Here is a 57,671-nt window from a genome sequence, read left to right on the forward strand (position 1 = left end):
AGGCTCAGGCGGTTGACACCACAGGCACGCCATTCCGATAATTTTGACAAGTCCGTCGATTCAGGATTGGCTTCGAGGGTGATTTCCACATTCCGGTCCAATGACCAGCACGAAACGATGTGTTCGAGAATGCCTCCGATCAGTCTGGGGGAAAGGATCGAAGGGGTCCCGCCTCCAAGGAAGATCGAGGTGACCCGTCGTTCCCGGGTATTCATGGCACGGGCTTGAAAATCAAGGTCACGAAGAAGCCCCTGGAACCAGGCCTCGGAATCGGTCGCGCAATGCGTCACCGAATGATAGGCGCAATAATGACATTTGATCCTGCAAAACGGTACGTGTACATAGATGGCCAGGGATTGGGCAGTGGTCGGGGATGACTGTTCCGCTCCCTCCCTGGGTTCAGGACCGTCGAAAGAAAAAAGGGGGCGCAACGCATCATCCTTTCAACAGGGTGGCCAGGAGCGGCAAAAGAATCAGAGACAGGAAAATGCCCCAGCCGACCATGGCGGCGGCAAGCTCCACCGCCAGACCCGAGGCCGCGGCAATGGCGCCGGCGGTGATCATGGGAGGCATGCCCGCCTCGAAAACGGCAATGATGGCGGGAGGGGAGGTCCATCCCAGGAGCAGACACATTCCCAGGGCCAGGGCGGGGGCCAGGACCATCTTGATTCCAAGTCCGGTCACGAGGGGCGCCAGGTAGACCCGGGAAAGGTGCGATTTCAGGCTGAATCCCACCGCCACCATGACGACCGGCACGAGGGTGTCGGCAAGACGTTGCAACACCGGCATGATTTCCGGACTCTTCAAAAATCGCCCCGCGACAAGCGCCGTCATCAGGGCGGCAAAGGAGGGAAAGGTCAGAATGCGACGCAGGATCGCCGTTGGCGGGAGTCGCGGTCCCCCAGTCTCCTGGTACCAGGTGGCCACGATCGCCCCATAGGTCGAAAGGGCGAGAAATGATCCGGTCTGATCGTATAAAATACCATAGGGCACCTGATCCGGTCCGAACATCGCCTCGATCATCGGAATTCCCAAAAACGAGGTGTTGCCCAAAGGAACCGTCAACATCAGGCAACCGGTGACCTCCCGCGACCATTTCAGTCTCCGGGACACGACAACGACCAGAATTGCCGAAAGGAGGAGCATGAGCCATGGAATGAGGACCGGTATCATGAGATCGGTCGAAAATTCAAGACGTGGAATCTGGATCAGAATCAATGCCGGCAACGAAACATGGAGGACATATTGATTGAGCGCCTGCGGGGTTTCCCTGGGAAAAACGGAAAGCCGGCGAAGGGCCATTCCCAGGAACAACAGGATCATGATGAAGACAAGGTTGTTCATTGGCCGATTTTTCGATCCGGGGAAAGCGATGGCGGTGGACAGGAACAAGCCAGGGCAACGAGGATTGAAGAAATCAGCAAGAGATGGAAAACGGGTCCATCGGGTGTTGTTGGCGCGGGCATCATTTTCATTGATGGCATGGAAAGTGCGTATAACGGTTCGTTAATTCCAGTTGAAGAATCCTTGGAATTGATCGTGTCGCGAAGGACCGCCTGGTTTGGCGGACGGGTTCAAGATTGCGTCGGGAGTCATGGCGATGGCATTCCTTGGGTGTTGGAAATTTGACGGAATCGAGGGAAAGTTCGTTCGAACCGCCTTTGCATCTTTCATGGACGGGAACGGTCGCAAATGAAAAAAGGTCTCATTCTCGCCGGACGTTATGCACTCCAGCAGGAACTTGGTCAGGGTCTTTTCGGGGATGCCTATCTGGCCCATGACGAGAGTACCGGACTGACGGTCACCGTCAAGACGCTCGCCGAGCGGGTGCGCCGGGACGATCGCATTCTGGCCGACATAAAACGCAATTTTCAGTTGTTGCAAAATCTGGATCATCCGCACATCGTCAAGATGCACGCCCTGGAGTTCGATGCCCTGACGCAGGAACATTTTCTGGTGCGGGAGTATGTTTCGGGGATGACGTTGACGGAACATCGGATACGCAACGGGGGTGGCCGGTTGCCTTTGGCGGAAGCATTGGAACTATGCCGGCAGATTGCCTTGGCCCTGGATCATGCCCACCGTTCGTTGCTGCATCGTGATCTGAAGCCGGACAACATCCTGATCACTCCGGCGGGGGAAGTCAAGCTGATCAATTTTTGTCTGATTCCGGAACCTCTGGCCAAGGAGATTCGTTTCGAGAACATGGTCCGGGATCTGGAATCGGCCAGCCGGATGCATGGCTACATGGCCCCGGAACAGTTTTTTGGTTTTCCGCCGCCGGGACCGGCGGCGGATCGGTATGCCCTGGCGGCCATCTTCCATGAATTGATTTCAGGCCGTTCCCCCTTCGATCAACCGGAACCGCAGGCGTTGATGCATGCTGTCTGCAACATGGCGCCGCCGCTGTTGAAGGAAGTTGGGAAACGGAGGAACCGCCTGGTCCAACTGGCGATGTCCAAGGATCCTGGAAAAAGGTTTCCTTCCGCCATTTCGTTCATCGAGTCCCTTGAGGCGTCACCGCTGGCTCTGATGGGTCACTATGCCGGACCTTTGCTGGTGGCCCTTTTGGTGGTCGTGGTGACGGCTGGTTTGGGGTGGTACTACCGCGGACATGTCGGCGTGGACGGGTTGATGACGGCCATGCCTGGTATTTCGGCGGAGGTGACGGCGCCATCATCCCGGAGTGATTCGCTCCGGAGTGTCGCCCCTCGGGAGGATGGCGAGGCGGTCGCGACGGTCGAACAGGGACAGACGGTCATGCTGCGGGTCGAGAGCCGACCGGGTGGGGCCCGGGTGACCCTGGATGGCAAACAGTTGGGGACGACTCCCTTGACGGTCGGTCAGGTGATTCGCGGGCGGTATGCCTTGAGGTTGGAAAAGCAGGGGTATAACGACGTTGTGGTGGATATGGAACTGGCCGAGGATACGGTCGTGGATTTGAGTCTGGATGAAATTTTGCCGGAAGAAACGGTTGCGGCGGCTCGGGGGGGCAAGGCCGCCAAGGAAGGGGTGTCGGGAAAGGATTCCACCACGGGGGATGGGGTGCGGGATCAGGTGGCGCTTCCGCTCCGACCGGCCCAGGAATCGGCGGCAATGGAACTGGCCGGGAATGGGGCGGCTTTGTCGGAGAAAGGGGGTTCCGGGGCGGGGGCTGGCGTGAAGGAACCGACGGCGGTGGAAGATTCGCCGGTGGATCGCTCCGGCCTGTCGCGGGAACAGGGTGTTTCGACGGACGGATCGACCGTGGCCGAGGGGTCGGATGGAGGTGTTTCCGGGGCGATGAAGGTTGACTCCAGGCCGGAATCCGCGGCGGTTGGGAAAAACGGTATCGATTCGGGTGAATCTCCGGCCAGGGTGGGTGAAGGCGATCCCGAGGGGGTGAATGATCGGGAGGCGGAACGGGTGGTTTTGCCTGGGATTCCGGAGACCACCGCCACCGAGGCCATTCATGCGGCAATCTGGGGAACGGAGGTGGTTCGAGTGGCCGGTGTCGATGGCCCGGTCTCCATTCCCGAGCCTCCTCCCTTGGCGCGGCGATCCGGGAGTTCCGCCGTGGAGCCGTCGATGGCGGATGATCGGGGTTCATCGAGCGAGCCATTTCTGGAGGGCGATTCGCGGGTGAGGGGGCAAGGTGAACCTGGGCCTGTTCCGGCGCCGAAGCGTGTCCTCGCGGCGGGGGCCGATGGCCAGCCTTTGGCGGCGGCGGGAAAAGTGGCGGATGGTGATGGTGGGGTCAGCCGCATGGAGGGGGTATCCCTGGCCGAGGCCATGGGGGAGGGGATTCCTTTCCGGGACGGCAAGGGGGATGAAATGTTGCCGTCGCGGGGGGCGGTGCCGTCGAAGATTGGCGGGGATGGGGATTCCCAGGCGGCGGTTTTGCCCGACGATCCCCGCATCCTCGGATGGCTCAAGGAGGCGGCGCGTCATTTTCGCGCCATGCGTCTGACCTTTCCCCAAGGTGAGAATGCCTTGGAGCGGTATGACGCCGTTTTGGCCCTTGTTCCCGATCACAAGGCGGCCCTGGAGGGAAAACAAAAGATTGCCGATCGCCTTTTGTCTCTGGCCGAGGAGGATATCGAGGAGGATCGTCTTTCGCAACCCGAGGGGAGGAATGCCCTGTCACGGATCGCGGTGGCGCGCCGGATCGATCCGGAAAACGCGAAATCTCTCCTTCTGTTGAAGGCGGTTGGCGAAAAATATGTCGCCCTGGCCCGGCAGGCGGCCAGAAGGAGCGATCGACCGATCGTGGAAGCCCGGCTGGCCCAGGCGGCCGAGCTGGCTCCCGAAAGCACCCTGGTGGCCGAGGCCTACCGTGATCTGCTGCAACGGGAATGGGTTCCCCAGCCTGGGCCGGCGCTGGCCGGTTCCGCGAACCCATCCGCCACGGGTGTGAATACAGAACACGATCCTGTTCCGGCAACCACGGAAAAACCTGTCGCGATTGCGGCCATTCCTCTTTCGCCGGCTCCGGGTTCCACGGGCCAACCCCCTTCGGCGGCGAAGGCAACATGGCAGGATCCGGTGACCGGCATGGAATTCATCGAAATTTCCGATGGATGTTTCAATATGGGGAACGAGGATGGCGATGCGGATGAATCACCGGTCCACAAGGTATGTCTTGACCGTTACCGGATCTCCAGACTGGAGGTGACCCAGGGGGTATGGAAAAAGGTGATGGGGGCCAACAACAACCCCTCCAGGTTCAGCCAGGACGATCAACTTCCCGTCGATTCGGTCTCCTGGCTCATGGCGATGGAGTTCATTCAGCGCCTGAACGAAAAATCCTCGGTGATGTTTCGTTTGCCGACCGAGGCGGAATGGGAAAATGCCTGTCGGGCCGGAGGGACGGATCCTTATCAGTTCGGTTCCGTCATCCGGACCACCCAGGCCAACTTCAATGGTTCCCAACCGCTTCCCGGAGAGGAAACCGGTTCTTTCCGCAGGACCACGACCCTGGTCGGTTCCTTTCCTTCCAACCGTTTCGGGCTTCATGACATGCACGGCAATGTCTATGAATGGGTCGAGGATTGGTATGTGAAGGACTATTACCAGAAATCACCCCAACGCAATCCTCTGGCGAGCGATGACAGTTCGTCGCTTCATGTCCTTCGTGGTGGGGCGTGGCACAGCAATTCGGGTAATCTGCGTTGTGGTTACCGTTATCGCGGGCGCCCTGATTTCAATAATTTTGGCAACGGCTTCCGGCTGGCAAGTTCCGTGACCGGTGGCGGGTGAGATGGACCCCTTCGCAAGGACAATTTTTCGTGAAAATGAAACGGGTTGAGACGAGAATGGGGAACAATCCAACCACGAGAAGGAAGACCCCCTCCATGACCCTGGCTGAAGAAATTTACCAACGCGCCCAACATTTGCCCGAGGACAAGGTTGTAGAGGTTCTTGATTTCATTGGATACATTGAAATGATGTTGGAGCGGCGACAACGGGCTGGTCAACCATCCACTCCGATTCCGGAAAAGTTGGCAACTTTTGTCACCGCCACCATTCCGATCATCGAAGATGAAGCCCCCACTGACGATTGGCCGGAACCCATCCATGGAGTTCATTGGGACGATCACATTTCCTTGCGGCGGGAAGACATGTATGGTGATGATGGGCGATAATCTTCTGTTTCTGGACACGAATATTTTGGTTTATGCTGGTGTGGCCGAGTCCCCGTATCACGGAATATGTGTCCATTTTCTCAAGGAGCAGCGTCGTTCCGGTGTCACATTAGTGGCCAGTCGCCAAGTCATGCGGGAGTTCATGGCGACACTTTCCCGTCCACAATGGGCTTTCCCTGTCGTTCAGAGGGAAAAAATTGTGCGTATGGTTGTTGCGTTCCAGAGACGCATGGCGGTTTGTGACGACCACACCCTGGTCGGTACCCATTTGTTGCGACTCTTCGCGGAAATACCCGTGGGCGGCAAACAGGTACATGATGCCAACTCGTCGCCACCATGCTGGCCCATGGTATTCCCACCCTGGCCACCTACAATCTGGCCGATTTTCGCCGTTTCGAGCCTTTCATCCGCCTGATCACGCCGGGAACATCGTCATGAGTCTCACCATCGGCAATCCGTGGGGCATCCGGTGTTGATCCGGGAGAGTGTGTGACATGGTTGACGTGCGGATAATAATTCGATATTAATGGAATTGTCAAAATATGGATCTGATCAAGGCTTCTCGTTTGCTTGGGGCATTGGGTCATGAATCGCGTCTGGCCATTTTTCGTCTGTTGGTGGAGGCGGGACAGGAAGGGGTGATTGCCAGTGCCATTGGGGAACGGCTGGGGATGGCGCCTGCGACCTTGTCGTTTCACCTGGCCCATTTGAGCCGGTCGGGTCTGATCGAGGGGCGGCGCGAGGGGCGTTTCATCCATTATTCGGCCCGATTTCCGGTGATGGAGGCGTTGATTGCCTTCCTGACCCACAACTGTTGCCAGGGAAAGGAATGCCTGTCGCGTCCCTTTGGCGGTGGTTGGCGAATGAAGGATCCATCCAACGTGGAGGAGGAGCGGTGAACGATAACGGAAAGACGGTATTGGTGCTGTGTACCGGCAACTCATGCCGGTCGCAGATGGCCGAGGTGATTGTGAACCGGGAATTGACGGGAAAGGTTCGGGCGTTGTCGGCGGGGACGAGACCTCAGCCCAGGGTGGCGGAAGGGGCCTTGTCGGCACTTGCCCTGGCGGGATATCCGACGGAAGGTCTTTTTCCGAAGGATGTCACGGCCATTTTGCACGAGCGGATCGATCTTGTTGTCACCGTTTGCGACAATGCCCGCGAGACCTGTCCTGTGTTTCCCCGTCCGATACCGCATCTTCATCTTCCGTTCCACGATCCGCATGGGGAGGGGCTCGACAGTTTCATCAGGGTGCGGGACGATATTCGTACCCGGTTGGTCCCGGAGATTTGGGCGGCGTTCGGGCTTTGATTGGAGACCGGAATGGAAAACAATGGGGTGGGAACGGGTGTTCATCGGCGGGAAGATCGGTTTGCCATGGGTTTTTTCGAACGTACCTTGACATTCTGGGTCTTGGGGTGCATCGGTCTGGGAATTGCCTGTGGACGGATGGCGCCTGGTGTTTTCCAGGCCATTGGTGGGATGGAGGTGGCCAGGGTCAATCTTCCGGTCGGATTTTTGATCTGGGTGATGATCATTCCGATGCTGGTCAAGGTTGATCCGGGGGCGTTGCATGAAATCCGGCGGCATGTGCGCGGCATTGGGGTGACGCTCTTGATCAATTGGTTGGTGAAGCCATTTTCGATGGCTTTTTTCGCCTGGCTGTTCGTGCGCCATCTTTTTGCCCCGTTGTTGCCGGTGGCGCAATGGGACAGTTATGTCGCGGGGTTGATTTTGTTGGCGGCGGCTCCGTGTACGGCCATGGTATTTGTCTGGAGCCGTCTTTGCGGTGGCAATCCTTTGTATACCCTGACCCAGGTCGCCCTCAACGATCTGATCATGGTTTTTGCCTTTGCGCCCCTTGTGGCGTTGCTTCTGGGGATTTCCTCGATTACGGTTCCCTGGGACACCTTGTTGCTTTCGGTCGGGCTCTACATTGTCATTCCCGTACTATTGGCGCAACTTTGGCGTCGGAGTTTGATGGCACGGGGGCCGGAGGGCTTCGAGGCGGCGGTGAAACGGACCGGGCCATGGTCGATCGCGGCGCTTCTGGGGACGTTGGTCTTGTTGTTCGCCTTTCAGGGGGAGGCCATTCTTCGGCAACCCCTGATCATCGCCTTGTTGGCGGTTCCCATTCTCCTTCAGGTCTTCATGAATTCGGCCTTGGCGTATGGCTTGAACCGGATGGCTGCGGTGCCCCATGACATTGCCGGTCCATCCGCATTGATCGGCGCTTCCAATTTTTTTGAACTGGCGGTCGCAACCGCCATCAGCCTCTATGGATTTGAATCGGGGGCGGCGCTGGCGACGGTGGTGGGGGTCTTGATCGAGGTTCCGGCCATGTTGCTGGTGGTGCGGATCGTGAATGGTTCCAAGGAATGGTACCAGCGCGGCTGAGTATTTTGCCGCAACGATGATGAAGATTTTTTTCCAATCCCCATGGGATGTTCCGTACAATGGGGACGGGGACAGGCCGGGTCGAAGCGATAAAAGTCAACCTCATGTGCGGAGTACGAATGCAAATAAGTGGAAAACGGGAGCGGATCGGGCTATCATGGCCCATTGTGGATGTGTCTTCTTTCTGATGATCGGATGGTGGGCGTGCGTTTGGCGAAGATCCTTCTTGTTTTGGCGGCAACGATGGCACTTGGATCCTTCATGTTCGATTCCGGGGGAACCGATCCCTTTTCCTCCGCTCTGTATACCCTGGTATTCGTGGTCCTGGCGGGACTGGTGTTGTTTTTTCTCCGTGGTTTCCTGATGAATGGAGAAGAGACCGGAGGAGGGGCGGAAGGGGACTCGGTCATTTCCGGGACGCGGGAGGCCTTTCGTACCCTTCGGGTGATTCACCACGAAGCGACCTGGGGGGTGGTTGCCCGTGGCCGTTGCCTGGGCATGTTCAAGAATGCCCCGATTCATGAATGGATCCGCACCTCCGACCAACGCGAGGCCGACTACTCCGGGGTTTCCAACGCCCCCCTGCCGGAGGAATGCACCTGCATTGAAATCCCCGAACGTTCCGAACTGATCGTCCCCCCCGGTTTGATTTATACCATCCGTTCATGACCTCCAAGGATACGAGCCTGACGCCGATGGTCGCCCAATATTGGGAGATCAAGGCGAAGCATCCCGATGCGTTGCTGTTTTATCGCATGGGTGATTTTTATGAATTGTTTTTCGAGGATGCGAAGATTGCGGCGGCGGTATTGGACATCGCCCTGACGACCCGTGGCAAGTCGGCGGGAGAAGAGATTCCCATGGCGGGAATCCCGTGGCGCAATCTGGACCAGTATCTGAAAATTGCCGTCGAGGCAGGACACAAGGTGGCCATCTGCGAACAGATGGAACCCCCGAGTGGCAAGGGACCGGTACGGCGGGATGTGATGCGGGTGGTGACCCGCGGCACGTTGACCGAAGAGAACATGTTGGATCCGGGGTCCAACAATCATTTGGTGTCGGTGGTGGCGGCCAGGGGGAAGGAGGAAGGGCCGGCCCTGGGGGTGCTTGATCTGTCCACGGGGGAATTCCGGGTTGCCTTGGCCGAATCGTGGGATCATGCGGCGGGATTGTTGTCGGCATGGCGACCGGTGGAGATTCTGGTTGCCGAGGGGTGGCAACCGCCGGTGGTCATGGATTCCTGGAAGGAGCGGCTGACGCGGCGTCCGGCATGGGAGTTCGATTTTCGCCAGGCGCGCGGGGTGTTGCTCGATCATTTCCAGGTGGCGAGTCTTGAAGGCTTCGGGCTGGAACACGCCGTGACGGGGCAGGCGGCGGCGGCGGCCTTGATCGGATATTGCCGGGAATCGCAGCGGGCCGCCTTGAACCACATCAACGCCCTGTCGGTCCTGGTGCCGGGGCAGGGGATGGTTCTGGACGACACCTGCCGCCGCAACCTGGAAATCAATGCCAGCCTGCGTGATGGCAAGCGTCGGGGCAGTCTTCTCGGGGTCCTGGATGAGACGGTCACTGCCATGGGCAGTCGTCTCATGGGGCAGTGGTTGAACGATCCGTTGCAGGATGTCGTGGCCATCGGACGACGTCAGGATGGGGTGGCCTGGCTGGTGGCCCAGGGGGTGAAACGGGAAGGGTTGCGGCAGAATCTGCGATCGGTGCGTGATCTGGAGCGGGTATTGGGACGGATCGTGATGCGCCGTGCCACGCCCAAGGATTTGGCGGCCTTGCGCGATACCCTGGCGGTTCTGCCGCGTTTGTTGGCTTTTTTTTCCGATGCCGTGGGAGAAGCGCTTCCGGACATCTTGCGCAAGGTTCGTCTGGGACTTGAAGGATATGAGGGGCTGTTGGCGCTTCTGGAGAAGGCCCTGGCCGATGCGTTGCCGGCGGCGCTCAAGGATGGGGCGGTATTTCGTCCGGGGTTCCATCCGGAACTCGACCGTTTGCGCGACCTGTCCGGAGGGGGGCGGGAGGGTCTCATGCGCCTTGAGGCGGAGGAGCGGGAAAAGACGGGAATTTCCAGCCTGAAGATCAAGTTTCACCGGACCTTCGGCTACACCATCGACATCACCCATACCCACAAGGACAAGGTTCCTTATCATTATCAGCCGCGGCAGACGATGACCGGGTCGATGCGTTATACCACCCCGGAGTTGAAGGAGTTCGAGGCGCAGATTCTCGATGCCGAGGAGCGGTTGTCGCAGTTGGAGTCCGAGCTTTTCGAGGGTCTTTCAGGGGAGGTGACCAACCATGCCGGCCATTTGCAGCGCAGCGCCCGGCAACTGGCGATCCTCGATGTCCTGGTCTCTTTCGCCGACACGGCCTATCGGCGGGGCTATTGCCGTCCCGAGGTGAATGCGGGCGATGAAATCCGCATCATTCAGGGGCGCCATCCGGTGGTGGAGGTGTTTACCGAGGGTGATTTTGTCGCCAATGATGCCCTTTTGGACCGGGAAGGCAACCGCATCGGTCTGATCACCGGACCCAACATGTCGGGCAAATCCACCTTCATGCGTCAGGTGGCGCTGATGGTCCTGATGGCCCATACCGGATCCTTCATCCCTGCAAAATCGGCGGTGATCGGTTTGACCGATCGTATGTTTACCCGGGTCGGGGCGGCGGATGACCTGGCGGGAGGGCGTTCCACCTTCATGGTGGAGATGACCGAGACCGCCTACATTTTGCACCATGCCACGCCGCGTTCTCTGGTGATTCTCGACGAGATCGGTCGCGGCACCGCCACCTTCGAAGGACTTTCCATCGCCTGGGCGGTGGTGGAATTTCTCCATCTGAGTGGCCGGGGCCGCACCCTGTTCGCCACCCACTATCATGAACTGACCGCTCTGGAGAAAATGTTTCCCGGCATTGTCAACCATACGGTGGAGGTTCGCGAGGTGGAGGGGCGACCCCTGTTTTTGCATGCCATCATTCCGGGGGCGGCGGATCAATCCTACGGCATCCACATTGCCGAACTTGCCGGTTTGCCGCCCCTGGTTACCGAACGGGCGTGGGAGGTGTTGGCCGATTTGCAGCAGAGGGAACGGGGCGTCGTCCGTTCCCCGATCAAACCTCCGCCCCGGCGCCGCAAGTCGGTCGATCCCGCCCAGATGAGTCTTTTCCCCGATTTCCACAACGCCGCCCTCATGGATTTTTTGAACGCCCTCGAACCCGACAAGATGTCCCCCCGCGAGGCTTTGGAGGCGATCTATCGCCTCAAGGGATTGCTTGATCTAAAAAAATAAATTATTAAAAGAAAAAAGGGGTCTGGGGGATTGCCCCCAGGGTTTTGATTTTTGTTTTTTCATACTTCCAGTCCGGCATGGATACGGAGCGTGGAACGACATGAATGAGTGAAAGAAGAAAAACATGGCAATAACCTGGCTCCATTTATCCGATGTGCATTTTACCAATAATAAAGAGTACGATCAGGAGGTCATTCTGACCGCTCTGATTGATTCCATGCAATGGTTTCGTGAGCAGCATTCATTGCGTCCGGATTTAATTTTTCTTACTGGGGATTTGGCTTATTCTGGAGAAAGAAGCCAGTATGAATCCGCTGAAAAATTTCTGGATGCTTTGATCGTCGCTACAGGGATAGACAAAGGTCGTCTTTTCATCGTGCCAGGCAATCATGACGCGGACCGGAAAAAAGCAAGAGGATTGGCGCGCACTCTTGTCGATGACAATGATGCGAACCAGTATTTCTCTCCGGATGGTTTATTGCATCATATTTCCGATAAACAACGGGCTTTCGCTGATTGGTACAACGGCTATTTTGGCAAAAAGTTTCCGGAGGATTCCAGTTGTGGACCTGTGGAAATGATCGAGATTGACGGCTGCAAAATTGCCATTCTCCCTTTGAATAGCGCCCTTTTCAGCCAAGATGATCGTGACCAAGGAAAACTCTGGTTGGGACGTCGTGCCCTGGATCGGGAAATTGACAAGCTGAGGCCGTTGAATGCGGATTTGAAAATTGCCCTCATCCATCATCCTTTCGATTGGCTGAACGATCACGAGAAGGCGAATATCAAAACGAAACTGGCGGATGCGGTGGACATCGTTTTGCGCGGGCACCTTCACGAAAACGACATCGAGAACACGATTGGGAGCGGTGGTTCTCTTTTCCACATGGCGGCTGGAGCTGGGTATCAAACGTCTAAATATCCCAACAGGGCGCTTTTCGCCACAGTGGAAGCCGGTCGGATCACCGTTTTTCCCATCCATTACGTCGATAAGCCGAAAGAGTCCTGGGTCCATGATACAGGCTTTTTTGCGCGGCAGCCTGGGTACGTACAAAGTTTTTCCCTGCCAAAGGTGAAAGGAGGATGTGCCGTTGTTTCTCCTTCCACAGGGGCAAAGGATAACCAATCCCTGGAAAAGGTGAGAGGAGGATGTGCCGTTGTTTCTCCTTCCACAGGAGTAAAGGATGTCCAACAGAATCCAGATATATTTTTGAAATCAGGCACCTTACCGGAGTGGGCAGAAGCATTGGGTTTGGACCGTCATGGGTTTTGGGCGACCTTTTCGCTGGCAGGTGTCAAACAGAAAATGCGCTGGATCCCACCCGGACGGTTCTGGATGGGTTCGCCCGAGGATGAGCCGGGACGTTTTGAGTACGAAGGTCCACGGCATGAGGTAACTATTGAAAAAGGGTACTGGCTGTTCGATACTCCCTGCACGCAAGCGCTTTGGCAGGCGGTGATGGACGACAACCCGAGTGAATTCCAAACCCCCGACCGACCGGTGGAAGGGGTAAGTTGGGACAATGTTCAGGAGTTTTTGCAACGGATCAATAACCGCCTGCCCGGCCTCGATTTGGTTCTGCCGTCGGAGTCGCAATGGGAGTACGCCTGCCGTGCCGGTACCGATACGGCTCTTTACACCGGTGACATTGAAATCCTTGGAGATAATAACGCCCCGGTTCTTAGTCCCATCGCCTGGTATGGCGGCAACAGTGGCGTCGATTTTGAGTTGGACAAAGGGGTAGACAGCAAGGGCTGGCCGGAGAAGCAGTATCCACATGAGAAGGCCGGGACCCACCCGGTGGGTCGTAAGGCGCCCAATTCATGGGGGTTGTATGATATGCTGGGAAATGTGTGGGAATGGTGCGCGGATTACTGGCACAATAGCTATGAAGGCGCCCCTGTTGATGGAGCACCCTGGCTTGATGAAGGTGAAGCCGGCGGCTCCCGTGTCTTCCGTGGCGGGTCCTGGTCCGGCTCTGCGCGTCTCGTGCGTTCGGCGTGCCGCCTCAGGCGCCTTTTCGCCGCCCGCCACGTCTATCTGGGCTTTCGCTGTGCCCGAGCTCACGACCGGATGGATTTCCGGGTATGAACAGACCTTTTGTCCAGGGCGTTCCCCATGGTTCGCCAAAACTCATTGCCGGCGGTGTGCTGGTAGCCTTGGCGGAGTCCGGGCAAAGGCGCATCGCCCGGTTTTTTTTATCTTGAAGGCTCCGGCATGTCCCTGACCTCCGCGATCGATACCTCCTGGCATCCCCTGGTCAACGGCTGTCCACCCCCCTGGGCCAGTGGCTGGGGTGAGGACCAGTGGGGCGTTTTTGTTGAAATCTCCATCGGTGAGGTCCATCAGCGCCTGCGCTGGATCCCACCCGGACGGTTCTGGATGGGTTCGCCCGAGGATGAGCCGGGACGCTATAAATACGAAGGCCCACGCCATGAGGTAACTATTGAAAAAGGATACTGGCTGTTCGACACCCCCTGCACGCAAGCGCTCTGGCAGGCGGTGATGGACGGCAACCCGAGTCGTTTCAAAACTCCTGACCGACCGGTGGAAGAGGTAAGCTGGGACGATGTTCAGGAGTTTTTGCAACGGATCAATAACCGCCTGACCGGCCTCGATCTGGTTCTGCCGTCGGAGGCGCAATGGGAGTACGCCTGCCGTGCCGATACCACCACGGCTCTTTATACCGGAGACATTGGAATTATTGGTAAAAATAACGCCCCGGTCCTTGATTCCATTGCTTGGTATGGCGGCAACAGCGGCGTCGATTTCAAGCTGGATAAGGGGGCAGACAGCAAGGGCTGGTCGGAGAAGCAGTATCCGCATGAGAAGGCCGGAACCCATCCGGTGGGCCGCAAGGCGCCTAATCCATGGGGGTTGTATGATATGTTGGGAAATGTGTGGGAATGGTGCGCGGATCACTGGCATAATCGCTATGAAGGCGCTCCTGTCGATGGAGCACCCTGGCTTGATGAGGGTGAAGCCGGCGGCGACCGTGTCATTCGCAGCGGGTCCTGGCTCGACGGAGCGCGCATCGTGCGTTCGGCGTACCGCTACGGGAACTTCTCCGGCAACCGCGGCGACTCTCTGGGCTTTCGCTGTGCCCGAGTTCATCCGTGAGCCAGGCAGGCAAGCAGGCAGGAGCGGAGCAGCCCATGTCCGGCGTTGCCCCGGCAAGCGGAGCGCCGGGGTGCGCCGGACATGGACTGCGGAGCGGTCAACGCGGGAAGGACCTTGAAAACTTGGCGCAACTGGAACGTCGGGAGTCGGCATGACCACGGATCACGATGGTCTCTACCATCAACTCTACTCCCACCCGCGGATGATGTCGGACCTGGTCAGGCAGTTCGTCAATGAACCCTGGGTGACCGATTTGGATCTGGAACACATGGAGCAGGTCAAATCCAAATTTCACGTTCCGGGACTGCCCAAGAGGGAAAGTGATGTCATCTGGCGTATTCCCCTCCGGTCCGGATCCGACGTCTACCTCCTGGTGCTGCTGGAATTCCAGTCCGAGCCGGATCGATGGATGGTTCTGCGAGTGATGGTGTACATGTGTTTGCTATGGCTCCAGTTGTTGCACGAAAAAAAGATCCCGACCGGGGGACCGTTGCCGCCGCTCTTTCCGGTGGTTTTGCATAATGGCGACAGGCCATGGCTGACACCGGTACGGCTGAGCGATCTGATTGGCTTGCCGCAAGGGTCACCGTTATGGTCCTACCAACCGGACGGGAAGTTTTTGCTGATCGACGAAGGCCGCTATCCGAAACAGGACCTTGAGAACCGTGACTCCCTGTCCGCCCTGGTATTCATGGTCGAGCAATGCACCAATCTCGAGGACCTGCCGGACCTGGCCAAGGCGATCATCCGTTGGCTGGAGCGGCATCCGGAATGTGTCGAACTGCGGCAGGTATTGGCCGCCATGCTTTTGAACGCAATGAATTCGCTGAGTGAGGCGCAGAAACTGCCCGTGAATGATAGGATCGATCTATTGGAGGTACCGACCATGTTGCAGACCCGAATGGAGGCATGGAAAGAAGCATGGAAAAACCAGAAACTGCAGGAATGGCAAATGGAATGGCGACGGGAAGACGCCGCTTCCATGCTGCTTAAACAGATGGAATGGCGACAGGAAGAAGCCGCTTCCATGCTGCTCAAACAGATGCGCCGCAAGTTTGGTCAGACCCCGGACTGGGCGACCGAGAAGGTGAAGGCAGCGCATCTGGAATTGATCGAGACATGGGGTGAGAACGTCCTGTTTGCGAATTCCGTGGACGAGGTATTTTCATCCTGACCTGGGCCTGCTGGATCGGACAAGGGTGCCGTGATGTCCGTGCTGGTTCAGCGTGAATTCGACAAACGGCCATCCCGGGGAAGCCAAACCGCAACCATCCTGGTACTGCGGAAATGACGAAAACTTTTCCGGGGCGTTGCCCCGGACCCCACCAGGGGGATGATCCCCCTGGACCCGCAATGGTTTTTTGGAATTCCTCCATGAATGATGAGCCTGCAACCGACAACAAGATTCCCTTGCTGCTGTTGGGAACCAACAGCCGGTTTAACAAACGTCTCGCCCCCTGGTGGCCCCGCTGGGGGTATCAGGCGATGATGATCGATGACGGGGAAAAGGCCCGTTCGTTCTTGAAAACTTTTTCGTTGGAACTGGTCCTGATCGATCTGGTCTGGTCGCGCCGCGATGGCCATGCCACCCTGGGAATGCTCAAGGAATTCACCGGTTCGGCAACCACATCGGTCCTGGGATTGATCAACCATAATGAAACCTCCGAGGAAATCCGTGAGGCGGTCGAAGCGGGGGTTGACGATTTTTTTGTCATGGCGGGCAATCTGGCCCTGCTGGAAAACCGGATTCATATATTGCTCGAAGCGGCACGGGGAAAGCGGATGATCGTCGCCCAGGAGGAACGGCTTAACGCCATCCTGCAACGGGCCGCCGACGGCATCCTCACCACCGACGGCGATGGCACCATCCTTGCCGTCAACAGTGGCGCCTCCCGTATCTTCGGCTGGGAAGAATGGGAGATCGTCAACGAAAAGGCGGATCGCTTGATCCCCGGAATATTGAAATACCTTTTTCCCATCGGGGAAACGGTCGATGGCGATGCCATCGCCGGTTATGGCATCGAAGGGTTGGGGATCCATGCCGATGGGTCACGCCTGCCACTCCATTTCTCGGTCGCCCGGATCCGGGTCGATCGCGCCGTCCGCCATTCCATCATCATCCGTGATCTTTCCGCCCTCAAGGAGGTCGAAAACGAATACCGCAGACTGGCCAATGTCCTGGAATACAACCCCAGCATGGTCATGATCACCAATCCCCAGGGGATCATCGAATACGTCAATCTTAAGTTGATCGAGGTGACCGGGTACCCCATGGAAGAACTGGTGGGCCGGGATCAGAAAATCCTTAAATCGGGGGTGCAGGATCGCGAGTTCAACGAAACCCTGTGGAGTACCATCCATCAGGGACAGGTGTGGCGCGGCGAAATACAAAACCGCAAGCGCGATGGCAGCCTGTACTGGGCCTGGGTCAATATTTCACCGATCCGCGGTCCCGATGGCTCCATTCAACAGTTTGTCGCCACCTCGCGCGATATTTCCGCCGAAAAGGCCATGGCGGAACGAATGGCCCAGGCGCAGCGGGAACGCCAGGAGACCCAGGCGCAGATGGAAGCGATACTCAACAACATGTCGAGCATCGTCTTTCTCAAGGATTATCTGGGACGCTACCTGTTCATCAACCGCTCTTTCGAGATTTTTCTCGGTCTTTCGACCTCTGCCGTCCTGGGTCAACGGGCGCGCGATCTGTTTGGTCCCGAACTGGCCATCCCCATGGAAGAGGCCGATCGCGAGGTCCTCGACCGCAAATGTCCCGTGGAATCGGAAATTATCATCAGTGGCGCCGATGGCGAACGGGTGTTTTTCATGACCCGGTTTCCCCTGGCCATCGGCGACAATCCGACGACCGTCCTTTGCGGCATCGGTACCGACATCACCAAACGCAAACGGATGGAACGGGAACTCCAGGTGGCCAAGGAACAGGCCGAGGCGGCCAACCGCGCCAAGAGCGATTTTCTGGCCAACATGAGCCATGAGGTGCGGACACCCATGAACGGGGTGGTCGGAATGCTTGAATTGTTGGATCGCACCGAACTCGATCCCCATCAGCGCCATTACCTGGCCACCGCCATCAAATCGGCGGAACTGCAATTGGCGGTGATCAACGATATTCTCGACTTTTCCAAGATCGAGGCGGGAAGGCTCGAACTGGAAGAGTCGCCGTTCGATCTGGCCGAAACGGTGGAGGAAACCGCCGCCATGCTCGCCGACCGGGCCCACGCCAAGGGGCTGGAACTGGCGGTGTTCATCGATCCCGACCTTCCCGCCCGGCTGACGGGTGATTCCTTGCGCCTGCGTCAGGTGTTGGTCAACCTGATCGCCAATGCCATCAAGTTTACCGAAAAAGGGGAGGTGGTCGTCGAGGTTCGCCGCGAAAAGGTTGGCCGGGAGGAGATGACCGTCGGTTTTCGCATCAGTGACACCGGCATCGGCATGGACCCGGCGGTTCGGGAAAAAATATTCCAACCCTTTACCCAGGCCGACGGTTCCACCACCCGCAAATATGGCGGGACCGGCCTGGGACTGGTCATTTCCCGGCAACTCGTCGAGGCGATGGGTGGGCAAATCAAGGTCGAAAGCCAGCCGCAAGTCGGTTCCACCTTCCGTTTTTCGCTTCCGTTGGCCAAATGCGATCCGGGAGGCCAGGAAGTGATCGAAAGCCTTCGCGCCGCCCATGTTCTCATCGTCGATGACAACGAAACCAACCGTGGCATTTTGGAAAGCTATTTCAAATCCTGGGGGGTTCCTTTTCGCAGCGTCGATTCGGGGGAGAAGGCGTTGGCCCTGCTGCGGCGACAAAAAGATCCGGACAATCGCCGTGCCACGTTTCGGGTGGCGATTCTTGATTTTCACATGCCGGGAATGGATGGCCTGGAACTGGCGCGGACCATCCGCCACGACCCGGAAATCCCCCCGGTCCATCTGATGCTCTTCAGTTCCGGGATGCAACCGGGCCGGGAGGCGTTGCGGGCGGCGGGGATCGATCTGTGTCTCATGAAGCCCGCCGGAAAAACCAAGATTCTCGACGGCCTGGCCGGATTGATCCGTTCACGCCCCACTCCGGCGCGGGAGGGGGGGGGCGTGGATCCGGGGGAGGTCCGGTCGCCACGGTCACGGCTTCAGGGACGGATTCTGTTGGTCGAGGATACGGTCATCAATCAACAGGTGGCGCTGGGGATGCTCAGACACCTGGGTCTGACAGTCACCCTGGCAACCAACGGCGCCGAGGCGGTGGAACAGGTGTGGCGTCACCCGTTCGATCTGGTATTGATGGATGTCCAGATGCCGGTGATGGATGGCCTGGAGGCGGCCCGTGCGATTCGCGCCTGGGAGGCCCGCCACCCCAGCGGCAAAACCCTTCCCATCATCGCCATGACCGCCCATGCCCTGGAACAGGATCGTCGGACCTGTCTCGACGCGGGCATGGACGACCATCTGCCCAAACCGGTCCGTTGGGACATGTTGGAACGGATGCTCCTGCGCTGGATGGGCAACATCGTCTGGCCCACGGAGGGAAACAAGGATGAGGACAGGGAGGGGTTCCGGGAGTCGGAGACCGGAGGGATGAAGGAGGGCGAGGGCGGTGGAACCTCGGGACGGGAAAAGAATCCGCTGGGTGTGGTGCTGCCTTCAGCGACGGTGGTCGGCGTGGTGGATGCCTCCGTGGGGGCACGGGGGGGGGATGCGGGGATCGATTCCCGGGCGTTGGCGACGGTGGCGATGATCTTCAAGAACGATCCCGATGCGGTGGAACGGTTGATCCGGGAATACCTTGTTTCGGTTCCAAGGCACCTGGAGACGATGGCGGCTGGATTGTCCGGAGCGGATTTCGATCAGGCGTCGCGAGCTGCCCACAGTATGAAATCGCAATCGGGGTATGTGGGGGCGACGGCATTGGCCACCCTCGCCCGGGAGATGGAATCGTTGCGGCAGGATCCGGGGCGGGAAGATCGAAGCAGGGAAATCCTCGAACGGATGCGTGGTTCCTGGCCGGAGGTCCGGAACGCCCTGGAGGAATGGCTGCGCGGGTTTCAGGCGGACAATGCCAGGGTGGATCGAGGGGCAGGTCCGGTTTGAGATTCTGTTTGAACTGCGTGGTCCTGGAAAGATGACGCATTTTCAAATTCGGCCATCAGTGCATCGACACCATACCGTGGCGTTGTACTCCCGCCAATGGCTGATGCGGTCATGATGTTTTTGGGATGTGGTTCTCATGCCTCCATTGTTCAAGTGGCTGGAATCGCGGGCAATCATGCAACAACGCTGTTTCATCGGCGTTTTCCGCGCCGGGCGATCATGGCGAAGATCAGTTTGACTTCGTGGATGCCGAGGATTCGGCAGGTGACGAAAAAGAGAGACCCGGCAGTTACGATGGTGCCGGTCAGGAGAAGGGCACGCACGGTCAGGGAAACGTCCGGACTTTCCAGGTAAGGGAGCATGAAAACAAGGAGGGCCGCCATGAGCGTCGAGGCGGCGATCGTTTTGAAACCCGCAGTCCAGAAGCCGGGTAGCGGTTTGAAGCCGGTTTTCCGATGCAAATGGTGTAGCAGCAGTCCGGCGTTGATCAGGGCCGACAGGGTGGTGGCCAGGGCGAGTCCCGCATGTTTCAGGGGAAACATGAGGATCAGGTTGAAGACCATGTTGGAGAGCATGGCGATGATGGCGATGCGGACGGGAGTTTTGGTGTCCTTCAGGGCGTAAAAGGCGGGGGCGGTGACCTTGATGAGGGAGTAGAAGGTCAGTCCGAGCCCGTAACCCAGGAGCGCCTGGGCCGCCAGACGGGTGGTTTCGGGGGTGAATGCCCCCCGTTCGAAGAGCAGGGAGAGGAGGGGCTCGCGCAACACAACCAGGGCGACGGTGGCGGGAATGTTCAAAAGCAGAGTGAAGCGCAGACCGGCATCCAGTTGATGATGCAATCCTTCCATGTCTCCGGCGGCGGCCCGGGCCGACAGGGCGGGAAGAATGGCGGTCGCCATGGCGATGCCGACCAGCCCCAGCGGAAATTCGACCAGGCGGTCGGCATAATACAGATAGGAAATCGACCCCTCCGGCAGCCAGGAGGCGAGAAACAGGTCGAACAACAGGTTGATCTGGGCCACCGAAACCCCGAGGACCGAGGGGCCCATCAAGTGCAGGATGCGGCGGATGGCCGGATGACCGGGATCCCAGCGCCAGGAAAAACTCATGCCGATTTTTTTCAGGGCGGGCCATTGCAGGGCCAGTTGCGTGACTCCGCCGATGAACACTCCGATCGCCAGCCCCGTGGCAGGCTCATCAAGGTGGGGGGCAACGAAAAAAGCACAGCCGATGAGGGACAGATTCAACAGCATCGGCGTGGCGGCGGGGATGCCGAAGCGGTTGTGGCTGTTGAGAATTCCTCCGGCCAGGGCCACCAGGGCGATGAACAATATGTAGGGAAAGGTGATCCGCGTCAGATCGATGGTGAGTTGTATTTTCTCGGGGCTGTCGCCAAATCCGGGGGCGAGGAGAAAGATCAACCATGGCATGAACAGTTGACACACCACCACAAGAAGGGTCAGAACCACCAGCAGCATGGTGAAGACCGCCTGGACCGCCTTGTGGGTTTCCTCGCGGTCATCCCTGGCCAGATAGTCGGAGAAAACGGGGACGAATGCGGTGCTGAAGGCCCCCTCGGCAAACAGTCGTCTCAGGAAATTGGGCAGTTTCAAGGCGACGATGAAGGCATCCGCGCCCATGCCTGCCCCAAAGCCGCGGGCGATGACCACGTCGCGGGCAAATCCCAGAATGCGGGAAAACAGGGTGAAAAGGCTGACGATCCCCGCTGAACGCAACAGATTGCGCAGAGACGGGGACCCGTGCTGTTCGCGGGTTGCGGGGTTGGAAAACGACACGGTGGAATTATTCCTTTGACGTTGACCCGGTAAATTTGCCAAACTGCGATGTTTGTGAATCCGTTCGCGGTTGCCACCCCCAAGGAAACGCCGATCCGATCGGAAGGTACAGGTTCCTTGGTGGAATGAAGGGCCGCATTGTGGATGACCTCTGGTTGGCGATGCCCGGGAATCCCGAACCAGAGGCCTTGAGAACGAATCAACCGACTTGAATACAACAAAAGGAGCGCATCTTCAGTGGCCAACATTAAATCCGCCATCAAACGCAACCGTCAGACCGAGAAGCTGACCCAACGCAATCGTGAGGTCAAGTCCCGTTATCGCACCTACAGCAAGAAAGTGCTTGAAGCGGTACGGTCCGGCAATCTGGAAACCGCTCAGGCGGCCTTGAAGGAGGCGACCAGCGTGATTGCGGTGACGGCGCGCAAGGGGGTGATTCATCCCAATCAGGCCTCCCGGAGGATCAGCCGACTCAATGCCCGGGTCAAGGCAATGGTGGCGGCTCCGGTTTGAGGAGTGGGAGCGAGCTGTTGTGTCACCAAAGAGGGACCGTTCGGCTTCCAGCGGCGCCGGGCCATCGGTGTTCCGGGTGGAGGTGATCCGTGACGGTCCTCAGGGAAGGTGGGGATTCGCCCCGCCGTCATCCCTGTCGTGGCTGTTTGGGGCGGACCGCCAGATGGCGCCGGTCGGTTATCGTGCCGTGACGGCATTCCCAATCCAGGCCTGACAACCATAAAGAAACCTCATGGAATTTGCCCAACTTCCCATTCCCGCTCCATTGCTGGAGGGGATCCGCGACGCCCATTTTGTCCAATGCACCCCGATTCAGGCCCTGACCCTTCCCCTGACCCTGGAGGGGAAGGATGTCGCGGGTCAGGCGCAGACCGGGACGGGAAAGACGGCGGCCTTTCTCATCGCCACACTGAGCCGCCTGCTTGCCGCCCCCCAGGGGCGTGGGCCTTCGGGTGGGGCCGGTGACGATGCCCCCCACCACCCGGTCAGTCATCCTCGGGCCCTGATCATCGCCCCGACCCGCGAACTGGTGGTGCAGATCGAGCGCGATGCCCGGCAGCTTGGCTGCCATGCCCCCTTTCGGATCGCCGCGGTCTATGGCGGGGTCGATTACGAAAAACAAATGCATCTCCTGACCGATGGCGAAATCGATCTTCTGATCGGCACTCCGGGGCGTCTGATCGACTATTACAAACAAAAATTTTTCCGGGTCGATCGGGTCGAGGTGTTGGTGATCGACGAGGCGGATCGCATGTTCGACATGGGATTCATCGCCGATCTGCGTTATCTGTTGCGGCGGCTTCCTTCCTACGAACAACGATTGTCGATGTTGTTTTCCGCGACGTTGTCCTATCGGGCACAGGAGCTTTCCTACGAATTCATGAACAGCCCCGTGATCCTTGCGACCGTGGACGATGTCCGGACGGTCCGGCAGGTGGTGCAGGCGTTGTATCATGTCGAGGGGCGGCGCAAGATCAGTTTTCTGGTGGGACTGCTCAAGCGTGATCTGAAGGAGACCGCAGGGGGGGGCGCGGGCCGGGTCATGATCTTCGTCAACACCAAGCGGATGGGAGAAAAGCTGAAAAAATGGCTGCGGGCGAATGAAATCCAGGCGGGTTATCTTTCGGGGGATGTGCCGCAGGCGGTCCGTTTGAAGGTGTTGCAGCGGTTCGGGGACGGGGCGATTCCTGTCCTGATCGCCACCGATGTGGCGGGACGGGGGCTGCACATCGATGGGGTCACCCATGTCATCAACTTCGACCTCCCGGAAAATCCGGAAGATTACATCCACCGCATCGGACGTACCGCCCGTGCCGGCGCCAGAGGCGATGCCATTTCCCTGGTGGATGAGGATGGGGCCTATCATCTGGAAGCGATCGAACAGTGTATCGGCGCGAGAATCCCGATACAGGAAGACGATCTTGAACTGTATGTTGCCCTGACCCGTCCGGTGGTTGATCCCAAGGAAGAGGATGGGGAGGAACGTTTGCGGCAACGCCCCCGGACCTCCCCGGGAAAAGGTCGGGCGAAGGGCGGTCGGGGACGGGATTCAAGACGTCGTTCCCCGGTGCGGGAAAACAGTGTGACCGAAGGTATTGCGCCAACCGTGGTCGGAGACGGACTGCCCGTGGCCGAAGGGGTGCCGGGCGTGGCGACTGAAGGGGTGGCGGAGGAAAAGAAAAAACGGCGACGGCGCCGCAGGAAGAAAAAGGGGAACGAGGGGGGCGCGATGATGGCCGATTCGGGAGAACCCGCCGCCGGGGAGCCTGCCGGGCCTCCCTTGTTCGAGGAAAAAGAGTGATCCGCGAATGGCCGGGTGGCGTATCGCGTCCATTGGAAACCTTTTTGACGGAAAGTGCATATCATGACCGAACAACAACCGGACCAGGCGCCTTCAAACCAGCCGGTATTCAATGTCGAGCGGCTTTATATCAAGGATTTGTCTTTCGAAAATCCCAATGCCCCGGAGGTGTATTTGCGGCGCAACGATCCCACGGTGGAGTTTAATCTGGGGACCGGAGTGACCCAGAAGGGCGAGGATCGTTATGAGGTGACGTTACAGGTCAATGCCCGGGTCAAGGATGGGGAGGAGGTCCTGTTTCTGGTGGATGTGACCTATGCCGGTCTGTTCCGGATTCGCAACCTGCCGCGGGAACATCTGGGGCCGACATTGGGCATTGAATGTCCACACATCATTTTTCCCTATGCCAGGCGGATCATTTCGGATCTGGTGATGGAGGGTGGGTTCAAGCCGATGGTGTTGGATCCCATCAATTTTGCCGCCTTGTACCACCAGGCCAAGGAGCGGGAATCCGCTGGAAACTGATCTGCAAGATTCGATGGCGATCAGGATTTTTATAGAGCTTTGAGGATCATGGCGCCATTTCCAATTGCTGGCGGACATGATCCAGGAAGCGTTCCACCAATGCGGTGGTTGCCGCACGGTCGATCTCTTCGTCAAATTCGGGATAGGCGCCATAGCGGAAGGTGGTGGCAAAGTCGGTGAAACCCAACAAGGCGTTGAAGGATTCCGGCAACATTGCGCCAGATCGTTCCAGAAGGGCGTTCAACGCCAACAGATCGTGTTTTTTGGGAAACTTGGCATCACCGCAGGCAAAGCCATGCCTTCAGACCCTTCTCAATGGCCTGTTGGACGTGGAATCCGAAAATTGCCACATCGAAATGATCAGAATCGCCCATCGCTGCCAGAGCGCGGAAATCCTTGCCCGCCATCAGCAGATAGGTTTCCGCCTGGTCGGTGTCGCTCATAGAGGGGTATCCCTTCCCGAAGGGCATGGGTGATGATGTGGTTGGCGGAGTGTTGCCAGCGGTCCACCTCGTCCTGGCTGTAGAGCAGGATATCCTTGGGCATGGGGAAGGATGCCAACAGCTTGCGAATCTTCTGAAGTTCACGCCATCGGCTTCGTTCCTGAAACCCTTCGTCCACAACCACCAACAGGTCGATGTCCGAATCTTCGTTGGCGTCACCCCGCGCCAGGGAGCCGAACAGGATGATCCGCTCCGGGTGGACGGTTTCCACTATGGAAGCGCTCATGGCGGTCAGGTCGGCGTCGGTAATGGTCATGGGGCGCTGAAGTGTTGCAATGTGGCGCGTCTCTTGGCGAATGGAATACATTTTTCCATACCGGCGCATGAAGGGGATGTTCTCTCCTTCATCCCTTTTTTTCAATCTTGTTCCAACTGTCACGCAGAGAGACGCTGCGGTTGAAGACGGGATTTCCCGGTTGGGAGTCGTGGCGGTCGGGAGAAAAATATCCGAGGCGCTCAAATTGAAAATGCTGTCCCGGTAGCGCCCGGGCAAGACTTTCCTCGACGGGGCGCTCATCGAGAACCTGGAGCGAGTCGGGATTGATGTGGTCGAGGAAAGAACCGCCTCGCTTGGCGTCAATCGGTTGTGCCACCGTGAACAGGCGATCGTACAGGTTGATCCGCGCCTTGAAATGGCGCTCCGCCGAAACCCAGTGGATGACCCCTTTGACTTTTCGTCCTTCGGGCGCTTTGTTCATCGTATCCCGATCGACCTGGCATCTGAGCGCTTCGATCCGACCGCTGCGGGGATCCCTGATGATCTCCTGGCAACGGATGACGTAGGCATGGCGCAGCCGGACCTCGCCTCCGGGGATCAAACGTTTGTAACCCTTGGGGGGGGTTTCGTTGAAATCGTCCCGTTCGATGAACAGTTCCCGCGTCAAGGGGATGGTCCGGGTTCCCAGCGACTCGTTTTGTGGATGGTTGGCGAGTTTGATTTCTTCGAGGTGTCCCTCGGGAAGATTGTCCAGAATCACCCGCAGCGGGTCGAGGACTGCCATGGCCCGTGGGGCGTTGTGTTCCAGATCGTCGCGCAGGCAGTTTTCCAGGAGGGCCATTTCAACATGATTGGGGGCCTTGGTGATGCCGATCAGGCGGCAGAAATGGCGGATGGAGGCGGGCGTGTAGCCGCGTCGCCGCAATCCGGAGATGGTCGGCAGCCGGGGATCGTCCCATCCCGACACATGACCTCCCGAGACCAGGGTGGTGAGCATCCGCTTGCTCATGACGGTGAATTCCAGCTCCAGGCGGGAAAATTCAATCTGCCGCGGATGACAGGGAAGCTCTTCGGCCAGTTGATCGAGGATCCAGTCGTACAGGGGGCGGTGATCCTCGAATTCCAGGGTACACAGGGAATGGGTGATCCCCTCCAGGGCGTCCGAAATGCAATGGGTATAGTCGTAGGTCGGATAGATGCACCAACGGTCACCCGTCTGATGATGATGCGCCCGCCGGATCCGGTACAACGTGGGATCGCGCATGTTGATGTTGGCGGAGGACATGTCGATCTTCGCCCGCAGGGTGTGCGTTCCATCGGGGTATGCCCCGGCGCGCATCGCCCGGAACAGGGTCAGGTTTTCCTCGACCCCCCGGTCGCGATAGGGACTTTCCCGTCCCGGTTCGGTCAGGGTTCCGCGATGATCGCGCATTTCGTCGGCGGAAAGGCTACAGACATATGCCATCCCCTTGCGAATCAACACCTCGGCCAATTCATACAAACGCTCGAAATAATCGGACGCATAATACAGGTGGATCCCCCAGTCGAATCCCAGCCAGCGGACATCTTCCTGGATCGATTCGACATAGGCGATCTCTTCCTTCTCGGGATTGGTATCATCGAAGCGCAGATGACAGCGGCTACCGGGATATTGGAGGGCGATGCCAAAATTCAGACAAATCGATTTGGCATGGCCGATGTGCAGGGTGCCATTGGGCTCGGGAGGAAAACGGGTCACGACCTTCCCTTCGTTCGAATGGCGCTCCAGATCCTGTTCGATGATGGTACGGATGAAATCGGTCTGTTTTTTTTCGTCATTCGCGGACATTCAGGTACACCTTGAACGTTTGAAAGTTTGGGTTCCCGGTCAGGAAATGGTACGCTTCCAGGCAATATCTTGAAAATGAACCCTGAGGGTACATGGGTTTTCCCGGGACAAAGGCTTGTGTTTCATGGACACGGGCCCTCCGGTCCGCTTTGGACCGCGCCATCGAGAGAATACCGGTATCCTGTCATGGAGAATAGCAAGGGTAATGCCAGAGGAGAATGTCATGGCGCAACTTTTTGAATTTATTCCGGTGTTGATTTTCTTTTTGGTCTACCAATTTACCGATCTGGTGACCGCGACCATCGCCTTGATGGTCACCATGGCCATTCATGCGGCGGTGGAGTGGCGGATCAAGGGTAAACTTGAACGTTCCCGCTGGCTGGCCCTGGGCCTGGTTCTGTTGTTTGGCGGCGCGACCGTATTCACCAGGAATCCACTCTTTATCCAATGGAAACCGACCATTCTGCAATGGATTCTGGCCCTGGTGTTTCTGGGAAGTCATTTTGTCGGCGGGGGCAAGGTCGTGATCCGGCGTTTGTTGGAGGGAAAGGTGGCGCTTCCGGATGCGGCGTGGGTCCGTCTCAATCTGGGATGGGTCGTTTTTTTCTTTGTGACCGGGGGGCTCAATCTTTGGGTTGCCTGGACGTTTAGCGAGGAAATATGGGTCCGGTTCAAACTTTTTGGCTTGATGGGATTGACGCTGGTGTTCGTTCTTCTCCAGGCGGTGTACCTGGTCCGGCACGCCCGTCCTGGCGATGAAGGGCAATAGAACCATCATGTCCGGTCCTGGGGGTATCGGGTCATGGATGGCAATGACTGTCCTGGTGGTCGCCTTGGCCATTCCAGGCGGGGCGGAGGAGGTTGTCGGGGGCGGGCAGATTGGGGTGAACACCCGTTTTGCGACACAGGTTTCCAACCGTGTTTCCGACGTCGTGGATCACTCCTTTCCCTTTCTGACACGCCGGGTTCGCGATCTTGTCGCCGGCGGTCATCCCGAGGCGGCCATCCGTTTTCAGGAACGGCTGTACACGGGGTTGTCGCGGAGCGCGGGAAAGGATCATCCCCGTTCCTTGCGTGCCCTGGGTGATCTGGCCCGGCTGTGGGTTGCCGCGGGTCGTCTTCGGGAGGGGCGCGTTGTCTTCGAGCGGTTGGCACAAAATCTGGATCGGGTTTTGGGCCCGCACCATCTGGAAACGGCTCTGGCCCGTCTGGGTCATGCCCAGGTGATTCTCCACTGGCCCGAGCGGGCCGCGGAGGCCCTCGATCTCATCGGCATGGTGGAACCGGTATTGAATCAATTCCTGTGGCCCGATCATCCGCAACGGATCATGCTTCCGCGGCTTCGGGCCAGGGCGCTCGTGGCACTCGGGAGGAATGAGGAGGCGGAGCGTTTTCTTTCCGAGGCGCTCCAACAGGGCCGGTCTCTGTTTGGTCCGGACGATTCCAGGATCGTTCCGATTCTTGCCGAACGGGGAGCGATCCGGATCCGGATGGCGCGGTATCGCGATGCGGTCACCGATCTGGAACAGGCGCGTTCCATTTTGGGGCGGGGAGGGGCTTTGCTTTCCTTTGCGGAGCACTTCCAGGTCCTGGAGCGTCTTGCGGAAGGTTACCTGGCGCGCGATGACCTGGAACAGGCCTTGGAGATCCTGGAAGAAAAAGTGGCGCTTCTGGAAAGCGGGCCGGGAATCGGGGAGGATCTTCGCGCCAAATCGTTGACCGATCTGGGTATGGTCGAACTGGGGCAGGGGCGGTTGGCGCGGGCAGAGGTTCATTTACGGCAGGCGTTGGCTCTTGTGGACGTGTTCAAGGAACGTGATCATCCACAACGGGCCTTCATTCTGACCCATTTGGGTGATGTCTACTGGCGCCAGGGGAAAAAAAAGGATGCCGTGCGTTCCTTTGCCGCCGCCGAAGCCGCCGCCGCCTCTTTCTTTGCCCGGGATGCGGTGGGTCATGCCAATTGGCTTGCAAGCATGGCGATCATTCTGCATCAGGATGGAATTTTCGAACCCGCGAAGGGGATGTTTTCCCGATCGTTGCATCTTTTGGAGGGGGCCTTGGGTCGGGAGGATCCGGCGGTGGTGCGGGTTCGGCGATCCCTGGCGTTTCTTTCCAGTCGGGAGGAAGAAAAAGGGCCCCGGAATTCCTTGCGGACGCAAGCCGCGCCGGGTGGAAAGGAGAAGTTTGATTTCATTTTCGAGGAAAAGGGGGGCGTGTTGCATGGATTCCAGGATGGGGCGGGGGTGGTCGATCCGTTCTCCATGGACGGTAACTATTCGGTGATCGAGATGATTGAAAGAAAAAGGGATCCCCGCGAAAGCAGGAACCCCTTTTTCTTTCAATAATTTTGAACCGGAAGGGTCTGATTGGGTTACGGTTGCTCGGCCAGTCGCGCCAGGGCGTCGGCTTGAGCGCTTTGGGCCTGAAGCAGTGTACCCAGGGTTGCCGATTCCCGTTCCATTCCTTGCAGTCGCTCTTCCTTGAGGCGCACTTCTTTCTCAAGGACTTGGATCCCGGCGTTCAGTGTCTCGATCCGTTCCCGGAATCGCCCTTCCATCGCCATATCCTCGTCCGAATGACGTTCCATCCGTTCCTTGAGCCTTTTTTCCCGATCAAGGCTGTCCATCAGGTCTTCATGGGAAACGGTGGAAAAAATCATGAAACCCTCCGCGCGTCGTTCTTCCGTATGCAGTTGTTCCCGAGCGACCTGGGCATTTCGATTCCGTCGATCCTGGAAATTTTTCTCCTCCAGGATCAACCGTTCCCGTTCACGGAGCGAATTGTCAAGTGTCCGACGGGCGTTTTCCAACGCACCCCGGGCGGCATCGAGGCGAATCCGGTTGAGTTCCAATGTCCGATTCATTTGTTGGTGTCGTGAAGTTGCCGCTTCGATGGCGGCCTTGCCATGATTCCGGACCCATTCTTCGTGGATGATCCGGGCTGTTTCCTCGGCGGAATGGGCCGTGACCAGAAGTTTTTGGATTTGAAAAACGTATTGTTTCTGTCGCTCCCTGGCTTCCCGGTCCAGGACCGCCACTTCACGGGTGTATTTTTCCTCCTCGTTTATGGTCCGTACCCAATCTTCATGACTCATGGCGCCGGACCACCCCTCCTGGACAATCTGTCGAAGACGATCCGACTGCCGCCGCATGTCGCGGATCGTTTCCTGGTCTTCGATCCATCCTTGCTTTCGTTGGGCATCGAGTCTTCGCGCCTCTTCCATGGCCTCCGCGCCTTTCTTCAGGGCGCTGGCCATCGCCGCCTGGGGCGAGGGGGGCAGAGGGGATTCGAAGGCCAGCCGGGGAAAAACGGAGCCGTTTCCGTCCGCAATTTCCTGGGACGAAGGCCGTTCATTCGCGAAAATGTCGTGTACCAAAAGGATGGCGAGGAAAAAAAAGCAAACCAGGGATGCAGACGTTGCCTTGGGTTTTGTCTTCATGAGAATCCGTCCCGCCAGTCCGGAACCGGCAAAGGGTCGCAAGGGCCATGTGTCGAATTTTGTGAAATCTTGGATGAATTCATCAAGGTCTGCAATTTGAAAGCCAACGATGGAATTGCCTGTCGATCTGGACTGCGCAACGAAGATCCGCGGAAATGATCCAAGAACAGGCCTGTTTCTTGCTTACACTAATGCCATCGATCGGGAAGCGCGTCGTTTCGATCAAATTTTGACGGTTTTCGATCCTTCCAGGAACCAACATTTTTTTCAGGTGGTGGCGCATGAAAAGTCGAGTCGAATCCTTCACCCAGAGTGCATCCCTTTCTCCGGAACAGAAATTGTGGATTGCCGTCCTCGAAACGGCGGTCGAGGATGCCTTGACCCACAAGGATCCGGATGAAAAGGAGGCGGCCCGCAAATGGTTTCGCGAAGGAGGATCTCATTTCAGGTTTGTCTGTGATCTGGCCGATTTCGATCCCGAATATGTCCGCAAACAGGTGATGCGGCTGATCAACTGACCAGGGAGTGTATCGTGGGGGGATGTTTTGCGATGAAGCGACGGAAAAACCGGGAAAAGGTTTTCGGGGAATCCTCGCTACCGGTCATTTTCCCGGCATGAGGGTGAGCAAACATTGTTTTTCATGACAATTCATGCTCTCATCCTGCCGATCACGAGCGATTCCGGGTCTCGGCGCAAGTGCATGGGCTGGGTCAGGAGTTTGGACACTTCCAGTGAATAAAAGTAACGGTTTGATCAAACGCAATCTCAGGGAACTGGATCTGCTCATGCGGATCCTGGATATTGCCGTATTGCTTTTCTCCGGTCTTTTTTCCCTGTATTGGAGTTTCGGCAGCCTGTCGCATCCGCGGGAGACCGTGACCATCGGCCTGTTCGCGGTGTTGATCTGGCTGGTGGTGGCCAATGCCAACAACAATCTGTACCGTCAATGGCGCGGCACCAGCCTTTGGATCGAAATAGGCACCGTCAGCTGGGTGGTGGCGCTGGTCATCATGACCGTCGCCATGATCATCCGCGACCTGTTGGTCGTTTCCCGCCCCATTCCCGATTTGCTGTTTGGCAAATGGCTTTTTTTGTGCTGGTTCATGCTGATGGTTTATCGCGTCTCGTTGCGCCATTTTTTGCGCTGGATGCGACGCAAGGGGTACAATCACAGACATATCGTGATCGCCGGGGCGGGAGATCTGGGTCGGAAAGTGATCCGGGAACTCTCCCAGGCGACCTGGACCGGCCTCGATGTCGTCGCCTTTTTCGACGATTGTTATCCCGACAAGATACCACATCAGGTCGAAGGGATTCCTGTCGCCGGAACCTTGGATGATCTGAATTCCTTTGTCGAAAACAATTCAATCGATCAGGTTTGGATCGCCCTGCCGCTGCGGGCCGAACCGCGAATGAAAAAACTGATCCGCTCCCTGCGTCACAGCACCGTCGATATTCTCTTCATCCCCGACATCTTCACCTTCGATCTTCTGAACCATTCCATCACCCAGATTTCCGGCATTCCGGTCATGAATCTTTCGGTCACGCCAATGGTGGGATTGAACCGGAAAATCAAGGCGGTGGAGGATCGGGTCATTGCCTTTCTGATTCTTCTGCTGTGTTTGCCGCTCATGTTGCTGATCGCCCTCAAGGTGAAAAGCAGTTCTCCCGGTCCGATCATTTTCCGACAGATTCGCCATGGGTGGGATGGCCGAAAGGTTGAAGTGTGGAAATTCAGGACCATGTACCTGCATCAGGAACCCAAGGGACAGGTGATTCAGGCGACGCGCAATGATTCCCGCGTCACCCCGATCGGCCATTTTTTGCGCCGGACAAGCCTGGATGAACTTCCCCAGTTCATCAATGTCCTTCAGGGAACCATGTCCATCGTCGGTCCCCGTCCCCATGCCGTGGAGCATAACATTCTCTACCGCGACGAAATCGACCAATACATGAAACGGCATATCGTCAAACCGGGAATCACCGGTTGGGCCCAGGTCAACGGTTTTCGCGGAGAGACCGATACCATCGAAAAAATGCAACGCCGGGTCGAATTTGATTTATACTATATTTCCAATTGGTCTCTTCTTTTTGATATTCGTATTATCTTATTGACCGTCGTCAGACTGTTTTTCAGCAAAAATGCCTACTGAACCGGACAGTCCAATCATCCATGGAAAATGACCGGCGGTCGGTGCATCATGTCCTCAAGATTGCCCACCGTCCACCCTCTGGAGGCTTTTCCGTTGGACAACCCGAGCAGGGAAGCGCCATCGCTTCCATCCTACCAGACCATCCCCATGGCCTTTCTGGCGCCACCTCCGGTCGAGCATGAAATCGACATGCTCGAATTCTGGAAAATGTTTATCCGGGCCAAATGGTTCATTCTGTTGGTGACCGTGTTGACGACCGCGGGATCGGTCTATCTGGCCAAGACCGCGACGCCCATTTATCGGGCCGAGGTTTTGATCGCCGCGGTTGACGACAAGGGAGGTCAGGCGTTGAGTGGCGGGCTGTCGGGACTGGCATCCATGGCGGGTCTCGACATTGGCGGCGGAAGGACGGCCAGTTCAAACCTGGCCATTTTGAAATCGCGGCATTTCCTGGAAAATTTCATCGAAGAGGAAAAACTTCTTGATGTCCTCTTGCCCCTTGGGCCTGATTCTTCTCCTCCGGAAAAGAAGGAAAACGGGGAACGGGAGCGGACCCGGTTATGGCATGCCGTCGTGGCCTTCGAGGGGATTCTTTCGGTTTCCACCGAGCGAAAGGATGGGGTCATCGCTGTCGCCATCGAGTGGCACAATCGGGAACAGGCGGCGCTTTGGGCCAACCTGCTCATCGAAAGACTCAATGATCATCTGCGCCGTGTGGCCATCGAGGAATCGGAAAAAAGTGTTGCCTTTCTCCATAGTGAATTGGCCAAGACCCAGGTGATGCAATTGCAACAAGTTCTGGCCAACCTGCTGGAAACGCAGATTCAAAAAACCATGATGTCCCGTGTTCGTCCCGATTTCGCCTTCAACATTGTCGATCCCGCAGTGGCGCCACCCGAGGGGGTGATCGCTCGTCCCAGGCGCAAATGGATGGTGGCGGTGGGGTTCGGGGCAGGTTTGGGATCGGGGTTGTTTTTGGCGTTACTCGCGCATTTGTTGCGGGGGAGAAAAACTCCTGAGTAATGTATATGAACACTATTGAAAGAAAAAAGGGGTCTGGGGGCAATCCCCCAGACCCCTTTTTTCTTTCAATATTTTTTATATATCAGTACACTGTCAATGGTTCGCTCCAATTACAGTTATCAGGATACCAGGGCATCGAGGACTTCGATCAGGCGTGATTTGCGGATCGGTTTGGACAGGTGCAGGTCGCATCCCGCTTCCAGGACCCGTTGGGCATCCTCGCGCATGGCATTGGCGGTCAAGGCAATGATGGGGGTGTGTCGCAGGCCATTGCCCGCTTCCCATTGGCGGATCATGCGGGTGGCGACATATCCATCCATGATCGGCATCTGGACATCCATGAGAACGGCCCCGAAGTCACCCTCCTTGAATTTTTTTAAGGCCTGGGCGCCATTGGCGGCGATCTCGACCGAATATCGGGTTCCCTTGAGATAGGCAGTGATGACCATCTGGTTTTCTTCCGCGTCTTCCGCCAGAAGAATCCGGGAATGAGTGGCGTGGGCCGATAGGGGTTCGACGGTTTCGGAATCGGTCGGTGGAGAACCATCGTCGGCAGCGGGGGCGATCGTTTCGGTCACGGGATGCAGCGGGATCAGGAAAAAAAACGTGCTGCCCTGTCCCCGTTCACTTTCGACCCAGATTCGCCCTCCCATCGCCGCGACGAGCTGCCGACAGATCGCCAGACCCAGACCCGTGCCGCCATGGCGCCGGGTCACGGTGTTGTCCTCCTGGGTGAACGGCTGAAAGATGCGCTCCTGGTTTTCGTCGTTGATTCCCCGACCGGTATCGGAAACGGCAAACAGGATGCGTCCCGAGCGTTCCAGGCGCACTTCCAGTTTGACATGCCCCTTGTCGGTGAACTTGATGGCATTGCCCAGAAGGTTGAGGAGAATCTGACGCAATCGTTGCGGGTCGCCCTGACACTGGGCGGGTACATTGTTGGCGATCTTGATTTCCAGGGTCAGGCCCTTGTCCCGCGCCTGAAGGGCGAGAATCTGGAGGGTGTCGTTCAAGAGGGCGGTCAGATGAAAGGGCATCGATTCCAGAATCATTTCGCCCGCTTCGATTTTCGACAGGTCGAGAATATCGTTGACGAGGGCCAGGAGACTGGCGCTTGCCCGATGGAGTGCCGCGAGAAATTGTTTTTGTTCGGGAGTCGTGACCGATTCGGTCAACATGTCCCCCATGCCGATGATGGTGTTGAGGGGGGTGCGGATTTCATGACTCATGGTCGCCAGGAAACGACTTTTAGCGTGGTTGGCCTCCTCGGCCTGGATCCGGGCGCTTCGCAATTCCTGGTCGAGTTGTTTGCGTTCGGTCATGTCCAGACCGATGCCCGTCAGGTAATACGCCCTGGAAATTTCGATCCGGGTACCCGAGAAGAGATAGGGAATGGTTCGTCCATTCCGGGTCGATAGATGGGCCTCGGTGGTGGCATGACCATGCAGGAAGACCTCCTCGATGCTGGATGCGATTTTTTCCCGGTCTCCGGCGGCAATGAATTCCAATGCGTGTTTTCCGGAAATTTCCTCTCGTGAATACCCGGTCACCTCCAGGAAATTTCGGTTGCATCGTACCAGATGCCCCTTCTGATCGAACAGATAGAACAGACCGGAAAGGCTTTCGATGATCGAATCGGAGAAAAGCCGTTCGTTCAAGACCTGGGTTTCGAATTTTTTTCTCTCCGTGACATCGACAAAGGTGGCCAGGAGGTCTTCACCGAAAGTGGTGCCACCGATTTCGATGGTTTTTACCGTGCCATTTTTGCAGGTCACGTCGTATTCGATGGGAGAGATGTCTGTCCCCTCCGCCATTGCCTTCCGGACCGCGGCGCTCCAGGAATCGATGACCTGGCGCCGGTATTGGGGATCGGGATAGGCCCGCGGCCACCAGTCGTTCAGGGTGGGAACGTCGTTCGTGGTGTATCCCAGGAGACGGGAAAATCGTCGATTGGCATGAAGGACGATGCCATTCTTGTCCACGTAACCCAGGGGTATGGACATTTCCATGAAAAGTTGCAGAAATTTTTGTTCACTTGCCTTGAGGGCCTGCTGTTCCCGTTGCAATGCCACCGTTTTTCTCCGGGCCATCAGGTAGAAATGGATGGTCAGGGCGAGTGCCCATGAAAGGAGAAGGCCGAAGATCAGGAGGGCGTGGTGGACGTTGGGGTAAAGTGAATTGAAGGGATCGTCCGATTGCAGGCGCAGGGTGTGCAGGGCGTTCCACAGGGCCAGGGTTACGGTGGCCGTTCCCAGGCCGATCGAATTGGGAAACCAGGGGGGGAAGAAGACGCTCCGGTCGGGTTCTTGATACCAGGCCAGGGCGGTCAGTCCGAGGCCGAGGAGGACAAATGCCGAAGCGGTGTGCAGGGCCATGCGTGTCATGTCGCCCCAGCCATAGGCGGCTTCGAGTTGGAACGGGTAGCCGATCAGGGCCACCGCTCCCAGGGCGATGACCACTCCGCCGATGATGCCCACCATGCGGTTGGCCGTATTTTTTGTTTCGTGGAAACCACCGATCAGAAGCGCCGTCGCCGACAGGGCGAAACAAAGGGCGGCATTGGGGGCCATGCGACCGGGATGGGAGGTTTTCAACAGGATGTAATGCTTCATGAAAAGCTGATCCAGGCCCAGGTCGATCGGGATCAGGTATTCCAGGAGGGTCAGTCCCGCCAGGATCAGCGCTGCCGTGGCCAGGGTCCGGGAGAGGCCGATCTTTCCGGACAAAAGGGCAAGCAACCCTCCACCCGACAGGACAAATCCCAGGGCAGTGTTGTATTGCATCGGGACAAGGTCAGGGTGGACCTGGATCCAGCCGGAATGATGAAAATGCCAACCGGCAAGGACCATCAGGCCAAGGACGATCACCCCCGAGCCACCAAGAATGGCGATCGTTTTGCCGGCAACTTTGGCCAATGGAGTTGGTTCCATGGAAACCCTGTCATTCGATCGATGATCGATCTACTATAACAGAGGCTGGATGGATTTTCCCGCGTAAACCGTTTTCCGTGTTGGTTTCAGTTTATAAATTTTTTGGTAACTGCCCAGGTATTCCCGCTCAGGCTTATTGTTGCCAATGGTTACGATTTTCGAGTACACGTGACATCAAACGTTTAGAAGATGGCCGATTATGTTGACCAGGACGGGTCCAAAGGCTTCCAGGCAGCCATCCTCCGTCTTCTTGTCAAGGTCTTCCCGTAAGATTCCAAGGAGAATGTCGTCGGCAAGCTGCAATTCATCGGGTTTCATCCCTGCCACGTAAATTAAAGCGTCTATTGCTATTTTTCGTTTACCACGCAGTTTTCGGCAATTCAGTTTGAGAATGCGAACGGTCTCCTTGGCATTTTCCGTTAAACCTTTGACATTTCCGGAAATAAAAAACCGAAGATTAGTTTCACATTCTGGATCCAGGGGGGTCAGGGGTAAAGGGTGACGGCCATGCGCCTTTCCGCACTGATTCTTGGTCTCGCAGGAGGCGACGATATTGGTGAAATCGAGGGTCCGGTGTGGGGCGGTCGATTGGGGAACAACATGCTCATTGTGGCTGGATTTGTCATCAATGAGGTCGCAACAGTAGGCGCAAAGACAGTGTTGTTCAATAAGACAAGTTCCTCTTATCTGTTGGCGCAATTCTTGTCCGGCAGGGGAATTCTCAAGATCGGCGTAGGTGGTATTGGGATTATAGCGGATCCATTTTTCCAGTTCGGACGGAGGCGCACCTTTGTGAATCCTTCTCATGAGGTCTCTTCCGTCTGCTTCCGATGTCGTGCCTGCAACCGACGCAGGAGCAGTCGGGCTTTGGTGACCTCAATGTGGTTCACGGGCAACAGTCTTTTCAGATCGGTCAATAGGTTCTCTGCTTTTTCTTCATTTCCTTGCTCGATGGTCTCCAACAACCGATCAATTTTTCGTTGAATCTTGGGCGCCCGGATTTCGACATCCATCTCTTGCATCAGAACCTGATTGACATCCAGTCCGAAGGTTGGATCGCAGTTCTTGAGTTTGCCATCGGCCAGGACGAAACAACAGGGTTTCCGTTCCTGGCTGATGACGATGGGGGAGTGGGTCGTCAGTATGAATTGCACATTGGGAAAGGTTTTGACCAAATTGCCCATGATGGTTTGTTGCCATTGGGGGTGAAGATGCAGGTCTACCTCGTCGATCAAAACGATTCCTTTTCCTGTCAGAGGATTTTTCAGACCCGGATTCATCATGGCCAGACGCCGGGCAATATCTCCGACCAGGGCGAGGAACGATTTTTCTCCGTCCGAAAGCTGAACGACATCGAGGGTTTGACCATTCTTGTCGATCATCATCCGCAGGCGTGGACGACGTTGGATGCGCAGGTTGGCGAATCCGGGGATGAACGAGGTGATGGCGTTTCGGACCGCATCGAGTTGCGGGTCCCCGGATAAAGAAGGCAGACGATTCAATTCATTTTCCAGCCGGTCTTGATGGCCGTTTCTTGATTGATCGAAAAGATTGGCCTTTGCCTCGTTTTCGCTGTCTTCGCACTCCCGAAACCATTCGAAAAATCGTCGAAAATCGACGCCTTGTCGCAGGGCATTGTCATATCCGTCGATCTGGTTGAAATGATGACGAACCTTGATTTTAAGCGGAATGTCCAGAACGACACGTGTGACCGGATAGTAGGCGATGAGGGGCAGGGACGCCTGTTGTTCATCGGTCGAAAGTGCCTCGCGAAAGATGTCTGCCAATCGGGTGGCGGCGCCGAGCTTGCTTCCCTGGTTTTTTTTTCCGCCTTTGCGTGTCTTTGCCAGGGACCAGCGGAAGGATTGGTCTTGGTGTTCGACTTCCAGCGTGATCCGTGTTTCCGTTTCGCCGTTGAGAATGTCATCATCGCTCGGGGTGCTGCCGCTTCCTTTTTCTCGAAGGATGCGCGCCACCAGCCAACTCAATCCCATGGCAACAGCTTCAAGGATCGAACTTTTTCCCGATCCGTTGTTGCCGACGAGAACGACCTGGGAACAATTCACCAGAGAGAGATCCAAATGTTCGAAGCGGCGGAAGCATGCCAAAGAGATGTTGGTCAGTTTCATGAAGTCATCCCGGAAATCCGGATCAATGGGCGACGATTCTTCCCTGAATCTGCAACCGTTCCTGAAGCAGTTTGGCGACCTCGGTGACCTTTTCGTGGCTTTCGAAGGGACCCGCATGGACCTGTTCCCAGGTCAGCCCCTTGAAGGACATCGGGCGGCGGTAGCCGGGGACGCCGGCGTCGATGATCTGCCGCATCAGCAGGTCGGCATGGGTGGCATCCATGGAACTGCCGACGTGAAGGCTGAAGCCACGCATCGGCGGCATGCTGGGACCGTTGGGTCCGAGAACCATGCCGTTGGTGGATGGAGGCAGTGTCCCGAGGGCGGTCGATGGTTGCGACAGTCCCGGCGTCCCGAGGATTGCCGGCGATTGCGGCAAGGCAGGGGCCGTGGCGACGGCGGGAAGTGGCGGCATCGGCGGTGGACCCTCGACGATCAGATGCGATGGCTGTTGAATGACCGGGACCGAAGAGGGGATGACCAGGGGAGTATGGGCGAAATCGCCCGTGGACTGGTAATTGTAGGGCGATTGGGCATAGTTGGGATAATAGATGAACTCTCGAAGTGGTTTGACTTCGGGGGTGGCATCGGTCATCCCCTTGGGACTGCCGCCATCGGCATGAACGGAGCCTCCCAGAACCAGGAGGATCATCGCCAGGCCCGAAATCAGGGGAGATGTTCCAGGGCGTTTGGCTTTGGAAAGGTTCATGGTGGTTTCCCTTCGATTTTTCATGAAGAGGTCGGGGATGCCCTGCCTTCAGGCGCGTTCCCGGCAGGGCCATCCCGATGGAAGTCTTGATTCCGTCAACGGGCGTAGGCGAATGTGTTGGCCGGCATGGAGGTCGTGTAGCCTCCTTGACCCGCCAGGGTCCCCTGTTGCCCGACGATGGTGGTCTGCGGCGGCAACCCCGCGGTCTGTTGCGCCATCATCCCCGGAGGAATGGACATCGTGGCGCCTTGCTGGGGCAGCATGGCCGATTGTTGCATCATGGGCAGGCTGCCCCCCTGAAAACCGGCCAGGGAGGGGCTGCCCGCGGACAGTTGCGGCACCTGCATCGACTGTTGCGGCATTTGCATCGGCATGGGTTGCTGCGGCATTTGCATCGGCATCGACTGTGGCGGCAATTGCAGCGATTGCTGCGGCATTTGCATTTGCATCGATTGTGGCGGCAGTTGCAACGGTTGCTGCATCATCGGACCCGACTGGTAACTGGGCATGTTGAGCGGCGGCAGCGACGGCGCCGAGACCTGATAGGAAATCGGCTGCATCATGGGAATGCGTGGTTGTTCGGGGGCGGTCGGCGACACCGAGGTGTAGACGGTCGGCTCGTGCAGCGGTGAAAGCGCGGGCATGGCCATCGCTACCGGTTGCGCGATGATCGGCGCCGGCGGGACCGACGCCTGGGGGAACACCGGAGCCGGGACCCTTGGCTCGGCGGCATGCATCAGCGAAGAATAGAGGGCAGCACCTCCCAGAACGGTGGCAGTGGCGGCGTCGGCATGGGCCTTGTGGCCAACGGTCAGGCTGGCGGTCAGCAGGACGGCGCCGGCCAGGAGGGAGATGGACGAGCGACCTTTTACCGAAGATGTAGTCATGTTCATTCCTTCATGTGAGCGGAAAAACATTGCGTTCACTTTCCTCTACCATGGTAGAGCGGTGATCCCGTGGCCTCGGGAGACGCATATCGGGCTGCCAGTTTCTTCAGTCCGACCCCCATGACCTCCAGAGGGCGGGTGCCGGGAGCTCCCTGCTCCACGACGATGGGCTGATACGGGTCGTTGACCGGTGAAAAATAATCCCAGGCCCCCGCCTGCGATGGATTCAAATGCCACCAATAATCGACAGGATGGGCGAACTTCTCGGGATAGGTGTGGACGATGACCTCGTCCTGCTCCTGATGGGGTACCATCAGCTGTCCCGCGTCGGCTGATTCAAGCCCGGGCAGAAGGCCCATCAGGAGCGTCAGCATCAGTTTCTTTTTTCGACACATGGCCCGTTCCTTACGCTTGCTTGATGCCCAACCGTTTCCGTTCACTTCGGTGGAAGGACATCTTCCGGAGGAATGGTTGGTTGAACCTTGGGTATCGGTGGTGGCGGCGGCGGTGGTGTCTCCTTGGGTTTGACAGGGGGTGGCGGTTCCGGTGCGGGTGGTGGCGCCGGTGGTGGTGGCACCTGTATCACGGGCGCCGCCAGGATCTGCGGCGGCATCACGATGGTTTCCACGAATTCCACCCGTGGCGGATGGACGACGATTTCCGCCTGATTGAACGAAAAACCGGGTTGATTGATGATGACCGGCGGCGCCGGGATCGGCATCGGCGGATTGCCTACCCAGATCGGCGCCTGGGGGATCACCGCCGAAGGGTGTTGCACGGTAATCGGCGATTGTTGCAATATCGTGGCGCCGAAGGGCTGGGACATGGCCATCGAACCGTCCGCCAGAGGTACCATGGTGTTGGCGGGCATCGGCCCCGCCATGCCCGCGACCGCGCCAGGGGCCATGAAGGGCGGCAGTGCCGGAGCCATGGTTCCAGGTTGCGCGGCCAATCCGCCGTTCAACCGCGCCGGTGGGGTCTTCACCACGACGGCGGCGGGCATGTCATAGATGGGAAGGTCCGCCATGGTCGGATCGATGGTATGGCCACACGAGGCCATGGCAGGGGTCACGAGGCCCGCAAGCATGAGACGTTTGCCGCGTTTACCCAGGTGCCTGAGCAAATCCTTCATCTGTATCTCCTCGCCACTTCACGACTGCGGTTGATTCGGGGATATGGCGTATATCGGAATCGGCTGATGGGGAGATTAGATGATTTTCAAACTTTCAAGCTTGCGATACAGCGTGCTGCGGCTGACGCCAAGGAGTTTTGCCGCTTTGCCCTTGTTGAAACGGACCTGTTCGAGAATCTTCAATATCCGGGTTCGTTCCGAGTCGCCTCCATCCTCATGGATGAAGGACTGGGTGGTGGGGCTGGTCCCGGCGACGAGGGCGGCGGGGAGATGGCCCAGGTCGATGATCCGCTCGCGGCAGACCACGAAGGCCCGTTCGATGACATGTTCCAGTTCACGGACATTCCCCGGCCAGGAATAGTTTTGCAGGACGTTCATCACTTCTTCGGTCACCGAATCGATGGACTTGTTGAACTTGACGCAAAATTTGCGGATGAACTGGTCGGTCAGCAGACTGATGTCATCCACCCGTTCCCGGAGGGGCGGGAGTTGTATCTCGACGACGTTCAGGCGATAGAAAAGATCTTCCCGGAAGGTCCCGGCGGCGACCCGTTCGGGCAGGTTGCGGTTGGTGGCGGCGATGATGCGGACATCGACCGGTATCGGATGGGCGTCGCCGACCTTTTCGATGGTCTTCTCCTGGAGAACCCGCAACAGCCGGGTTTGCATTCCGGGGCTGATGTCGCCGATCTCGTCGAGAAACAGCGTTCCCTTGTCGGCCATCTGGAAGCGACCGATCTTGTCGCGGAAGGCCCCGGTGAAGGCCCCCTTGACATGGCCGAAGAGTTCGCTTTCCAGAAGGGTTTCGGTCAGGCCGGCACAGTTGACCTTGATCAGCGGACCCTTGCCCCGCGCCCCCTGGAAATGGAGCGCTTCTGCCACCAGTTCCTTGCCGGTACCGCTTTCGCCGGTGATCAGGACGGTCGTTTCGACGGCGGCCAGGTCTTCGATGAGGGTGAAGATCCGTCTCATGGCGACGCTTTGTCCCATCATGCCGTGGAAACGGCTCCGGTCACGGCGACTCTGTTCCATCTGGGCCATGCGGGTGAAATCGAGGATCACCACCACTGCCCCGGTGAAGGCGCTGCCATCGTCCAAAAGCGGCGAGACCGAGACATGGATGACCTGATTCCGGCCATGGGCATTCTGACAGGTCAATTCCGCCCGTTCCACCGGACGACGTTCGTCGAAAACACGTTGGACCAGCTCCCGAAGGGCGGCGCAGGGGATGATTTCCAGGAACGAGCGACCGATCATGTCCGAGGACAGACCACAGATGCGCAGCGCGGCATCGTTGATTTCCCGAATGGCATGGCGGGCGTCCACCGAAATGATCGCCTCCTGGACGCTGCGGAAGATCGCCTGAAGATTTTGTTGAATGGCGTTTCGTTCGTCGCGCAGCGCCTTGTGTTCCAGGGCGCGGCGGACCCGTTCGAGAAGGGTGTTGGGGGCGACCGGTTTGGGAATGTAGTCGAAGACACCCTGGTGCAGCGCCTCCTGGGCCGTTTCCAGGGTCGGGTTGCCGGTCACCAGAATGACGTAGGCCCCGGCGTCGGTATGGCGCAACCGCCGCACCAGATCCAGACCGGTGGCGTCACCAAGCATGATGTCGGAGACCACCAGATCGAAGGTGTTTTTCCCGAGCAGATCGCTCGCCGTCGCCATCGAATCGGCCTTTTCCACCTCATGGCCCGCCTCACGCAGGACGACCGCGAAAAAATGAAGGATTCCCGGATCATCATCGACACAGAGAATCTTTCCTGGAACCTTGGGCATGGGAATGAATGGCGGGGGGGGGAGGACGATGGATGAAAACGCCGGGCCAGCGCGTGAAACAGAATGCGTCATGGAACAAAATGTGTCAAGACAAATTGTCTCCATGATCGGACAAAAAAGGGATGTGATTTATTTTTCTTCTGTTATCATTGTTGAATTCAATCGATTTTCGCCATTCGATGACTGGCATGATCGATGCGTGTTATATTTCTGAAGATAAATTTTTCAGAAGATGAATTTCCAGTCGTTGGCAATGCACTGTCGGGGGATGGCCCTTCGTGGACGGGATGAACGTGGTCCGATTGCACTTGAATGGTGGAGAGGATGTCATGAACCATGGAGCGATGACGGCGTGTCCAGCCGGGGGTGGGATCGTTCGTTTTTTGCGGGGTGGCGGACCGGGGGGGGGAACGGGAAGATGGGGCGGCTGGTTGCATATCCTTGTTTTTCTGTTGGTTCTGATGATTGCCGGGCCGGTGTCTCGTGCCGCCGCCTCCGGGGTCGGATCGGGGACGGCGGGGATGGACGTGGCGGAGGTGGAACGGCAAAACGCCGTCTGCCAGCGCTGCCACGGGATGCCGACGTTGGGTTATAGCGATGGTTCCGCGGCGTTTCGCGACCTCCATGTCGCCTACGAAACGTTTTTACGGTCGGATCATGGCCGGCAGGCCTGTGTTTCATGTCACAAGGGGGACTTCGCCACGCTGCCGCACCGGCCCGAGGGGATCACCGAGTTTACCTCGTGCGCCGATTGTCATCAGGGGGAAAAACTGATCCAACGGATGCGCCTGGTGGGGATCACGGCCCAGTTTCAAAAGAGCGTCCATGTGCAGCGGCAGGTGAAGGGATTCGATTGTTTTTCATGTCATGATCCTCATGAGAGCCGGCTGGAAAATCGTTTGCAGGCCGAAGCGGATGTGGTGGGACGCGATAATGCCCTGTGCCTGGAATGCCATCGGGAAACCGTGGCAAACGAGGAGCGTCATCAGGTCATACCCAGGCCGGGGATGCATCTGGCGGCGGTGCGCTGTCTGGATTGTCATACTCCGCGACCGGGATCGGTGATTCATGCCATCGAACCGGCCACACGGGCGGAACGCCATTGCGTCGCCTGCCACAGCCGTGATTCGATCCTGTTGACCAAACTCTACAAATACCGTCTGCATGAAAGCGAACGGCAGTTGGGGTTCATCAACGGGGTGGTCTTGAGCGATTACTATGTGATCGGGATGACGCGGCATCCGCTGTTGGACGGCCTGGGAATCCTGGGGGTGGGCGGGGCGCTGCTGGGGGTGTTGCTGCATGGGGCAGGGCGTTGGATCGCGACGCGAAGGAGAGTGAAAAATGAACTTTGATGAGGTTACCAGAAAAAAAGTCATGCTCTATCCGTTGTGGTTGCGCCTCTGGCACTGGAGCAACGCGATACTGTTCATCCTGCTGTTGGTCAGCGGCGTCAGTCTTCATTTTGCCGATCCCGATGCCCCGGTGATCGCCTTTGCCACGGCGCGGGTGCTGCACAATGTCTGTGGACTGTTGATGAGTGTGGGATTCGCCGTGTTCGTGGTGGCCAATCCGTGGAGTGGCAATCTGCGGCATTACCGTCCGGTGATGAAGGGGCTTTTGCGGCGGTTGCTCGAACAGGCTGACTTCTACTCCCGGGGCATCTTCGCGGGGCGTGCGCATCCGTTTCCGGCGACGTGGAGTCAGAAGTTCAATCCGTTGCAGCAGATGACTTATCTGGCGGTCATGTATCTGCTGGTGCCGGTGGTCATCGTCACGGGGTTGATGTTGTGGGTGCCGGAGTGGGCCCCCGGGCGGATCCTGGGCATGGATGGCCTGTGGCCCGCGGCGGTGCTTCATTATCTGGTGGGGGTGGCGTTGGCGGTGTTTTTCATTGGTCATGTGTATCTGGTCACGGTGGGAAGAACGATGACCAGTCAGATTGAAAAAATGCTTTCTGGATGGGAAGAGATTACCATTGACAAGGAGAACGACCATGAACGCCGGTGAGGGAGTTGGAAAAGGGACGCGAAGAAAAATCATCATGATCCGATGGTTGATGATCGCGCTGATTGTTTGGGCGGGGGTGACATGGTTGTATCCGCTGTTCTTCGAGAGTTATACCGGGGTTGTCAACGCCCCCTTGACCTATGAAGGGTCGAAGGAATTGAACGACCGGGAAATCAAGTCGCTTGCCGAGGAACTGACTCGGCCCTATCGCGAACGAAGGGGACGGGAACTTATTCCCGACGAGGGCAATCCATTCATTGAGCGTCTGCGACGCGAACGGGTGATGGGATTGAAATCGGTGATCGATGACAGCCCCTACCCCCATATCGTCTATTTTCAAAGGGCGGGGATTCACCGTTACGAGGGACCGTCCACCTGTTTGCAGTGCCATGCCGACATGCATGCAAACGATGGCAAGGGGGGATGGAAGAAGGTGAATACCATGGACGATGTCGTGGACACGGTCCATTTCCGGTTCCAGAAAAACTCAAGGGGATTTTCCACGTTTGGTTTCGATGGCCGGGAGGTCAATGCGGGGGATTCGTTGATCAACATTCCCATGGGCAAAATCGACCGGGCGTGCGGCATTCCGGGATCGTTTTCCTGGACGGGCTGGGCGGAACTGGTCAAGAGCAAACCTGAATCGGCGCACGGCGAGGTGGTCATGCGTTCGGAGGGGTGTGGCCAGTGCCATATCGGTGGCAACTATCATCCCGCGACCGAAAAGATGATGCCGGTCGGCGATGTCGCGGCGACGGCCAAGGAGGGGATCGACTGTTTGATCTGCCATGCCGATGTCTATGACATGAACCAGCGGGTCGTCATTTCGGACAAGAACGGACGGCGTTGGAACCAGGACCGTTCCTTGCGCGCGGCGCTGACGGTGGGGACCCCCAAGGTGGACAGTTGCCTCAACTGTCATCAGCACAACCTGGGTGGCGACGCTTTCGCGGGAAACCGGGCGGCGAAAAACCTGGGCCATGTCAACGAACGGTTTCTTCATGATGGCGCCAAACGGGCGACCCCGTTCAGCCCATCGACCGATGTCCATTCGGCGGCGGGCATGAGCTGTCTGGATTGTCACGTTCCCGAGGGACACAAGATTCCCCGTGGCCTGCACGGGGTCGATCTGGTGGCCAACGATCTTCCGGAGAAACCGGTCTCCTGCGAGGGGTGTCATACGGCGGCGCCACATGTGCGTGATGTCGAAAACCGGGCCATCCTCAACGGCCATGTCGCCCGTCTGGCATGCGAAACCTGCCATATCAAGGAACTGGCCCCTTACAATGTGGTTTTGCGCGATTGGGTCTATCCGGTCTGGAACAAGGAGGAAGGGGTCTTTACCTATGTCGATGTCTATCAATCGGGCAAGCCGGGCAAGGGGATGACCTATCTGTGGTTCAATGGCAACGGCACCTTCCTGGCGAACGCCCTGGGGGACAATCCCACCGGGGACAACCGTTACAACCCTTTGATGAATCAACTGGTCAAGATCGACGATCCCGAGGTGTTGGCGGCCATTCGCGCTGCTGCTGAAAAATTGAAGGAGTCCTATCCCGACATCGACGTGGAACAGTATGTGCGCGAGGCGGCCAACCCTCTGAGCCATTTTACCCCCGAACAGATTGAGAAACGGCGGTTGTGGGTCGAGGAGAAAATCCGTCCCTTGATGAAGAAGGGGATCAGCCGCATCACCCCGTTCAAATTGTTCAACGCACGCATGTATGAGGACATGGGCAATCAGGGGTTGTTCGGGGCGATGATTCTGCCGTTCGACTATGCGACCTACTATGAGACGGGCGATCCGGTCAAATCGGTCAAGACCGCCATCAAGAGTCCGATCGTCCGCCGCATGTACGAAACTCCGTTCAAGGTGTACATGATGGATGCCTTCATGACCTATTTCGGTGTCGAAACCTGGTCGGCGGATTTTCCTCTGAACGAAAAGGATGAATTTAAAAACGTCGAAAAACACTGGATGCGGCAGATGGCATCGCTCATGGTCAATCATGGCATCAAGAAGGATGGTCGGACCTGTCGCGAGTGTCATGCGGAGCAGGGGATTCTCGATTTCGACAAACTTGGCTACACCTCCGACCGTGCCCGCGAACTGCGGCATCTTCCCGAATTGGAGAACAAACCTCAGTGATCTGATTCACCAAACCATCGATGGAGCCGGGAAGGGATTTCCCTTCCCGGTGGAGGTCGTGAAGCAGTCGGGGCAGGAGCGTTTTGGGGAATGGCTACATGAAACAGCGCCGTCTGATCAGTTTTGACTGGGCCTTGAAGCAGTTTTTGCGCAACAAGGCGAATTTTGAAATCCTCGAAGGATTTCTGAGCGAACTGCTCGGAGAGGAAATGCTTATCGAGGAAATCCTGGAGAGCGAAAGCAACCGGGAAGGGCGGTTCGACAAGTTCAATCGTGTTGACATCAAGGTGAAGAATACCCAGGGGGAGTTGATCCTGATCGAATTGCAATATCAACGCGAATTGGATTATCTGCAACGTCTGCTGTACGGAACCGCCAAGGTGGTCACGGAACACATCGATGAGGGAGAACCGTATTCCGACATTCCCAAGGTAATTTCGGTGAGCATCGTCTATTTCGACCTTGGCCAGGGGACGGACTATGTTTATCGGGGCAGGACGACCTTTACCGGGTTGCACACGAAAGATGAATTGAATCTCAGCGAAGGACAGAAGGCATTGTTCCATTCCCGTTCGGTGCCGGACCTGTTTCCCGAATATTATCTGATCAGGGTCAACCGTTTTGACGATGTGACGCGGGACACCCTGGATGAGTGGATCTATTTTTTGAAGAACGAGGAGATTCGCGATGAATTTACCGCCCGTGGTTTGCTCAAGGCCAAGGAGCGGCTCGATATCATGAAACTTTCGGAGTCGGAGCGAAGGTCCTATGAATATTATAAAGAGGACCTTCATGACCAGGCCAGCATGGTTCAATCGACTTACGGAATAGGGCGGTTGGAGGGGCTGGAGGAAGGTTTGCAGAAAGGTTTGCAGAAAGGTTTGCAGAAAGGTTTGAAGGAAGGGCGGCAGGAAGGGATGGCGGATCTGTTGATACGGCAGTTGACGCTGCGTTTCGGCGCCATGCCCGAGGAAATTCTCAAACGTATTTCCGGGGCCGGTTCCGCAGCCCTGGAGGCATGGAGCTTGCGTTTTGTCACGGCCCGGTCGTTGGCGGAGGTGTTTTCGGACAAGGAGTGACGGGACCGACCGAACGTGTCATCCGGTCAACCGGTGGTAAAGGAGGGGCAGTTTGCGTGGCAACTCCGATGCCTGCCGGATCTGGGCAAACCCACCCGGCCCGAACAGGTGCGTCGAGTAGTTCGTTGCTTCTCGGTCCATGGTGACGCAAAAGGGTTGGACTCCGGCTTTTTGCGCTTCCAACACCGCCATGCGCGTGTCTTCGATGCCGTATCGGCCCTCATAGTGATCGATGTCGTTGGGCTTGCCATCGGTGAGTAACAGCAGTAGCCGCCTGGCCGCCGGTTGTCGGGCCAGTAGGGTGGTCCCATGGCGGATCGCCGCTCCCATGCGGGTGTAGAAGCCGGGTTTGACGGCCTGGATGCGTCCCAGGATCCGATCATCGCAGGGGGTGTCGAAGGATTTGATTTCATGGAAGCGCACATGCGTGTGCCGGCGGGAGGAGAACCCGTAGAGGGCGAAGCGGTCGCGGGAGGCCGAAAGGGCTTCCGCGAAGAGAAACAGGGCGTCGCGGATCAGATCGATGATGCGCGTTTCATCGTTGATCCAGGTGTCGGTGGAGAGGGAGAGGTCCGCCAGCAACAGCGTGGCAAGATTGCGATCCTGACGGCGCAAATCCCGATAAAGATGGTCCTCGGCCACGGAATCCGTTCCGGCCAGACGTGCCCCCTGGTAGCGAATGTAGGCTTCCAGATCCAGTTCCATCCCGTCACGCTGCCGCTTTATCCAGGAGCGCCCCAGCCGCACGGACGCGAACTGGGCCCGCAGCCTGCGGGCCGTTCCTGCCAAATGTTGGGGCAACGCCATGGGTTGGGCATTTCGGGCGACCATGGGCTGGATGCGGCAGTGGTTGGGGAGCAACCGTTGTTGACGCCAATCCCACTCGGGCAGGAGGATGCCTGCGCCCAGGGAAATGTCATCGCGGGATTCGGGAGGCAGGTCCAGATCGAAACGAAGCCGCCTGGCGCTCGACTGGCGGTCCCGGGTGAGACCGAGGAATTCCAGGTCGTCGGCGGTCTTTTCCGCTGTTTCCAGATCCTCTTCCTCATCGGTGGCGCGGTCCACGTTGATGAAATCGGCCCAACTGAAGATTGATTCAAAGCGGTGCAGGAGCAGCCCACCTTCTTTTTTTGGCGGCGCCATGTAGCGTCCCTGCCGCCGCTTTTTTTGTGCGGCACTTCGCGATTCGCCCGAACCGTTTTTCCGTGTGTCATCATCTGGCCTGGCCCCTGCGTTCGCCATGACGGGGGGGGTGGGATGGGACCACAATGGAACCGGCCAGGGCGTTCCTGCCGCCGTTGGCAGGAGCGGTACGCTTCCCGGTTTCTTGAGCGCCGCGCACACCGCGCGTTCCCGGGTCGCCTGGTCCGGGGGCAATTTGGCGGGGTCGGGCCGCTGGGCCAGATGGGCCGTTACCAGTCGCTCATAACGAGACTGCATTCCCGGGAACTGGTGCAGCAACCGGTGGGTGTGGTCCTGGTTGCTCGCGAACCAATCTTCGGATTCGTTTTTCTCCGCCAGGGCCGCCAGGGCCGCCATCCAGAGATAGAGTTCCCGGTTCAATCCGGGTTCGGGGAACAGATCCAGGGTTGCCGGCAGGCGCAGGGCACGCCCGTCGCGCCAGAACCAGGGGGTTTTCGCGTCGTTTCCGGCCAACCGGTCGAGCCATCCCCGGCGGGCCTGATGCCGGGAATCGGTGACCGCCTCGATACCCAGTCTCCCATCGCCACCCAGGGCGCGGAACAGCACGCCCACCGGGATCCGGACATCCTCCAGCGCCACTCTGGCCGCGGGATGGCGGCGCGAGGCGCTTTTTGCAATCATTCGGTCCCAGAGGGCGCCGACATGCTTTTCCATGATGGTTTCCTTTCGGATCGATGTGTTGGGATGGCCTGGGGCAGTTCTGTATATCCACCGGAGCGGGGAAGGACCGCAGGTCCGCTCATCCATGTCAGGGGGCTTCCAGCAAGGGTGTTTCCCCGTTCCCGGTCACAGGCTTGCAGACAGAGACCGCACTGGGTGCAGGTGGCGATCGCGTTTTTTCCGCCACGCGGTTTCAGTCGCATGGGGCAGGCCGTGTCGCAGGATTGAGGACACCCCCGGCAGTTACCGGCCCGTTCTCGGGCGAACAAAGGGAGCAGGGCGGTGCGGTTGGCCATCCACGGCAGGCTTTGAAAGAGTCCCGCCGCACAGCCGAAACGGCAAAAAAGATGGCGGGCAAACAGGAAATCGATGAAGAACAGCAACGTACCGATCCCGATGAACCGTGCCTGGTTTGGTGTCGGAGTGGCATGGAGCAGGTTGTGGAACACCTCCGGGGGGGGGATCAGGTAGGTGAGGCCGAACACCGCCCAGACAAAGGCCATGACAAGCGCGGCAAGGAGGGTCACGATCCAGCCCCAGGGGTTGTTTGGTCGGGTGGCCGGCTCCCACAGGGTCGGTTTGCCCCGTGCCCGGATCATGAGCGCATTGATCATCGCCACCACCGAGAAGTGGGGGCAGAGCCAGCCGCAGTAGAGCCGACCGTAACGCCAGGAGACGATCAACACCACGGCGATGATCAGGACCACCGGGATGATGGCATGGGTCAGAATCGACAGGCCTGCCGTCAGGGGATCCACTGGCGCTTCTCCGGAGATGCCGGCAAGCCCCAGGGAGAGCTTTCGGCCAAACAGGATGAAGCCGCCCGTGTCCAGGTCGAGCCGGAAGAGATCCAGGGCCGGCGCCAGCAGGAACAGCAGAAAAAACAACACCCGGGTGACCAGACGTCCGGCCTGGAGACGGTCATGGGACAAACTCCGCGTACACGGGCGGCAATTATTGACCGAACGTGGCATGGATGACTTCCATCAGGGCTTCGACGGTTTCCGGTTCGTCGCTCAAAGGCTCGGCAATCGCTGCCCGGCAGGCTGCTACCGGTTCAAAGCCTCCCTGGATCAGCCGGGCGGCATAGACCAGCAGGCGGGTGCTGACCGCCTCCTCCAGGTCATGATCCTTCAGGGCGCGCAACGCATTGCCCAGATTGACCAATCGACCTGCCATGGCCGGCCCGGTCGCGCTTTCGCCGATCAGGATTTTCGTCTCCAGTTCCGGGGCGGGCAGGGAAAGGTTGAGGGCCACGAAACGCTGCCGGGTGCTGGGTTTCAAGCCTTTCATCAGGTTTTGGTAGCCGGGGTTGTAGGAGATCACCAGCATGAACTCGGGGGGGGCCGGCAGCTCCTCGCCGGTTCGTTCGATGGGCAGGCAGCGCCGATGATCGGCCAGGGGGTGCAGGACCACGGTGGTGTCCTTGCGCGCCTCCACCACTTCGTCGAGATAGCAGATTCCCCCCTCCCGCACCGCCCGGGTCAGCGGTCCGTCGTTCCAATAGGTGGCCCCCCCGTTGCCGATCAGGTGCCGTCCCACCAGGTCGGCGGCGGTCAGATCATCGTGGCACGAGACGGTAAACAAGGGTCGCCCCAGCCGATGGGCCATGTGTTCCACGAAGCGGGTCTTGCCGCAGCCGGTGGGGCCTTTGATGAGCAAAGGCAGTTGATTGCGCCAGGCGTATTCGAACAGGGCGGTTTCGTTGCCCAGCGGTTGGTAGAACGGCGCGTCGTGCAGGGCGGTGGCGGGTGTTTTCATATCCATGACGATCTTCCTCGAAGGTCGTGAGAAAGAGGAGACGAACCGGATGGCCCGGTCCGTCCCTGAAACATCAGACCGGGGCCGCAATCTTTTTGCGGTCGGCGAAGAAGCTCCACAGGTAGAGGACCAGGCCGATGGCGAAGACCACGCCGGCCCACTCGCGCAACCAATAGAAGAGGCTGATCTGTTCCTGGCCGTCCATGAAGCCGACCGGTTTTTCGGCGATGCGTTGCAGATGGACCTGCAAGATTCCGGCGCCGGTCAGGAAAAGGGTGATGCAGAGCATGGCGCCGCACATCAGCCAGAAGGACCAGATTTCCAGTTTCTGGGAACGTTCGCCGCTGGTGGCGCCGTGACCGCGCAACAGCGGCATGGCGTAGGAGATGATGGCCATCACGATCATGGCGTAGGCGCCGAAGAAGGCCAAGTGGCCATGGGCAGCGGTGATCTGGGTGCCGTGGGTGTAATAGTTGACCGGGGCCAGGGTGTGCATGAAGCCCCAGACGCCCGCCCCCAGGAAGGCCATGACGGCGGTTCCAAGGGCCCACAGGGTGGCCGCCTTGTTGGGATGATTGCGCCGGCGGCGGTTGATCATGTTGAAGGCGAAGACCACCATCATGAAGAAGGGAATCGGTTCCAGGGCGGAAAAGATCGATCCCAACCATTGCCAGTATTCCGGGGTGCCGATCCAGAAATAGTGATGTCCAGTACCGATGATTCCAGTAATCAATGTCATGGCAATGATCACATAGAGCCATTTTTCGATCACCTCCCGATCCACTCCGGTCACCTTGATGAGGATGAAGGCGAGAATGGCCCCCAGGATCAGTTCCCACACCCCTTCAACCCACAGATGCACCACCCACCACCAGAAGAATTTGTCCAGCACCAGATTGGTGGGATTGTAGAAGGAGAAGAGGAACAGGAGCGCCAAGCCCAGCAGACCGATCAACAACACCATGCTGATGGCGGTTTTGCGTCCTTTCAGGACTGTCATGCCCACGTTATAGAGGAATCCCAGGGCGACGATGACGATACCGATCTTGGTCAGGGTCGGCTGTTCGAGAAACTCGCGTCCCATGGTGGGGAGCAGGTCGTTGCCCGTGGCTTTGGCCAGGGCGGCGTAGGGGACCATCAGATAGCCCAGGATGGTCAAGGCCCCTGCCACCAGGAAGGTCCAGAAAAGAATGCGGGCCAGCAGGGGGCTGTGCAGTTCGGTTTCGCTCTCCTCGGGGATCAGATAATAGGTTGCCCCCATGAACCCGAACAGCAGCCAGACGATCAACAGGTTGGTGTGGACCATGCGGGCCACGTTGAAGGGAATGTAGGGAAAGAGGAAATCCCCGATGACATATTGCAGCCCCATGATCAGTCCGAAAATGATCTGTCCCGCGAAGAGTCCCAGGGCGGCGATGAAGTAGGGCTTGGCGACGGCTTGTGATGGGTAGGTCATCCTTTTTCTCCATTATCCTTCGATGTTTGGTGGCCAGCCGGCTGTATCGATCTTGTTGGTCCATTTCAGGAATTCAGCCACCGCGTTCAGTTCCTCTTCCGACAGGTTGAAGGCAGGCATTTGTCGCCGTCCCGCCACGCCGGTTGGCATGGCGGCGATCCAGGATTTGATGAACTCCTTGCCGCCATTGTCTCCGCCGCGCCGTTCGTAGACGTTTCCCAATTCCGGCGCGAAATAGGCCCCTTCGCCCAACAAGGTGTGGCAGCCGATGCAGTTGTTGTCCTCCCAGACTTTTTTTCCCAGGGCCACCGCCGGAGTGATGTTTTCCCGGTGGTCTCGTTCGGGCAGGGCGCGGACCGTGCCCAGGGTCAGCACCAGGAACAGAAGAATGAAAAACATGGAACCGCCGTAGAAAATGTTGCGGGCGGTTGATTTGGTAAATCGTTCACGCATGGTTTGGATCACTCCTTTCAATGTGGCATTGTTTGCGCCATGTGCGGTGCGGGTGTTGATTCCCGGTCGCTGAATATCAATGAGAACAGTCAAGGCGAATTTTGTGCCATGGAAACAACATGTTGAAAAAACTGTGAAAAATTAAAATTTATTCTGGAAATGGTTGGTGCAAGAGTGTTAACATTACAGTCAAGTTTACTGTCAGCATGCAGCGTATGAACATCATCGGGTGAACAGCATGGAGTCCCTGCGTCCTTTTCTCGACGGCCTGGAAGAGGGGGTTCTCTTCCTGGACCGGAATCGATGCATCATCGCCATCAACCGTGCCGCGTCGAGGATGATCGGCCAGGATTGCGATGCGGTGATCGGTCAGTTCTGTCCGGGCCTGTTCAACGGAACCGAATGTGCCCGGGCCTGTGCCGCGCGGGAGGACTGTGCCTTGATTCCGACCCGCGATCAGCAGACGCGCATGCTGGATCTGGCCATGGACCGACCGGACGGAGTCCAGATCATTTTGCGCATGTGGGCGGTATTGCTTTCCGATGAAGCGGGATTGGAGCGCTATGCGATCATCCTGAGGGATCGGACCCGGGAGGCGTTGCTGGAGGAGGAGGCCCGGGAACGGCTGCGTCTGGGCGGCATGATCGGCCACAGCCCGGCCATGCGGGAGCTTTTCCGCGCCATCATGCGGGCGGCCATCAGCAACGCCACCGTTCTGATCCAGGGCGAGAGCGGAACCGGCAAGGAGTTGATTGCCAAGGCGCTGCATGACAACTCGACCCGGAGCAAAGGTCCCTACGTCCGGGTCCATTGCGCCTCGTTTCCAGACACTCTTTTGGAGTCCGAACTGTTTGGTCACGTCAAAGGGGCGTTTACCGGGGCACGGAGTGACCGGATCGGTCGTTTCGAGGCGGCCCACGGAGGGACGATCCTGCTGGATGAGATTGGCGAGATTTCTCCGGTCACCCAGGTGAAACTGCTTCGGGTGTTACAGGAGAGGGAGGTGGAGCGGTTGGGAGAGAACAAACCGAGAACCGTGGACATCCGGATTGTCACGGCCACCAACCGGGACCTGGCCGCCATGGTCCGCCAGGGCAGATTTCGGGAGGACCTTTATTACCGGTTGAATGTCCTGCCGATTCAGGCGCCGCCGTTGCGTGAGCGGCTGGGAGATGTCCCCCTGCTCGTCGAGGTGCTGTTGGAGGAACTGTCACAACAGTATGGCCGGGATGGGGTCCGGTTTTCCGGCGAGGCCATGGCCATCTTGAATGACCATGACTGGCCCGGCAACGTGCGGGAATTGGGTAATGTCCTGGAATATGCCCTTGTGCATTCCCTGGGAAGGGTGATCCGACCGGAACACCTGCCCATGGGGGCCTTGAAAAAAATCGCGCCGTCCGGGAAACGTGCGTTTGCGGCTGCTGAACCATCATCCCGCAAAGTGGCGCACTATTATCGTAAAACCAGTGACGAATCGGAGAGGAAGCGGATCCTCGACGCCCTGAGGGAGACCGGTGGCAACAAGGTTCTGGCGGCGGAAAAATTGGGAATGTCCCGCACCACCCTGTGGCATCGATTGAAACGATACGGAATGGACAAGGGGTGTGATTCCGGACAGGATGATCGGGAGAAATTTTCTTGAAACGGCGTCCCATCATGGATTGACTGGGGGAACTATTTGCCAGTTGGCAGCGGCAGAAAGTTCCACTTTTTTCAGGGATTGAAATTCAGGGATTGAAAAAATGTAATTGAATCAATGGTGATCTGTTTGGATGTGGATTGGCATGGTCGTTGAGTTCATGATTCCGGATGGCATCTTTCACGAATTTCTTCATCTGTTCCAGGGAAACACCGACATGGCTCTGACTCAGGTACGCTGCCCCGCTTGCAACGGTCTCAATGTGGTCAAATATGGAAAACAACCCAATGGTGAACAGCGCTATTGTTGCCAGGATCCGCGCTGTGAGCGGACCATTTTTCTGTTGAACTATCGTCAAGCCGCGCAATCGATGCGGTACAGTCCACCGGAAGTTTCTTCCAGGCGCACCCGGATCATCGAACTTGCCTTGGATGGCGCCGATGTCAACGATATTTCACGGATTCTCGGCATACCCGAAGGGGAGGTCGTGGGGGTATTCCAGCAGCTTTCCCGGTTGTCCGCGCCGCCGACCGGGGTACGCAGCCGCAATCGCCGCACCGCGGCCAAGATTGCCGCAGGTTGATCGGCGTCAGTGATGATCGCGGGATGCAAGAGCGGGTCTTTCGGCAGCGCCGAGGACCACGGGGAGCATTTCCGGCCTGGAGTGCGATCGGGGGACCATCGCCTTGAGTCCCGTGCGGCGCGGATTGTACTTGTCGCCGCCGAGATCGCGCGCCCCTCCCAGAATGAAGCCGACCAGGATGAGGGCGGCGTCTTCCTTGTCGGCATGCGCCGGTGCCGCCGACGCCAACAGCCCACCGCTCACCGCCAGGGCGATCAGTCCGTTGATTCCCTTGCGATTCCCTCCACGAAAGCCTGCCATGATCCGGTCCCCCATAATGATATTTGATGACATGATCTAGTAAGCAAGAATCAAGCCAGAATATTGAACAATGTGCCACGGAGGAATTGTTTTCTCCTGTCGAAGCCTTTTTGTGACCGGAACGAAATGGAATTCATGTGGCATCATGATGGATTCCATTCATGGAATGGAAATAGAAAATTCTTATTATAAAAATTTTTCATTTATGTAAATATTATGAAGAAATGTCTCAATATTTTCCATTCGATCTACGAATAATCCAATTAAGCGTGTTCTGTCAGGGATTCGTGACTGTCGTCGGGGGACGATGGGGTCATGATCGGATGGTCAATGGGATAAAATCATGAACAAACCTGGGGACATCCACCAGAGGCTCGTCAACCTTAAATCACTGCTCGACCGGATCAATCGGGCGTGGGGGACGCATGATTACGAGGACCTCATGCAGTTTTTCGTGGAGATTTTTCCGGCGCTCTTCAGTGCGGAGCGATGCAGTATTTTTTTGACCGATGCCGATTCCGAGGATATTTGGTTGCAGTTTGGTACCGGGTTGAAAGAAAAAGAAATCATAGCGCCGAAGAGTGGCAGCATTGTTGGTCAGGCCATCACCACCGGAAAACCGGTGATTCGTGGCCGACTGGACCAGAGTGCCGGATTCCATCAGGAGGTTGATCGAAGGACCGAATTTACCACGCGCAACATTCTGTGTGTTCCCATCATCAGCATTGTGGGAAATTATACCCTTGGGGCCGTTGAAATATTGAACAAAGCGGAGCCGAATGATTTTGATGAAACGGATGTGGCGTTGCTGCGGCGAATTGTCAAGTTCCTGGCGCTTTCGATCGAAAACAATCGTGTCAGCGAGGAGATCATTCGGATTTCCCGCGGGATGCACGAGGAGATCACCCGGACGGGTGAAATTTTGAAAGGGAAGCATCGTTTCATTGCGACCAGTCAGGCGATGCGGCAGGTTTTGGATGTGGCAAGCAAGGTGGGTCCGCTGCCGGTGAATGTTTTCATCACGGGAGCCAGCGGAACAGGCAAGGAGGTGATTGCCCGGTTGATTCATGAATCGAGCGAGGATCGCCGCAACCGTCCTTTTGTGGCGGTCAATTGTTCCTCGATTCCTGAAACATTGATGGAAAGTGAATTTTTTGGCTATGAGAAGGGGGCGTTTACCGGCGCTGTGAGTGCGCGCATGGGTCGGTTCGAGGAGGCCTCGGGGGGGACGTTGTTTCTGGATGAGATTGCCGACATGCCGTTGTCGATTCAACCCAAGTTTCTGCGCGCGATTCAGGAGAGCGAGGGGAAGCGGTTGGGGGGGCAGAAGATTCATCGTTATCAGTTTCGCATCATCAGTGCATCGAGCCGGGACCTGCGTGAAGAGGTGAAGAAGGGGGGGTTTCGCGAGGATTTGTTTTTCCGTCTGTTTTCGGTGGACATCACCATTCCGCCCCTCAACAGGCGCCGGGAGGACATC

General features: G+C 57.7%; 51 protein-coding genes (2 of these 51 cut by a window edge). 30 read left to right on the forward strand and 21 right to left on the reverse strand.

The genetic code is table 11. The features are described from left to right. Both hemW and HQL76_05075 read right to left on the reverse strand, forming a co-directional pair. Window positions 1–431: the beginning of a radical SAM family heme chaperone HemW gene (gene hemW / locus HQL76_05070; protein ID MBF0108526.1), read on the reverse strand. 793 nt of this gene lie to the left of the window's left edge; 431 of the gene's 1,224 nt are visible here — the first part of the coding sequence; it begins with the start codon at window positions 429–431; its stop codon lies beyond the left edge, outside the window. Between the two features lie 4 nt (window positions 432–435). Beyond that, on the reverse strand, window positions 436–1,344 hold the full coding sequence (locus HQL76_05075; protein MBF0108527.1) for an AEC family transporter: 909 nt from the start codon (window positions 1,342–1,344) through the stop codon (window positions 436–438). Window positions 1,345–1,692: 348 nt separating this feature from the next. Between HQL76_05075 and HQL76_05080 the strand changes: the two genes are divergently transcribed. The 13 genes from HQL76_05080 (at window position 1,693) to HQL76_05140 (ending at window position 19,533) form a co-directional block, all read left to right on the forward strand. Further along, complete coding sequence (locus HQL76_05080; GenBank protein MBF0108528.1) at window positions 1,693–5,238, forward strand: SUMF1/EgtB/PvdO family nonheme iron enzyme; 3,546 nt, start codon at window positions 1,693–1,695, stop codon at window positions 5,236–5,238. A gap of 95 nt (window positions 5,239–5,333) precedes the next feature. Beyond that, window positions 5,334–5,624, forward strand: coding sequence for a hypothetical protein (locus HQL76_05085; GenBank protein ID MBF0108529.1), 291 nt, complete (start codon window positions 5,334–5,336; stop codon window positions 5,622–5,624). Next, window positions 5,605–6,039: a VapC toxin family PIN domain ribonuclease gene (locus HQL76_05090; protein ID MBF0108530.1), complete on the forward strand. Its 435-nt coding sequence runs from the start codon at window positions 5,605–5,607 to the stop codon at window positions 6,037–6,039. The genes HQL76_05085 and HQL76_05090 overlap by 20 nt, the downstream gene beginning before the upstream one ends. Window positions 6,040–6,166: 127 nt before the next feature. Beyond that, a complete protein-coding gene (locus HQL76_05095; GenBank protein ID MBF0108531.1) occupies window positions 6,167–6,523 on the forward strand; it encodes a helix-turn-helix transcriptional regulator in 357 nt (118 codons plus the stop codon). Continuing rightward, window positions 6,454–6,936: an arsenate reductase ArsC gene (locus HQL76_05100; GenBank protein ID MBF0108532.1), complete on the forward strand. Its 483-nt coding sequence runs from the start codon at window positions 6,454–6,456 to the stop codon at window positions 6,934–6,936. The genes HQL76_05095 and HQL76_05100 overlap by 70 nt, the downstream gene beginning before the upstream one ends. Window positions 6,937–6,948: 12 nt before the next feature. Beyond that, window positions 6,949–8,022: an ACR3 family arsenite efflux transporter gene (gene arsB / locus HQL76_05105; GenBank protein ID MBF0108533.1), complete on the forward strand. Its 1,074-nt coding sequence runs from the start codon at window positions 6,949–6,951 to the stop codon at window positions 8,020–8,022. A 204-nt stretch (window positions 8,023–8,226) separates the two neighbouring features. Continuing rightward, window positions 8,227–8,691: a hypothetical protein gene (locus tag HQL76_05110; GenBank protein MBF0108534.1), complete on the forward strand. Its 465-nt coding sequence runs from the start codon at window positions 8,227–8,229 to the stop codon at window positions 8,689–8,691. Continuing rightward, the gene (mutS, locus tag HQL76_05115) at window positions 8,688–11,318 is read left to right on the forward strand and encodes a DNA mismatch repair protein MutS (GenBank protein MBF0108535.1); all 2,631 of its coding nucleotides are present in this window, start codon (window positions 8,688–8,690) and stop codon (window positions 11,316–11,318) included. Before HQL76_05110 ends, mutS begins: the two co-directional genes overlap by 4 nt. Window positions 11,319–11,442: 124 nt before the next feature. Further along, window positions 11,443–13,410 (forward strand): SUMF1/EgtB/PvdO family nonheme iron enzyme, encoded by a 1,968-nt coding sequence (locus HQL76_05120; GenBank protein ID MBF0108536.1) that lies wholly within the window; start codon window positions 11,443–11,445, stop codon window positions 13,408–13,410. A 126-nt stretch (window positions 13,411–13,536) separates the two neighbouring features. After that, window positions 13,537–14,439, forward strand: a complete 903-nt coding sequence (locus HQL76_05125) for a formylglycine-generating enzyme family protein (GenBank protein MBF0108537.1) — start codon at window positions 13,537–13,539, stop codon at window positions 14,437–14,439. After that, entirely contained in the window at window positions 14,436–14,594 is a 159-nt protein-coding gene (locus HQL76_05130) for a hypothetical protein (GenBank protein ID MBF0108538.1), read from the forward strand. The genes HQL76_05125 and HQL76_05130 overlap by 4 nt, the downstream gene beginning before the upstream one ends. Further along, window positions 14,591–15,613 (forward strand): Rpn family recombination-promoting nuclease/putative transposase, encoded by a 1,023-nt coding sequence (locus tag HQL76_05135; GenBank protein ID MBF0108539.1) that lies wholly within the window; start codon window positions 14,591–14,593, stop codon window positions 15,611–15,613. Before HQL76_05130 ends, HQL76_05135 begins: the two co-directional genes overlap by 4 nt. Window positions 15,614–15,813: 200 nt before the next feature. Then, window positions 15,814–19,533, forward strand: a complete 3,720-nt coding sequence (locus HQL76_05140; protein MBF0108540.1) for a response regulator — start codon at window positions 15,814–15,816, stop codon at window positions 19,531–19,533. Between the two features lie 191 nt (window positions 19,534–19,724). Here the strand turns inward: HQL76_05140 and murJ are convergent, their stop codons facing one another. Beyond that, entirely contained in the window at window positions 19,725–21,329 is a 1,605-nt protein-coding gene (murJ, locus tag HQL76_05145; GenBank protein MBF0108541.1) for a murein biosynthesis integral membrane protein MurJ, read from the reverse strand. 237 nt (window positions 21,330–21,566) lie between these two features. Here murJ and rpsT point away from each other — a divergent pair, with 237 nt between their 5' ends. The 4 genes from rpsT (at window position 21,567) to secB (ending at window position 24,168) form a co-directional block, all read left to right on the forward strand. Next, window positions 21,567–21,842, forward strand: a complete 276-nt coding sequence (gene rpsT, locus HQL76_05150; GenBank protein MBF0108542.1) for a 30S ribosomal protein S20 — start codon at window positions 21,567–21,569, stop codon at window positions 21,840–21,842. Window positions 21,843–21,861: 19 nt separating this feature from the next. Further along, window positions 21,862–22,056 (forward strand): hypothetical protein, encoded by a 195-nt coding sequence (locus HQL76_05155; protein ID MBF0108543.1) that lies wholly within the window; start codon window positions 21,862–21,864, stop codon window positions 22,054–22,056. Window positions 22,057–22,074: 18 nt separating this feature from the next. After that, on the forward strand, window positions 22,075–23,643 hold the full coding sequence (locus tag HQL76_05160) for a DEAD/DEAH box helicase (GenBank protein MBF0108544.1): 1,569 nt from the start codon (window positions 22,075–22,077) through the stop codon (window positions 23,641–23,643). A 63-nt stretch (window positions 23,644–23,706) separates the two neighbouring features. Further along, the gene (gene secB / locus HQL76_05165; GenBank protein ID MBF0108545.1) at window positions 23,707–24,168 is read left to right on the forward strand and encodes a protein-export chaperone SecB; all 462 of its coding nucleotides are present in this window, start codon (window positions 23,707–23,709) and stop codon (window positions 24,166–24,168) included. Window positions 24,169–24,214: 46 nt separating this feature from the next. Here secB and HQL76_05170 read toward each other — a convergent pair whose 3' ends face one another. From HQL76_05170 to HQL76_05180, 3 genes are all read right to left on the reverse strand, one after another. Beyond that, on the reverse strand, window positions 24,215–24,382 hold the full coding sequence (locus HQL76_05170; GenBank protein ID MBF0108546.1) for a hypothetical protein: 168 nt from the start codon (window positions 24,380–24,382) through the stop codon (window positions 24,215–24,217). A 146-nt stretch (window positions 24,383–24,528) separates the two neighbouring features. Then, a complete protein-coding gene (locus HQL76_05175; protein MBF0108547.1) occupies window positions 24,529–24,927 on the reverse strand; it encodes a nucleotidyltransferase domain-containing protein in 399 nt (132 codons plus the stop codon). Between the two features lie 88 nt (window positions 24,928–25,015). Next, window positions 25,016–26,716, reverse strand: a complete 1,701-nt coding sequence (locus tag HQL76_05180; protein MBF0108548.1) for a glutamine--tRNA ligase/YqeY domain fusion protein — start codon at window positions 26,714–26,716, stop codon at window positions 25,016–25,018. Window positions 26,717–26,939: 223 nt separating this feature from the next. Here HQL76_05180 and HQL76_05185 point away from each other — a divergent pair, with 223 nt between their 5' ends. After that, the gene (locus tag HQL76_05185; GenBank protein MBF0108549.1) at window positions 26,940–27,485 is read left to right on the forward strand and encodes a septation protein A; all 546 of its coding nucleotides are present in this window, start codon (window positions 26,940–26,942) and stop codon (window positions 27,483–27,485) included. A 37-nt stretch (window positions 27,486–27,522) separates the two neighbouring features. Further along, window positions 27,523–29,064, forward strand: coding sequence for a tetratricopeptide repeat protein (locus HQL76_05190; GenBank protein MBF0108550.1), 1,542 nt, complete (start codon window positions 27,523–27,525; stop codon window positions 29,062–29,064). Window positions 29,065–29,090: 26 nt separating this feature from the next. Here HQL76_05190 and HQL76_05195 read toward each other — a convergent pair whose 3' ends face one another. Beyond that, window positions 29,091–30,158: a hypothetical protein gene (locus HQL76_05195; protein MBF0108551.1), complete on the reverse strand. Its 1,068-nt coding sequence runs from the start codon at window positions 30,156–30,158 to the stop codon at window positions 29,091–29,093. 281 nt (window positions 30,159–30,439) lie between these two features. Here HQL76_05195 and HQL76_05200 point away from each other — a divergent pair, with 281 nt between their 5' ends. The 3 genes from HQL76_05200 to HQL76_05210 all read left to right on the forward strand — a co-directional run bounded on the left by HQL76_05200 (window position 30,440) and on the right by HQL76_05210 (window position 33,335). Further along, a complete protein-coding gene (locus tag HQL76_05200; GenBank protein ID MBF0108552.1) occupies window positions 30,440–30,676 on the forward strand; it encodes a hypothetical protein in 237 nt (78 codons plus the stop codon). 268 nt (window positions 30,677–30,944) lie between these two features. Beyond that, complete coding sequence (locus HQL76_05205; GenBank protein MBF0108553.1) at window positions 30,945–32,312, forward strand: undecaprenyl-phosphate glucose phosphotransferase; 1,368 nt, start codon at window positions 30,945–30,947, stop codon at window positions 32,310–32,312. Window positions 32,313–32,360: 48 nt separating this feature from the next. After that, complete coding sequence (locus tag HQL76_05210) at window positions 32,361–33,335, forward strand: hypothetical protein (GenBank protein MBF0108554.1); 975 nt, start codon at window positions 32,361–32,363, stop codon at window positions 33,333–33,335. 119 nt (window positions 33,336–33,454) lie between these two features. On the opposite strand, the gene HQL76_05215 is transcribed toward HQL76_05210, so the two are convergent. From HQL76_05215 to HQL76_05250, 8 genes are all read right to left on the reverse strand, one after another. After that, window positions 33,455–36,265 (reverse strand): PAS domain S-box protein, encoded by a 2,811-nt coding sequence (locus HQL76_05215; protein MBF0108555.1) that lies wholly within the window; start codon window positions 36,263–36,265, stop codon window positions 33,455–33,457. Between the two features lie 174 nt (window positions 36,266–36,439). Beyond that, window positions 36,440–37,072 carry a TIGR02646 family protein gene (locus tag HQL76_05220; protein ID MBF0108556.1) on the reverse strand — a complete coding sequence of 211 codons (633 nt, stop codon included), beginning with the start codon at window positions 37,070–37,072 and terminating at the stop codon, window positions 36,440–36,442. Then, a complete protein-coding gene (locus tag HQL76_05225) occupies window positions 37,069–38,394 on the reverse strand; it encodes an AAA family ATPase (GenBank protein MBF0108557.1) in 1,326 nt (441 codons plus the stop codon). The genes HQL76_05220 and HQL76_05225 overlap by 4 nt, the downstream gene beginning before the upstream one ends. Window positions 38,395–38,416: 22 nt before the next feature. After that, window positions 38,417–39,103 carry a hypothetical protein gene (locus tag HQL76_05230; GenBank protein MBF0108558.1) on the reverse strand — a complete coding sequence of 229 codons (687 nt, stop codon included), beginning with the start codon at window positions 39,101–39,103 and terminating at the stop codon, window positions 38,417–38,419. A 95-nt stretch (window positions 39,104–39,198) separates the two neighbouring features. Beyond that, complete coding sequence (locus HQL76_05235; protein ID MBF0108559.1) at window positions 39,199–39,990, reverse strand: hypothetical protein; 792 nt, start codon at window positions 39,988–39,990, stop codon at window positions 39,199–39,201. Window positions 39,991–40,025: 35 nt separating this feature from the next. Next, a complete protein-coding gene (locus HQL76_05240) occupies window positions 40,026–40,385 on the reverse strand; it encodes a hypothetical protein (protein MBF0108560.1) in 360 nt (119 codons plus the stop codon). 41 nt (window positions 40,386–40,426) lie between these two features. Continuing rightward, window positions 40,427–41,122: a hypothetical protein gene (locus HQL76_05245; protein ID MBF0108561.1), complete on the reverse strand. Its 696-nt coding sequence runs from the start codon at window positions 41,120–41,122 to the stop codon at window positions 40,427–40,429. 75 nt (window positions 41,123–41,197) lie between these two features. Next, window positions 41,198–42,898, reverse strand: coding sequence for a sigma-54-dependent Fis family transcriptional regulator (locus HQL76_05250; protein MBF0108562.1), 1,701 nt, complete (start codon window positions 42,896–42,898; stop codon window positions 41,198–41,200). Here HQL76_05250 and HQL76_05255 point away from each other — a divergent pair. From HQL76_05255 to HQL76_05275, 5 genes are all read left to right on the forward strand, one after another. Beyond that, window positions 42,897–43,112 carry a hypothetical protein gene (locus HQL76_05255; GenBank protein ID MBF0108563.1) on the forward strand — a complete coding sequence of 72 codons (216 nt, stop codon included), beginning with the start codon at window positions 42,897–42,899 and terminating at the stop codon, window positions 43,110–43,112. The two genes, HQL76_05250 and HQL76_05255, sit on opposite strands and share 2 nt — an antisense overlap. A 64-nt stretch (window positions 43,113–43,176) precedes the next feature. Next, window positions 43,177–44,253 (forward strand): hypothetical protein, encoded by a 1,077-nt coding sequence (locus HQL76_05260; GenBank protein ID MBF0108564.1) that lies wholly within the window; start codon window positions 43,177–43,179, stop codon window positions 44,251–44,253. Beyond that, window positions 44,243–44,908, forward strand: a complete 666-nt coding sequence (locus HQL76_05265) for a cytochrome b/b6 domain-containing protein (GenBank protein ID MBF0108565.1) — start codon at window positions 44,243–44,245, stop codon at window positions 44,906–44,908. The genes HQL76_05260 and HQL76_05265 overlap by 11 nt, the downstream gene beginning before the upstream one ends. Further along, a complete protein-coding gene (locus HQL76_05270; GenBank protein MBF0108566.1) occupies window positions 44,895–47,057 on the forward strand; it encodes a nitrite reductase in 2,163 nt (720 codons plus the stop codon). Before HQL76_05265 ends, HQL76_05270 begins: the two co-directional genes overlap by 14 nt. Before the next feature lie 98 nt (window positions 47,058–47,155). Then, on the forward strand, window positions 47,156–48,136 hold the full coding sequence (locus HQL76_05275; GenBank protein ID MBF0108567.1) for an Rpn family recombination-promoting nuclease/putative transposase: 981 nt from the start codon (window positions 47,156–47,158) through the stop codon (window positions 48,134–48,136). An 18-nt stretch (window positions 48,137–48,154) separates the two neighbouring features. Here HQL76_05275 and HQL76_05280 read toward each other — a convergent pair whose 3' ends face one another. The 5 genes from HQL76_05280 to HQL76_05300 all read right to left on the reverse strand — a co-directional run bounded on the left by HQL76_05280 (window position 48,155) and on the right by HQL76_05300 (window position 53,669). Then, window positions 48,155–49,993: a VWA domain-containing protein gene (locus HQL76_05280; GenBank protein MBF0108568.1), complete on the reverse strand. Its 1,839-nt coding sequence runs from the start codon at window positions 49,991–49,993 to the stop codon at window positions 48,155–48,157. Further along, window positions 49,957–50,973, reverse strand: coding sequence for a 4Fe-4S binding protein (locus tag HQL76_05285; GenBank protein MBF0108569.1), 1,017 nt, complete (start codon window positions 50,971–50,973; stop codon window positions 49,957–49,959). The genes HQL76_05280 and HQL76_05285 overlap by 37 nt, the downstream gene beginning before the upstream one ends. Then, on the reverse strand, window positions 50,954–51,760 hold the full coding sequence (locus HQL76_05290; protein ID MBF0108570.1) for a CbbQ/NirQ/NorQ/GpvN family protein: 807 nt from the start codon (window positions 51,758–51,760) through the stop codon (window positions 50,954–50,956). Before HQL76_05290 ends, HQL76_05285 begins: the two co-directional genes overlap by 20 nt. A 73-nt stretch (window positions 51,761–51,833) precedes the next feature. Beyond that, complete coding sequence (locus HQL76_05295; protein ID MBF0108571.1) at window positions 51,834–53,216, reverse strand: cbb3-type cytochrome c oxidase subunit I; 1,383 nt, start codon at window positions 53,214–53,216, stop codon at window positions 51,834–51,836. Window positions 53,217–53,228: 12 nt separating this feature from the next. Next, a complete protein-coding gene (locus tag HQL76_05300) occupies window positions 53,229–53,669 on the reverse strand; it encodes a cytochrome c (protein ID MBF0108572.1) in 441 nt (146 codons plus the stop codon). Between the two features lie 229 nt (window positions 53,670–53,898). Between HQL76_05300 and HQL76_05305 the strand changes: the two genes are divergently transcribed. Together HQL76_05305 and HQL76_05310 are read left to right on the forward strand one after the other, a co-directional pair. After that, window positions 53,899–55,311, forward strand: a complete 1,413-nt coding sequence (locus tag HQL76_05305; protein ID MBF0108573.1) for a sigma 54-interacting transcriptional regulator — start codon at window positions 53,899–53,901, stop codon at window positions 55,309–55,311. A 142-nt stretch (window positions 55,312–55,453) separates the two neighbouring features. Next, complete coding sequence (locus HQL76_05310) at window positions 55,454–55,891, forward strand: IS1 family transposase (protein MBF0108574.1); 438 nt, start codon at window positions 55,454–55,456, stop codon at window positions 55,889–55,891. A gap of 6 nt (window positions 55,892–55,897) precedes the next feature. Here the strand turns inward: HQL76_05310 and HQL76_05315 are convergent, their stop codons facing one another. Beyond that, window positions 55,898–56,191, reverse strand: coding sequence for a hypothetical protein (locus HQL76_05315; protein MBF0108575.1), 294 nt, complete (start codon window positions 56,189–56,191; stop codon window positions 55,898–55,900). Between the two features lie 343 nt (window positions 56,192–56,534). On the opposite strand from HQL76_05315, the gene HQL76_05320 reads away from it, so the two are divergent. Further along, window positions 56,535–57,671, forward strand: partial view of a sigma-54-dependent Fis family transcriptional regulator gene (locus HQL76_05320; protein ID MBF0108576.1) — the 5' portion only. It continues 429 nt past the right edge of the window; the window shows 1,137 of its 1,566 coding nt (coding positions 1–1,137); its start codon is at window positions 56,535–56,537; its stop codon lies beyond the right edge, outside the window.

The sequence above is a fragment of the Magnetococcales bacterium genome (genome assembly GCA_015228815.1).
Classification (GTDB): domain Bacteria; phylum Pseudomonadota; class Magnetococcia; order Magnetococcales; family UBA8363; genus UBA8363.

Coding starts and splice junctions, on each gene's coding strand:
- HQL76_05075 (MBF0108527.1), bottom strand. CDS start 1,344: ATGAACAACCTTGTCTTCATCATGATCCTGTTGTTCCTGGGAATGGCC.
- HQL76_05080 (MBF0108528.1), top strand. CDS start 1,693: ATGAAAAAAGGTCTCATTCTCGCCGGACGTTATGCACTCCAGCAGGAA.
- HQL76_05085 (MBF0108529.1), top strand. CDS start 5,334: ATGACCCTGGCTGAAGAAATTTACCAACGCGCCCAACATTTGCCCGAG.
- HQL76_05090 (MBF0108530.1), top strand. CDS start 5,605: ATGGTGATGATGGGCGATAATCTTCTGTTTCTGGACACGAATATTTTG.
- HQL76_05095 (MBF0108531.1), top strand. CDS start 6,167: ATGGATCTGATCAAGGCTTCTCGTTTGCTTGGGGCATTGGGTCATGAA.
- HQL76_05100 (MBF0108532.1), top strand. CDS start 6,454: ATGCCTGTCGCGTCCCTTTGGCGGTGGTTGGCGAATGAAGGATCCATC.
- arsB (MBF0108533.1), top strand. CDS start 6,949: ATGGAAAACAATGGGGTGGGAACGGGTGTTCATCGGCGGGAAGATCGG.
- mutS (MBF0108535.1), top strand. CDS start 8,688: ATGACCTCCAAGGATACGAGCCTGACGCCGATGGTCGCCCAATATTGG.
- HQL76_05120 (MBF0108536.1), top strand. CDS start 11,443: ATGGCAATAACCTGGCTCCATTTATCCGATGTGCATTTTACCAATAAT.
- HQL76_05125 (MBF0108537.1), top strand. CDS start 13,537: ATGTCCCTGACCTCCGCGATCGATACCTCCTGGCATCCCCTGGTCAAC.
- HQL76_05135 (MBF0108539.1), top strand. CDS start 14,591: ATGACCACGGATCACGATGGTCTCTACCATCAACTCTACTCCCACCCG.
- HQL76_05140 (MBF0108540.1), top strand. CDS start 15,814: ATGAATGATGAGCCTGCAACCGACAACAAGATTCCCTTGCTGCTGTTG.
- HQL76_05160 (MBF0108544.1), top strand. CDS start 22,075: ATGGAATTTGCCCAACTTCCCATTCCCGCTCCATTGCTGGAGGGGATC.
- secB (MBF0108545.1), top strand. CDS start 23,707: ATGACCGAACAACAACCGGACCAGGCGCCTTCAAACCAGCCGGTATTC.
- HQL76_05170 (MBF0108546.1), bottom strand. CDS start 24,382: ATGTTGCCGGAATCCTTCAACGCCTTGTTGGGTTTCACCGACTTTGCC.
- HQL76_05175 (MBF0108547.1), bottom strand. CDS start 24,927: ATGACCATTACCGACGCCGACCTGACCGCCATGAGCGCTTCCATAGTG.
- HQL76_05180 (MBF0108548.1), bottom strand. CDS start 26,716: ATGTCCGCGAATGACGAAAAAAAACAGACCGATTTCATCCGTACCATC.
- HQL76_05185 (MBF0108549.1), top strand. CDS start 26,940: ATGGCGCAACTTTTTGAATTTATTCCGGTGTTGATTTTCTTTTTGGTC.
- HQL76_05190 (MBF0108550.1), top strand. CDS start 27,523: ATGGCAATGACTGTCCTGGTGGTCGCCTTGGCCATTCCAGGCGGGGCG.
- HQL76_05195 (MBF0108551.1), bottom strand. CDS start 30,158: ATGAAGACAAAACCCAAGGCAACGTCTGCATCCCTGGTTTGCTTTTTT.
- HQL76_05200 (MBF0108552.1), top strand. CDS start 30,440: ATGAAAAGTCGAGTCGAATCCTTCACCCAGAGTGCATCCCTTTCTCCG.
- HQL76_05205 (MBF0108553.1), top strand. CDS start 30,945: ATGCGGATCCTGGATATTGCCGTATTGCTTTTCTCCGGTCTTTTTTCC.
- HQL76_05210 (MBF0108554.1), top strand. CDS start 32,361: ATGTCCTCAAGATTGCCCACCGTCCACCCTCTGGAGGCTTTTCCGTTG.
- HQL76_05215 (MBF0108555.1), bottom strand. CDS start 36,265: ATGGAACCAACTCCATTGGCCAAAGTTGCCGGCAAAACGATCGCCATT.
- HQL76_05220 (MBF0108556.1), bottom strand. CDS start 37,072: ATGAGAAGGATTCACAAAGGTGCGCCTCCGTCCGAACTGGAAAAATGG.
- HQL76_05225 (MBF0108557.1), bottom strand. CDS start 38,394: ATGAAACTGACCAACATCTCTTTGGCATGCTTCCGCCGCTTCGAACAT.
- HQL76_05230 (MBF0108558.1), bottom strand. CDS start 39,103: ATGAACCTTTCCAAAGCCAAACGCCCTGGAACATCTCCCCTGATTTCG.
- HQL76_05235 (MBF0108559.1), bottom strand. CDS start 39,990: ATGACTACATCTTCGGTAAAAGGTCGCTCGTCCATCTCCCTCCTGGCC.
- HQL76_05240 (MBF0108560.1), bottom strand. CDS start 40,385: ATGTGTCGAAAAAAGAAACTGATGCTGACGCTCCTGATGGGCCTTCTG.
- HQL76_05245 (MBF0108561.1), bottom strand. CDS start 41,122: ATGAAGGATTTGCTCAGGCACCTGGGTAAACGCGGCAAACGTCTCATG.
- HQL76_05255 (MBF0108563.1), top strand. CDS start 42,897: ATGGGAATGAATGGCGGGGGGGGGAGGACGATGGATGAAAACGCCGGG.
- HQL76_05250 (MBF0108562.1), bottom strand. CDS start 42,898: ATGCCCAAGGTTCCAGGAAAGATTCTCTGTGTCGATGATGATCCGGGA.
- HQL76_05265 (MBF0108565.1), top strand. CDS start 44,243: ATGAACTTTGATGAGGTTACCAGAAAAAAAGTCATGCTCTATCCGTTG.
- HQL76_05270 (MBF0108566.1), top strand. CDS start 44,895: ATGAACGCCGGTGAGGGAGTTGGAAAAGGGACGCGAAGAAAAATCATC.
- HQL76_05275 (MBF0108567.1), top strand. CDS start 47,156: ATGAAACAGCGCCGTCTGATCAGTTTTGACTGGGCCTTGAAGCAGTTT.
- HQL76_05280 (MBF0108568.1), bottom strand. CDS start 49,993: ATGGAAAAGCATGTCGGCGCCCTCTGGGACCGAATGATTGCAAAAAGC.
- HQL76_05285 (MBF0108569.1), bottom strand. CDS start 50,973: ATGCCACGTTCGGTCAATAATTGCCGCCCGTGTACGCGGAGTTTGTCC.
- HQL76_05290 (MBF0108570.1), bottom strand. CDS start 51,760: ATGAAAACACCCGCCACCGCCCTGCACGACGCGCCGTTCTACCAACCG.
- HQL76_05295 (MBF0108571.1), bottom strand. CDS start 53,216: ATGACCTACCCATCACAAGCCGTCGCCAAGCCCTACTTCATCGCCGCC.
- HQL76_05300 (MBF0108572.1), bottom strand. CDS start 53,669: ATGCGTGAACGATTTACCAAATCAACCGCCCGCAACATTTTCTACGGC.
- HQL76_05310 (MBF0108574.1), top strand. CDS start 55,454: ATGGTCGTTGAGTTCATGATTCCGGATGGCATCTTTCACGAATTTCTT.
- HQL76_05315 (MBF0108575.1), bottom strand. CDS start 56,191: ATGGCAGGCTTTCGTGGAGGGAATCGCAAGGGAATCAACGGACTGATC.